Origin of the sequence: Eubacterium xylanophilum ATCC 35991, from assembly GCF_000518685.1 — a bacterium.
Lineage (GTDB): Bacteria > Bacillota > Clostridia > Lachnospirales > Lachnospiraceae > Eubacterium_F > Eubacterium_F xylanophilum.
The window spans coordinates 1-51813 of sequence record NZ_JAEB01000026.1 but is presented as its reverse complement, the minus strand read 5'-3'; the positions used below and the strand labels follow the sequence as shown (position 1 = coordinate 51813).

Sequence of the window (51813 nt, the reverse complement as noted above, 5' to 3'; positions counted from 1 at the left end):
GATGCGTGTATACTCTCAGACAAGATACTAGACAGACAGCCATACACCTATGGTTGGGGCTACAATACAATCTGGAAAATTCCTATGCGAGGAAATGGTTGAATGAAGTGTTCTATAAGGAGGCCTTCGATGAGAGCGAGAGAACTGCGATTATAGAAAGGGAGTATGAAGCAGCAGGAGGTACATGGGATGGGCGCATAGTGGAAGAACCAACAAAAGATAGAGTAACTATTCCTACATATAGTGATATAGAAGCCAAAGAAACAGGATTCTTTTGGGCAAGAGATGATATGAAGAGATCAAACAGGGCAGCGAAAGCCACAAAATATACTGGTAATGGCAAGGAAGCATATATGGCGTGGTATTTACGAAGTCATGGAAAAGCTATAAGTCGAATTCAAAATGAAGTTTTAGAGGGAATAGATGATAATGGAGGCCATAATTCTTTTGGAAGTTGTGCGGGCTATACGGAGAGTTATGAAAAAAATGACTTAATAATAAGATTTCATGAAATAAATATTAGGCCTATAATGCATATAGATTTATCAAAAGGTGGATGGATACAAGCGGAGAGCTATTCGTCATATCAGGAATGTCGTGAGGATTCGGGAACAGCAGATTATATACCATCTGTGAAATATGTAATAAAAAAACCAACAATTAAAAAAATGAAGCGAACAAAGAAATTGGCAAAGCTGAGTTGGAAGAAAACCGATGATGCCACGAGTTACACATTATGGTATTCTACATCCAAGAGCTTTTCAAAGAAGAAAACTAAGAAAATCAATCTTGATAAGAATAGCTATACTATTAAGAAATTAAAGAAGAGAAAGAAATACTATGTTAAGGTTCGTGGCGTGCTAAAAGTAGACCAGATAACTGCAAAAGGAAAATGGTCCGGAATTAAAACATGTAAAAGATGACTTTATGTTGATTATATATTGACTTTCAACTTTTATATGTGTTATTATGTTATGGGATATATGATTCTTATTAGACTGAATAACTAGAACAAACATGAGGAGAATTAGGAATCAATGAGAATTAATAGCAAAGCAAAACGATTTTTTGTGGAATGTTACAATAATGTAGAATTATATCAACAGTTATCCCACGGAATGAATATTACAGAGGAAAATATTGAGGATATTTGGGATACATTACCAATAGTAAATAAAATTGATATTATTAATAATCAAGATAAACTTATCTATCCGCCTGCCTTAGTAAGAGATCTAGGTAAGCCACCATATGAAGTATATACATCGGGTACAACAGGAGAATGTTTAAAGGTGACTTGGGGACAGGGGGATGTAAAAAGATCTTTGAGCTCACTATGGGTGTTGAGGAAGGAAAGATTTGGTATTGAACCATCGGATAAGTTGTGTTTTTTCTTTTCAACGTTCAATGACTCCCACAATAATAAAGAGTTGGTAAAAAAAATATCAGAAACTAAGCTTGGAATTTTCAAGGAATATATAAAATATGATAATGCTGTAAAGCTATATGAACTGATTAATAAATTTTCTCCGACATGGATGATAGTACAGCCATCTATAATTCAGATTATTATGCATGCATGGAAATCACATGGGTATAGACCAATTGATATGATAAAGTACATAGAATGTACGGGCGAGGTGCTTACACAGGCTGAAAAAGAAGAAATTGAAGAGTATTTTGGCTGCCCTGTCATGAATCAATATGGGACAACAGAGGTTAATTCGATTGCTTGCTCTTGTGAGTATGGAAATCTTCATGTTATGGACAATAATGTTATTGTGGAAATAGTAGATGACAGTAATCAAAAGCTACCTGATGATGACGAAGGTAATATTATTATTTCTTCTTTGACGAATACAAGTATGCCTTTTTTAAGATATAGGATAGGGGATAGAGGACGAATAATATCGCAAAAGTGTAAATGTGGAAGTTGCTATCCTGTATTGGATCTAAGTTATTGTCGAGTGAATGATAAGCTTTTTATTGACGGCGAAGAACGAAGCCTATATACGTTGTTTAAGCCAATTCGACGCTTAGTTGAAGAGCATGGCTTTGATATTAAACAGTTTAAAATCGTTGAACAAGGAAACAGAGCTTATACATATTATTTGGTTATGGATTCTAAATTGAGAAATGAGATAACTCAATTCATAATTGATTCAATCAAGAATGATTTGGGAGAATGTACTCTAGAAATTATAACATGTGAATACATTGAACCTAATCAGAAAAATGGTAAAATTGTTATATTTGAAAGGAAGTAAAAAAATGTCTGAGGATATTATATGTAAAATAATTGAATTATATGAGGAAGGAAATCACGAGATTGATATTGATAAAAAAACATGTATGGACATGGATATGTATGATGATTTAGACTTTGATTCTATAGATGCCCTAAATCTTTTGACCTATATTGAGGAAGAATATGATATTAGTTACGAGAAATTGGCATTTGCCATTACAAATTATTCCAATATTGGAGAGTTTATTGATTATTGTGACAATTTATAGGGCGAACTGGATTGCGCTTGAAAGGAATTATAAAAGAGAGGATATAAATTGGATATAAATGTTAAAAAGAGAGATTTCTACCGCGATTTCCTTTGTTTACATAAAGTATCAAGTGGTGAAAAGAGCGGTGAAATCCACACCCATGATTCTATTGAAATATTAATTATTTCTTCTGGGAAAGGGCAAGTTATAATTGGAAAAAAGGTATATGGATTTGAAAATTCATGTATATGCATTATTCCATCTAATATAAGTCATGGTATTATTTGTATGGAAAAAGGAAGAAAATATGAGCGGTATACAATGAATTTTAGCGAGAGTTTTCTTTGTGGAGTGTTAGGTGAAATAGGAGAAAGTATTGTCAAGACGTTATATCAAAAAGCGAGTTTTATTTCTAGAGAACACGGTATTAAGGAAACTGATTTCGAGTTGGGAATTGATATTATTAATCGAATTGCAAAATATAATTTACAAGAAGATCATGAACAACTTAGATACGATTTGATAGTATTATGTGGTTATCTAGAATCGTTATTGAATAATAATCCTGTATTGTATTCGGTGATGAAAGAATTCAATGATATCAGAAACAAAAACTGTTTTAATGAGAGAATTAAATATTCACTGCAGCATTTGCCATATTCAGATAGAACAATTAATAGAGCATTAAGTGGATATATTGGTGTTTCACAAAAATACTTAATGAATAATGTGAAGTATTTAGTTTTTAGAGAGCTAAACAAATTTGAAGCACCTAATAGCAGAATGCTTGATATTCTTGAATATAAGGATTCTCGTTCGATTAAGAGATTGAGAGAAAACTATCAAATAACCGATAACCAAGAGATTGAATCATTGAATAGGAGAAGAATGTACTTATTGCGATAGTACGCGTGATTTTTGATTATGGAAGATTTTTGGAATTTTAAGCGGTTTGGCAATAAAGTCGCTTTAATACGAGATAATGGCAATACAGTTTCATATAACGAGCTAGATTCTATGATAAGGTGGTTCGGTGAAGGGTTGCAAAACAATTCATCAATGATAATTGTTTGCAAGAACAATTTTTCAACAGTGTGTGCTTACTTCGCTTGTTTATATAAAGGCTGTGTGCCAATTCTTGTTTCAGAAGAATTAGAAGAATCAAGTATATGCGATTTGGCTATGCGCTACAAAGTTCAGTATATAATGACATCGAATGATGGTTTGAAGAATAAGTTTCGAACAGTTTATTCTAATTTGTTCAGTGAAAGATATTCTCTGTACCGTTTAAGAGAAGAAGAAATAAATATAAATCCCAAACTTGCACTTTTGTTGTCCACGTCCGGGAGTACAGGAAGTAGAAAATTTGTTAGAATTAGTAAAGATAATATTAAGGCCAATACAATAGATATTTGCAGGAGTCTAGATATACAGTTTAGAGATGTTGCTATATGTTATCTGAAGTTAGACTATACATATGGCTTATCGATATTACAAACACATCTGTACATGGGATGTACGGTTGTTTTAACAGAAAAAAATATTATGAGTGGAAATTTTTGGGACTGTGTTGATAAGTACAATGTAACATCATTTTCAGGTGTTCCGTTTACTTATGATATGCTCCATATGCTGAGATTTGATATTAGAAAACATAAAAGTTTAAAAATGCTAACTCAAGCTGGAGGGAAGATGCAAGATGATGAGTTGAAATATTGGGCAAATCTTTCTGAAAAGAATAAATGCAGTTTTTTTGTTATGTATGGTCAGACAGAAGCTACGGCGAGAATGACAGTGTTAGACATTACAAAACATAAAGATAAACTAAGGTCAGTTGGTAAACCTATTGGTGAAGGTGTGATTAAAATATCACAAGACGGCGAGGTAATATATTCGGGAAATAATGTCATGATGGGATACGCTGAGGGATGGGCGGATCTATGTCGAAAGGAGGAATCGCAATTAGTTTTATATACTGGAGATTTTGGATATTTAGATGAAGAAGGGTATTTGTATATCGACAGTCGCAAAAGTATAATATCCAAAATTTGCGGAAAGAGAATCAATCTAGAAGAGTTAAGAGATTTGGTATACAGTGAAATTGATATTCGAGATACTTTTCAATTGTTCATTACTGATGACGGACTGGTCATAGATATTGTCAAGGCATTGGTCTGAACAAGTTAAAAAGATAGTTGATGCAATAAAAAAGAGAGTAAGAATCCCTGATAAGATGATTAGAATTAGGAATGAGGTAGAGTATTGTTAGTTGTAAAAGGAATGGATTGTCTGGAAAATGCGATATTGGATGTATGTCATTTCCATTTAGGAGAGTATGAATTCTTGCTTTTTGATAGTTTACAAATAAAGTATAGAAGGACACTTCCTTTGGGGGATGGACTGATATATGACGATAGAATTCTTATTAAAAATTTGAAGAATATATATGGATGTGAGTTTAAACCTGTTTTTTTTAAAGGTCAATCAAAGAAGAGAGTGATTACGGAAGGGGTTATGCAATATGGTAGAATGATTGCATGCATATGGTCGAATTACTGTCCGTGGCAAAAAACATATAAGTCCTCGTCAGGAAGCTTGCATTTTTTGGTAATTACAGATGTAACTGAAAAGGGTATTGTTTGTTCGGATTCGCTTCCAAGACGAGATGCCGAATTAATCACATGGAGTGATGTGGAACAAGGGATGCGACAGATTGTTGTATTTGATAGAAAACATGAAAGAAAGAAGAAACTAATTAAGAAGAGCCAAGTGCTGGCACAGATAAAAAAGAGATATAAACCAGAAACAATACGAAAATTAATTCAAGGAATAAGAAGAGATTTTGACATTTATACGGAATTAAAATTTGAAAAAAATATTTGGAATGTTCCGCTTTATAAGCTTGCTCTGAGGTGGTACAGTATGCACATCCAGTTTGATATTTTTCTTAGAGCTAGTAAAGAGTATTTTGAGTGGAATGATAAAGTTATCAAACAAAATATAGCTATATCAAGAATATTTGAAGAGATTAGACTATATATTGTAAAGCTTCATTCTATGTACCAAGAAGGGGAGCTTGACAGGGATGACATTAATTTGTTCCAAAATTCATTGATTGGGAAACTATCTGAGGTTGCGGAAAAAGAGCAGGAACTAAGAAGTCTTATAATGCAGAAGGAGATATCGGACCTTGCTAGTATAAATATAACCACGAACGAAGTAGGAGAATTAGAGGTGTTTTGTGTTCCATTGGTACTTTCTGAGAGGAGTCATATGTTCTCTGGAAGAGATTATAAAACAACTATGCAACTTCCTTTTGGTACATCAATAACTATAAATGGGATTGATTATCCTTTTCCCAAAGCGGAAAACCCATATGATTGTATGCCCATGGAGGGACAGGAAATTGCTATAAACAGGAAGATAAGAAAAATAGTCCTAATGGGATATGGCACTTATGGATCTCAGATAGAAAGAATAAGACTGGTCTATGGCAATTACAGTGAAAGTAAGATTATTTTTTTTTCCGATTGGACTCAGGATGCGTTAGATAGCGAGTATGTAATTGCTAGCGGAAAATTTTATCCACTAGAATATGGTGAAATGAAACACAATGGAAAAATTGTTATGACAGAAGTTGTGATTGAAAGGGAACAGCTTTGTACCAAAATAGTATTGCCAATTTGCAATAGAATTAAAGTAATGGCTATATGGTTTTTTTTAAACCCTTGCTACCATATTGGCAATATGGTAAAATATTTTACGTAGCATAATACAAAACTATTTACAAGAAGGAGATGAAAAGTATGATTTCAACAACGACACCTACGGTGGAAGGTAAAGCTATCGTGGAGTACAAAGGAATAGTATTTGGTGAGGTAGTAGCTGGAGTAAATGTCATAAAGGATTTTGTGGCGGGCTTGTCCAATGTTTTTGGAGGAAGATCAACTACATACGAAGATGAATTAATACAGGCAAGACAACAGGCAATTGCAGAGATGGAGCAACGTGCAATGCAGGTTGGTGCCAATGCTGTGGTCGGTGTAGATATTGACTACGAGGTTTTGGGAGCAGACAATGGCATGCTTATGGTGACAGCTTCCGGAACTGCAGTTGTTGTCCAGTGATGAGTATTTGGACTGATTAATCAAACAGTACGGCGGATAAATGGAATATGGTTCAGTATTATTGAAATAACATAAGATATTGCGGTTACTGTTATAGTGATGAAAATAATTGAGATAATGGGATTAAATACAAAGGTATTTAGTCCCGTTTTATCTATAAGTCGAATTATCAAAGGATGTATAAGGTAGGCTCCAAAGCAGTATTTGCTGAGTTTAATCATGATATTATTGAGTTTTATATTGTCCCATTTTTTGTATTTAATCCACACAAATACGGCCAATGCCTCTAAGAATACATTGACAGTGAAAGTTTCAAGGTATGTAGTGCAGGCTTTGCCTGTTTTCATAGTGACAACAATGCAGAGAATGATTGTTGATAAGAAACCGATAATGCCAAGAATATAGATGATACGACGCTGTTTCTTGTCTAAAATAACGGTGTTTAAGTGATGACCCAACACAAAGAAAACCGGGAAGCCTAAGACCATTTTTATGCTGAGATTTCCTGTGAGAGCGCTAAATATTCTAGGGATAAAGGTCAGTGGATAAGTTCCAAAATCACCAATAAGCGAATTGATTTCAGGAATTATAAATACCAACAGGAACGAAAGAATAATATAATAGCGAGAAATCTTCTGATTGTTTGCAATTGGCTTGATGAAAGGGATACACATATATAGGCCGATAATCATAGGGATGAACCACATGTGAAAGTGTCCCGAAAAAACAGCGAGAACTCTCTCTGACAGAGTTCCTCCGCCGATGATGGCATAGAAAATTGACCATGCAAAAAAAGCAGTTGCAAGGTGGAGAATGTATTTGGAATATATCTTTTTTAATGGAATATCTCGACTTAAAAAGAGTGCACCGCTAATCATAACGAAGACAGAGACACCCCAGCGGACCAAGCTGTTCGAAACTTCCAAAACATGCCAATGGAGCGAGTTTATCGCAGTTGTATTATAGCCATCGCCCGAGACATGCAGCAATATGACAGCGATGGTGGCAAAAACACGCATGTAGTCAAAGTAAACTTTTCTGTTTTCAACAGCTTGATTATCCATAGTGGGGCGCCTCCTGTAAATTAGTCTATTATTAATACTATTATACTTGACTTGGCGCTGGTTAACAACGATTATTTGGAAAAATATTCCGTGGCTTCGCGGTACTTCTCCTCAAGTTCTTGATCACTTATTATAGTAATTCGACCGTCCTCATACTGAGAATTTACCCAATCGTAAATGTACATAATCAGCGGATCTTTTTTGTCTATTTCTGGTTCGCCGGTCATTTTTCTGTGTTCGTTAACCCAGAAGGCAATGCCGGCAACTCCGCTTGTTGAATTGATGGATACCTTTGGTGGGCGACCGAGAATGGCAGTGGTGTCGAAAATATTATATATTTCCGGATTCTTCATCATTCCGTCTGCGTGAATTCCGGCGCGAGTCATGTTGAAGTTGGCGCCGACAAACGGGGTCATAGGTGGGATTCTATAGTTGGTTTCATTCTGAATATAGTCTGCAATTTCTGTTATTACCGTTGGATCCATGCCGTTAAGATGACCACGGAGAGATGCGTACTCGAAAACCATGGCTTCTAGCGGAACATTTCCTGTTCTCTCGCCTATTCCAAGAAGAGAGCAGTTAACTGCACTGGCTCCGTACATCCAGGCTGTAGTGGCATTTACGACTCCTTTATAGAAATCATTATGTCCATGCCATTCTATCATCTCAGAAGGTACATCAGAGTAGTGCTGAAGACCGTAGATAATTCCGGAGACACTTCGAGGAAGTGCTGCACCAGGGTAGGGAACACCATATCCCATTGTGTCGCAAGCGCGGATTTTGATAGGAACATTGCTCTCGTGGGAGAGTTTCATTAACTCATTGGCAAATGGCACTACAAAACCATAAAAGTCAGCTCGAGTAATATCCTCAAAGTGACAACGAGGACGAAGACCGGCCTCGATACAATCGGAAATAATTCCAAGGTATTTGTCGAGAGCTTGCTTTCTTGTGAGCCCCATTTTGTGGAAAATATGGTAGTCCGAGCAACTGACAAGGACGCCAGTTTCCTTGACTCCTATGGATTTGACAAGTTCAAAGTCTTTTTTTGATGCACGTATCCAAGTAGTGATTTCAGGGAATTCATAGCCTAACTCCATACACTTTTCAAGTGCTTTGCGGTCCTTCTCAGAGTATACGAAGAACTCTGTTTGACGAATCATGCCCTTTGGGCCTCCGAGTTTGTGAAGTAGTTTGTAGATATGAACCATTTGCTCAGTGGTATAAGGTGCACGAGACTGCTGGCCATCGCGAAATGTGGTATCAGTTATGAAGATATCTTCAGCCATGTTCTCCGGAACTTTGCGGTAGTTGAATGTGATTTTGGGTGTTTCTGTGTATGGGAACATTTCACGAAACAACTCTGGTTTTTCCACATCCTGGAGCTGGTAGATATATGGATCTTGCTCCAATTTGAATGTTTTATCGCTCAATATAATATCTTTCATAATCTGAACCTCCGTAAATTGTAATCTAGACAAATATTATCACATGTGTTATTATGTGTAAAGTGAATTATTTTGATAATAAATATTCCGTTTTGGAATAACAAGAATCCTAGGAGGACTTATTATGAATACCGAAGCTTTGCAAACTTTCGTTGTTCTAGCGTCGACTAAAAGCTATACGAAGACGGCAAATCAGCTCTTTGTTGCCCAGTCTACTATTACCAAACGAATTAAGGAGTTGGAGAAGGAGTTAGAAATTCCACTTTTCGAGAGAACGAATAGAAGCGTGAAACTCACCATGGAAGGAGAACAATTTAGGATTTATGCTGAGCAAGTGATGGAACTTACAGAGACATCCCTTGCGCAGATAGCGGCAATACATCATTTTGACAGATATCTGCGTATTGGAAGCGCGGATTCCATATATGAAGGGCATTTGGCCAATCATATTTTGGCATACAGAAAAAAACATCCCGGCGACTCTCTAAAAATATCCATCGGTCTGTCCAATCATCTTTTGGACCAACTTCAGGGAGATCTGATGGATGTGGTATTTACATATTTGCCGTTAAATAAGGCTTCTTATTCATCAAAAGTATTTAAACAGGACAGGCTAGTTCTTGTGACGGATATTTCCAACGAGAGGTATGCTAAGGGGATAAAGCAGCAAGAATTGGTTGGCGAGAAGTATCTGATGTGCAATTTCGCTTTGCAAGACGTAGGAGAGTATATAAGAAAGCTTTTTCCGCGTTTTCATCAGTTCGAGTTTGTCATTGATGATTGTATGAAGATTGTTCCATACCTTTTGGGTCAAGACAACTACACTTTCCTGCCGGAGGACATGGCGGCAACGTACATCGCCGAGGGTAAGCTTCGCAAAGTGAAGCTTTTAGATTTTCAAACTCCAATCATCAATAGTTATATAGTTTATAAGAAGAGCAAGGAAAATATTCTGAGAGATTTTCTTCAAATCAAGTAGTGAGGCCCGGTTTGCGGAACATTTTTCTGCAACTTTTCGAGTGATAAGCAATGGTTATCACTAACGATAGGATTACAATAATTTTCAAAACTTCCCGTCAATGTTAGTATAGTCTCAAGAGGAAACAATGAAACCTAAACAAACATATAAGCAAAGGAGAATGATATTATGAGTGATTACAAATTTGAGACTTTACAATTACATGTTGGACAAGAGGAGCCAGATCCAGTTACCGATTCAAGAGCGGTACCAATTTACCAGACTACATCTTATGTATTTCATGATAGTCAGCATGCAGCTGATAGATTTGGATTAGCAGATGCAGGTAATATTTATGGTAGACTTACAAACTCTACACAAGAGGTTTTGGAGAAGAGATTGGCAGCACTTGAAGGTGGAAGCGCTGCACTTGCACTTGCTTCAGGCTCAGCTGCAATCGCATATACAATTCAGGCGTTGGCAGCCAATGGCGGACATATCGTGGCACAGAAGACTATTTATGGCGGAACTTATAACTTGTTCGCTCACACATTGCCACAGTTTGGAATTAAGACAACTTTTGTTGACGCTCACAATTTGCAGGAAGTTGAAGCGGCAATCGAGGATGATACACGTGCCATCTATCTTGAGACACTCGGAAATCCTAATAGTGATATTCCGGACATTGATGCGATTGCCGAGCTTGCTCACAAGCATGGTCTTCCGGTGGTGGTTGACAATACATTTGGAACACCTTATCTCATCAGACCATTTGAGCACGGTGCGGATATCGTGGTACACTCAGCGACAAAATTTATCGGCGGACATGGAACTACACTCGGTGGAATAATAGTGGAATCCGGTAAATTTGATTGGAAGGCAAGTGGAAAATATCCGGCAATCGCCGATCCAAACCCAAGTTATCATGGGGTATCTTTCTATGATGCAGTTGGTCCGGCAGCATTTGTGACATATATAAGAGCGATATTGTTGCGTGATACGGGAGCTACTATTTCTCCATTCAATGCATTTTTGCTTTTGCAGGGCGTGGAGACGCTTTCACTTAGATTGGACCGTCATGCGGAGAATACTAAGAAAGTAGTGGAGTTTTTGAAGAATAACCCACTTGTGGAAAAAGTAAATCATCCATCTCTTCCTGATCATCCGGATCATGAACTTTATGAGAAGTATTTCCCTAATGGAGGGGCGTCAATATTTACATTTGAGATCAAAGGTGGACAGGAAGAAGCTTGGAAGTTTATCGATAATTTGAAGATTTTCTCATTGTTGGCAAATGTGGCAGATGTGAAGAGTCTTGTGATTCATCCGGCTTCTACAACACATTCACAGCTCTCAGAAAGTGAGTTACTTGATCAGAATATCAAGCCTAATACTATCCGTCTATCTATAGGAACGGAGCATGTTGATGATATTATCGCAGATCTTGAGAGAGGATTTGCGGCAATCTAGAACAGAAATCTGTTATTTTCGAAAGAGGAGTTGTAGTGTTCAAAAATCATATTGAATTAGCAGCATTATTGGAGTATAATGTGATAGAATAAAATGTCAAGGAGATATATGATATGAGCACTACCATAGTATTGCAGCAGATGGGTGTAATTGCCATTCTTGTTGCAGTCGGAATAATTTTATATAAGAAAGAAATCGTTGACAATAATGTTTCCCAGAAGATATCGGTTATTGTTATGGATATTTGCAATCCGGCACTTATCCTGGCATCGATTCTATCTGGGAATGTCACCGCGACTCATGGGGATTTAATCAACGCTTTGATAGTCGGAGCTGCCTTTTATGCAGCACTTATTGCCCTCGGAATCCTTATTCCATTTCTATTCCGAGTACCGGGGGATAAGCGTAGATTCTATAATCTGATGACAGTATACACTAACGTTGGATTCATCGGGATTCCTGTGGCGCGAGCGATTCTTCCGCCCAATGCAATTCTGTACGTGATCGTGTGCAACGTCATGTACAGTTTGCTTTTTTATACCCATGGAATTACTGCCCTCAGTAATGGTAAGGAAAAAATGAATCTGAAAAATGTACTTAGCCCAGGAACTGTTATGGCAGTCCTGAGTCTTGTTGTGTGTTGGTTTAAGATTACACCACCACCACTTATCAGCAATAGTATTATCCATATAGGAAATGCAACGGTATTCTTGTCTATGACCCTTCTTGGCGTTTCTATCGCCAGATCTCGTGTGGATAAGGGTTTCAAAAATCCCCGTCTTTGGGCATATATAGTAGTTCGATTAGTACTTCTTCCGGTTGTAATATTCTTTATATTCAGGAAAATAGGCGGAAATCCGCTTAGTGTTCTCGGTTTTTCGCTGATGGCCATGATGCCCGTTGGAAATCTCCCCCTCATACAATCTGAGAAAATGGGCGAAGATACCTCTCTGTTATCAACTGCCATCACCGTCACCACGGTGGTTTCTATGGTAACAATAACAGTATTAATGAGTATTTTTTCTGCTTGTCTATAGTGACAATTATTTTAACACAATTTGACAGATTTGTGTTAAAATAATTATATGATGCTTTTGTAGGAGGCGAATAAAGTATGAAAAGTAAGAAAGAGGAGTTTTCTATAGTAGGGTATGAAGATTTTCTGCTTAAGAGCAGAAAAAAGGTCAATCTGTATCTCAATATTGTATTGTGGTTTTTTGTTGCCGCTGGACCTGCGATAGCGCTGGGGATAAAGCTTGGTTTTTTTAAAGATATTAGCTATCTAACATGTGCCGTTATCTCCGGTTCAGTTGTTCTCATGGCAGTTATTCATATAATACTTATGAGCTTTTTTCCTAAGAACCTGTTGACTAGCTTGTTTGCGCTTATTGCTATGGATACGTTATTGGTATATATGACATTGAACCACGTGTCAATTTACTTGACCTGGTTTTTGGTTCCACTTTTGAGTATTGTGCTCTGCGACAAGAATATCTATATTTTTGCAGTGGTGTTTAACTATATACTCATGTTTGCAACAACATGGCAGATATCAGGATATGAGGCGAGCTTTAGAAAAGAGTACTCAAAACCGTTGGAATATTTTTTAGATACAATAGGCGGTTTCACGATTGAGAGTGTGATAATGCTTGTAACCGGAACTATGATTGTGCGCTTAATTATAGAACATCTAAAAAAGCTTATTAACCAGGATAGAGAGCTTAAGGAGAGTATTCAGTCTAAGAGGGAAAAGATGCACTTGTTAACATCCATGGCGGATATTTATGACAATGTTAATCTAATTGATTTTATTAATAGCACAGAGCAGTCCCTAAAAAAGGGTAATGAAACCAAACACAGTATAGATATGAGAGAACAGACGCATACTCTCATGAATCAGAGGGTTAAGAAGAGTGTGATGGGGGATCAGCTTGACAGCTTTTTGGATTTTACCAACATCAAAACTGTAAGATCAAGATTATCTTATAAAAAACTCATAAGTGCAGATTTCCTCGATATAAAAGAGGGGTGGTTTCGAGCACAATACATAACAGTGGATTCCAGTTTAGATGGGATTCCCAATTTGGTTATATATACAACGCGAAATGTTGATGAAGAGAAGCGCCGTGAAGAGCATTTGGTGCGCCTATCCCTCACAGATGAGATGACTCGTCTGTATAACAGAAGATGCTATGATGAGGATTTGAACGAGTACAAGGCAACAGGCCTTGATGATGATTTTGTCATCTTTTCGATAGATGTAAATGGTCTGAAAAAGGTTAATGATACAATGGGCCATGCTGCCGGAGATGAGCTTATCAAGGGCGCCGCTGAGTGTATCGCCATGGCTATTTCATCAAAAGGACGCGCCTACAGAACCGGTGGGGACGAGTTTTGTGCTATTGTAAACGAGTCAAATCCTGAGGAGATAGTAAAAAAAATCAGAGAAAAGACATCCAAATGGCATGGAATGTATGTAGAGGAGATGGCACTCTCGATTGGCTATGCAACGCACAAGGATAATCCGAAAGCTAGCTTAGACGAGTTGGAGCATATAGCGGACTCTCGCATGTATGCAGACAAGGATCAATACTATGTTAGCAGAGGACTGGACAGAAGGAAGAGGTAGGAAGTCAGATATGATTCAAGATATATATCCAAGTAAATTAGATAATAGTTATAAGTCCGTTAATATGGGAGAAAATGATATCCTTATTTACTTTGATGAAGATGGGCGAATTCTCGTAAATGAAGATGTGGGAGAGAGGACGGATATAAAGCTTTTTACTACATGTGAAAATTGCCCGGATACTGAAGCTATTTACTTGTTCAAGATAGATAATCAGAGATACTTTATGGCTAGGGATAATGCCAAGAAACCGGAGACCAACCAGAGTTATCGCACGGTTCGCGAACTTCGAGACATGTGCACGGGGAATGATATATATGCAGCATTTACAGCATATCATCTGTGGAAGTGGTATGCCGACAACAAATTTTGTGGAAAATGTTCTGCGACTCTGACGCATGCTGAAACTGAGAGAGCGCTCAGGTGCCCAGAGTGCGGTAATATGATATATCCCCGTATCAATCCGGCAGTTATAGTGGGAGTAAGAAACGGAGATAAACTCCTCATAACTCGCTATCGCAGAGGATATGCCAATAATGCTTTGGTGGCGGGATTTACAGAGATTGGCGAAACGCTTGAGGAAACTGTTGCAAGAGAAGTCATGGAAGAAACAGGTGTAAAAGTCAAGAATATTACATATTACAAATCCCAGCCATGGGGAATGGCGCAGGATATTCTTGTGGGATTTTTCTGCGATGTTGATGGCTCTACGGACATAAAGATGGATGCTGATGAGCTAAAGTATGCCGAGTGGGTACAAGCTGAGGAGATCGTCCTTCAGCCTAATAACTTGAGTTTAACTAATGAGATGATGAGCATATTTAAGAGCGGAGACGCTAGAAGTAATACAGATAGAAAGAAGGAAAGATAAATGTCAAAAATCTACAAGGGAGCTCTGGAATTAGTGGGAAATACGCCGCTTCTGGAGGTTACAAATATTGAAAGAGAATTGGAACTTGAAGCTACAGTTCTTGTTAAACTTGAATATCTCAATCCAACCGGAAGTGTCAAGGATCGTGCTGCCAAGGCAATGATAGAAGATGCTGAAAAAAGGGGGATTCTCAAGGAAGGTTCCGTGATAATTGAACCAACAAGCGGAAATACAGGTATAGGTCTGGCCTCAATTGCAGCCAGCAAAGGTTATAGAACGATACTTACAATGCCGGAGACCATGAGCGTCGAACGCCGAAATATATTAAAGGCATATGGTGCAGAATTAGTATTGACAGAAGGCGCAAAGGGCATGGCAGGAGCTATTCAGAAAGCGAAGGAACTTGCTTCAGAGATTCCCGGAAGCTTTATCCCTGATCAGTTTTCTAACCAAGCAAATGCTGAAGCTCACAGACAGACCACCGGGCCTGAGATTTGGAATGATACCGATGGAAATGTGGATATATTCATAGCTGGAGTGGGAACAGGCGGAACCCTTACAGGAACAGCTGAATTTCTAAAATCCCAAAAGCCGGAAATCAAGATAGTTGCTCTAGAACCAGCTGATTCGCCAGTTCTGGCAGAGGGACACGGCGGACCACACAAGATTCAGGGAATTGGCGCCGGCTTTGTCCCAGATCTCTTAAATACAGAGATTTATGATGAGGTTTACGAAGCAGATGGCGATGATGCCTTCGCAGCAGCCAAACTTCTTGCAGCTAAGGAGGGAATATCTGTGGGAATCTCTTCTGGAGCCGCTCTGGACGCGGCAATAAAGCTTGCAAGGAAGCCTGAAAATAAAGGAAAAACTATCGTAGCCCTTCTTCCGGATAGTGGAGATAGGTACTATTCAACCCCATTATTTACGGATTAAATATTTCAAATATAAGGAGAAAAAATCATGTCAGAAATTTTAGTAGTTTATTTCAGTGCCGAGGGTACAACTGCCAAACTTGCCAAAGACATAGCAAGTGCTTATGAAGCAGATATATTCGAGATTGTGCCTGTTCAACCATATACCAAGTCAGAGATTAATTGGTTGAATCCGCTCGCCAGATGCAACAAGGAAATGCTCGGCAAGAAGGACGTCCCAGTAGCTGGAAAGATAGAAAACTTCGATCAATATTCCAAGGTCATCATCTCCTTTCCGATATGGTATGGCGCCCAGCCTAACGTTGTAAGCACATTTCTAAAAGATTATGATTTCAACGGGAAGGAAGTATATGTTTATGCCACTTCCGGTGGAAGTCGAATCGGCAAGACCGCCGAGAAGATTGGCCCTTATGTTGAGGGGGCGGAGATAAAGGATGCATTTGTTGTGAAGAGCATTGATGAAGTTAAGGAGAGAATGGGGGAGTAGGAAGAACCATCAATCCCGTGGCAATTCCTTGTCCGCCCACAGCTTTAGTGCTTCAATGGTCATGGACATCTCTGCTAGATGACGGCGGAAAGTCTCAAAATCTTCTCGCTCGTCTTCGGTGATTTGCCCATCTGCTGTGATGTCGATTATTCGTTCTCGGTCTTTGTTGAGAGAATTGAGACTAGATAGAATTGACATTGTGATTTGTGGAAGATCGTGGATAATGTCGATAGCCGGGACATACTTTTCCCCTATTTGACACTCTTTTGTGCAAAAATAATTACATAATTCCGGTTTATTATATATGTCAGCCATGAGAACAACATCTTCAGGATGTGCCTTGAGCTGACCATTTTCTATTTTTTCTACGCGACTGGCTGATAGTAGGCCCTCAGTGGCATCTTCGACTGCAGCCCGTGTCATATTTATATCATCCCTAGCTTGTTGATATACGTTTTTCTTTGTTTTAGTAGATTTTCTTCCCATACTTTTTTCAACTCCTTTAGTCGATAATCCTATATCAGTATTATACTAGAAAATATTCCGTCTTTCAACATTATATGGTGAAATAGACAGCCTTTATCCGCGGACTTTGACGTATATTAGGCAGAGAAAATGCGGTATAATATTCTCATAATATAAAGAAAAGAGGTGCTCACTATGATGATACAGGAGAGAATAAGAATAAGTCTGATCCTTCAGGATATGAGCGTATACCACAGGGAAGCTGAAAGGGCTGGCTTGATAGATTTATCAAAGATTAGGAAAGCACCCCGAACGGAAGAAAACAGTATGGTAAAGAAGTCTGTAGACACTGAGAATTAGGAGGTGTTCGATATGGATGCGGATGCGGTACCCAAATCGAAGATTGGAAGATGTTTAAGGAAGGAAAGAAAGCAACTTGAATTGCTTTGCAGAGAGAACGGGATTGTGTATTTTTATACAGAAGGAAGCGGTTGCTTGGATGTTATCTCCAAGAATGGGAGATGGAAAATAGTTGATGAAAATCCTCACAACCGTATATGGCTGTATCATAAGAATCTACGCGGACAAAATCCGGATGATTTTGTTCTTGGATATCATGATCAAAATGTCTGTAGACATTCGCTTATGGCATACTTTCAGTATATCATTAATCATGACAAATATCGTGAAGAGAATCCTATGAGTAGACCGAAGAAAAAAAGAGATAGGTATTATTACCGTAATAAAAAGATGATGTACCGAAGGCGAATGAAGAAAATGATGGATCACTTTGACTCCATGCTTATAGTGGCAGAATAGAGAACTTTAATCTTGCTGTTCCCCCACATCTCTGTTAATATATTAATAGAGGTGTGGGGGATTTTGACAGAGAGGAATAAGATATTTGTGAACTGGAAGTATACGAGAATTTCAAGTATGAAAATACCTGAGCTTGACATATATAGGTTATACAATGAAAATCAGCTGAGGAAGATGTATGAGCCTGATGTCGGAATATTTATCTGTGAGAGCCCTAAGGTTATACTTAGAGCACTTGAAGCAGGATATGAGATTATATCAGTTTTGACGGCGGTGGATGAGCCGGATGGAGAAGCCGAGGCGGTATACAGAGCATGTGAGGATGCGGGGGCGGTAATCTATCTTGGGAAGAACAAGGACCTAAGAGAGCTTGCAGGTTTTGCTTTGACCGGAGGGGTTTTGGCTGCGATGAGAAGGCGTGAGCTTCCTTCTGTTGAGAAGATTATTGAGGGGAAGAGTGTGGTTGCAGTTCTGGAGAATATTAATAATCCGACCAATATCGGTGCAATTTTTAGAAGTGCGGCAGCTTTAGGAATTGAAGCTGTGATTGTGTCAAGTGACAGCACTGATCCACTATATAGGCGTTCGGAACGAGTGAGTATGGGGACAGTATTTCAAGTTCCGTGGACGCGTGCTCCGAAGAAAGTAGACTATATGAAAGCGTTGAAAGATGGAGGATTTACGACAGTGGCTATGGCGCTTTCGGAGAACTCGGTTGGAATCGATGATGCGAGGATAAAGGAGTGTGGGAAATTGGCGATCGTACTGGGAAATGAGGGATATGGATTGTCACGCGAAACTATTGATAGAAGTGATTTTGTGGCAATGATTCCCATGAGTGGAAAAGTGGACTCTCTTAATGTGGCGGCGGCAAGTGCGGTGATGTTTTGGGAGTTAAAAAAGGAGAAATGAGGTATATTATGTTTGGTAAAAAGAAAATCAGAGAACTAGATGTCCTCTTTGAGTCCCTTGCTATGAATAGTTCCAACAACTACAAGGATGCTGCAAAGAAGGATTATGAAGATATATTAAAGAAAATAGCTGAGTATCGTGAGTCAGGAAAATACAATGACAAGACAATGAAGGTCTATGAGGATAGAGCACAGAGACTGGCGCCGTCCATGGCTAATTACCATCATCAGAACAATGTGAAAGGTTTTTGAGTTTAAAAGCAATATAAATCAATTTATTTGCCCGAATGGTCATTCAATATATATATATTTCGTGTTAAAATTCAGTTAAATAGTCATTGGAGATTATGACGAAAAACACGGAATATATGAGGAGGTTTTCATTATGAAGGTAGGGGCAAATGTGAAAAGACAATTGTCTAAGATGTGCATATTAGCAATAGCAACGAGCACGATTTGTAATGCTACATTTATCAATGCGTCAGGGGGGATAAAGCTCAGCAGGACCAAGTTGACGATGAAGGTTGGACAGGTTTCGAAGCTAAGGGTAAAGGGAACAAGAGTGAAGAAAGTTAGCTGGAAGACTTCGAAGAGGAGAATTGTTTCGATTAAGAAAGCCGGGAAAAAGGCAGTGAAGGTTACTGCCAAGAAACCGGGAACAGCAGTGATAACGGCCAAAATCAAGTTGAGCGGGGGAAGTATGAAAATCAAAAAATGTAAAGTTAAGATAAATAAAGCGAAGAAAAAAAGTGAGGCAAATATGACATCAGGCCCTGGAACAGGAGCTAATCTAGCCGCGACAGCTGCACCGCAAACTGTTCAACCAGGGAAAATGGAAACACCGCAAGTGATTCAACCAACAGAGGCGGCAGCAACACCACAGGTGGCGGAACCAACAGAAGTTGCACCGACTCCGCTTCCGGAAGTTGTGCACAAGACGACTGCGCAGTATCCGACTATTTTTTCGGATATTCCTGATTGTGACTTTATCAGAGTGGGTAACGCCTATTACATGGTGAGCACCACAATGAACATGAATCCAGGTGTACCAATCATGAAATCAACAGATCTCGTTCATTGGAAAATTGTCAATTATGTTTATGATACGCTTTTTGATGACGATGCCAATAACCTTGCAAATAATAAGCAAGTTTATACCAACGGATCATGGGCGGCGGCCATAAGGTTTAACCCGGACGATGGAAAGTTTTATGTCTGCTTCAACAGCAACAAATATGGATTTTTCATATATACAACTGATGACGTGGAAAATGGTCCGTGGAAGAGACATTTTGTGACGGGGAGCTATCACGATCCGAGCATGCTTTTTGATGATGGCAAACTCTATGTTTTTTACGGCGGAGGACCAAATCGAATTCAACAGGTTGAGTTGGATGATGATAAAGAGGAAGTAAAGCTTGTTGGAGCATCTAAGGCGATTATCCAGAAGCCACAGGGATGGAGTCTCTGGGAGGGGTGTCATGCCTACAAAATAGGAGAGTACTATTATGTAATGGTAATTGCTTCGCCGGAGAGCGGGTGGTTTAGAACAGAGATTTGTTATAGAACCAAAAATCTTTTTGCACCTGACTGGAGCGGCGAATGGGAGAGTCAGATTATATTCCAGGGCTCGACTGAGGAATATGGAACCGGCATTGCTCAGGGAGGGATTGTAGATACAATTTATGGTGATTGGTACGGAATACTATTTCAGGATCACGATGCCATCGGTCGAATTCCATCGATCTTAGCTGTGAACTGGGATTATACAGATAAGAACGGCAAGAATTACAAGGACTGGCCTATGATGGGATATTACGATGAAGAAGGAGAGTTTGTATCTTGTCAAAGTACCAAGGATAAAGTAGACAATCCACTCACAATTAATCTTGAAAATGATCCGACTGGTACTTACATTGTAGACAGTGATGATTTTGATTATAGCGAGGGCGAGCCACTTAAGCTTGTATGGCAGTGGAATCACAATCCGGATAATAATAATTGGTCGGTACTTGCGAATCCGGGCAATTACCGAATCATCAATGGAAAGACATGTAAAAACGTATATTTTGCAAGAAATTCTCTGACACAGAGAACTGTGGGACCGAAATTTGTCTCAGAAACTGCTATAACAACTTCCGGGATGAAGCCGGGAGATTATGCAGGACTTGTGGCAGTTGGAAGCGACTATGGGATGGTTGGTGTATCCTGCGGACAGGATGGAAAGCGCCATATATTCCAAGGATCAGGAGGTGCAGGAAACGCCCGCCCTGTCGATGAAGAAGAAATAGATATCAACGAAACCGCCGATGAGATAGTCGGAGATACCAAGGTATACTTGAGAGTCGAATATAGCTTTAATACCGGCAAGACGAGAAGCGATAAAGCTCAATTTTATTACAGTTTTGACGGAGAAAATTGGGAGTTGATTGGAGATGCATTAAAGATGAAATTCAGCACTTCAACAACATTTATGGGTGCAAGAACTTGGTTGACAAACTATGCGACAACTGAGACCGGAGGATATGTGGACTTCGATTATTATAAGTGTTGGTAGATAAGAGGACGAAATATGAAGGAGAGATTCTTTTCTAATTGGAGAATTATCAAGTTCATGGGAAAAATTGATTTGGCAGTAGTATTATTTATAATTCTTTATGCCCTATTAATCAATGTCATGACTGTATTGGTGGATCATGAGAACATGAAACATGAACTGCCTGATCCATTTCCATGCATAATTGCGATAACAATTATAGTTATCTCTGTTATTGTATTCAGATATTATCTTGGAGAGGCAACAAACCGAGTGAGGATGTGGATATGCTTGACATGGTTTGTTATTATTCCGGCATTAATTAATTTAATATTAATTAATTCTGACCAATTACAGGACTATTTATATGATTATACAGGAGTATTTTTAGGTGGTCTTGGGCAGTTTTTATACAGGTTTATGGTGTTGATTCTATGTGGTATTACCACAGTTGTCTTTGTGATTGTAAGGCTTATAATTAGGAAGAGAAGGATAAGGGGCAAGACCATGACTCCTGAAAAAGTGAGATGTTTGAAGGAACATTTACACTTTGGAATTCTTGTAGCTCTTGCCACTTGTTTTCTGATAATTGTAGGAGTTGAAATCTTTAATTATGTAGATTATAAGACCGGCGGAGAAAGAGTGTTAAAGGATGCTTTGTTCAAGAATGACATGCTTGAAAAGGCAAATCATAGAGATTTACATATCGAAGATGAAGTGGTAAATACCACATCTATTTTAGTGAGCGTTGCAAGGGGAGATGAGACAGGAATTAAAGGAAGACAAGATTTGGAGATTAGCCACTTTAATATGGACTTGATAGAGAAAAAGGCTAGAGAGTACGAGAATTATCTGGGGCAAATCAGAAGCGAAAATTGCCATCCTGCAGTTGCATCCAGTGCCTTCTATGACGGGGAGTTGAGGAAAGTTTTTGTGGATCTCGTACTTGTAAGTTCAGAGGCGAAGACGGATGGAGATGTATTTGTAACTCTTATTTATGATGATACTTGGGGATTGAGTGATATAATGTGCTCGAATTCCTATGAAGAAGTAAAGAAAATACATAGATTTAAGAGATAAATAGGCGTTTTGAATGCTGTCAGACTATTTGAATGATTTCTTTAAATGTTCGAGAAATCTCTCTGCAATAGGCGTGAAGGTCTGATGGCGATTCCAAGCGATATAAAGCTTTGTTTCAAGAGTAGGCTTGAGTTGGCGGAATACGAGACCACTTTCATCAGAGGTATCAATCAGATGATTAAAAGTCAACAAATATCCAAGTCCTTCTCTTGTAAATACGGATCCATTATATGATAGTCGCAGAGAACCTTCAAGGGTGAGTTTGGGATATGTGTTTCCAGCCCATTTTTTTATCTCATTGGTCCAAGCTTGTTCAGAGCAAAATAGAGGAAGATTTATGAGGTCATTTACAGAAATGGCCTTTTTTGATGCAAGTGGATCAGTTTTCGGGATAATCAGACCCCAAATATCACTTTCGGGGAACTCAATATACTCGTATTTGTGGCTGTCTGGGTGCTCTGCTAAAACTAGGAAATCCAAAAGCCCCTTATCTAGTTTTTCTTCGACTTGTTCAGTATCTCCGCTGGTGATATGATAGTGAAGGTTTGGGTACTTGGCTTTAAAGGCTCTTATTGCCATTGCTAGGTACTTGATTTGGTAGGACTCGGCTAGTCCAAGGTAGAGGTCTCCTCCAGTAATATCATTAAGAGAGTCAAATTCTCGTTCTATCTTGTCTGCCATATCTACCAAATCCTCAGCGCGCTTTCGAAGAAGCATTCCTTCATCGGTAAGCTTTATGCTAAAGCTGTGGCGAGTATAGAGTTTTTTACCAAGTTCCAATTCCAATGCCTTTAATTGTTTTGATAGAGTTGGTTGAGTGACATGCAGAAGCTCAGCTGCTTTTGTTATATTTTCTTCGCGAGCAACTGCAAGAAAGTATCGTAAGGCCCTAATTTCCATGAAAATCCTCCTCGTATAATAAGTTTGTAAGTAGTGTGTGATATTCCAAATATGCATATCATTATATTCATTATAACTATTTGTCAAGGCGATTGCAAGAGGTTATAATATAGATAATAATATTTTTAAGGAGGCATGAGTATGATTAAGATAGAAGAGTTGAAACTGACGAATGAATGGGACAAGACATTCCCACAAAGTGATAAAGTAGACCATAGCAAGGTGACTTTTGTTAATCGATACGGCATTACATTAGCCGCAGACATGTATATTCCCAAGGAAAATGATGGCAAGCTTCCAGCTATAGCTGTGAGCGGACCATTTGGCGCTGTAAAAGAGCAGTGCTCAGGTTTATACGCGCAAGAATTAGCTGAAAGGGGATTTTTGACGATTGCGTTTGACCCATCTTTTACAGGGGAGAGCGGCGGAAATGTAAGATATATGGCATCTCCGGATATCAATACGGAAGACTTTATGGCTGCGGTGGATTATCTTTATATGAATGAGAAAGCTGATGAGAACAGAATTGGAATTCTTGGAATATGTGGATGGGGGGGATGGCAATAAATGCAGCGGCTCTCGACACAAGAGTAAAAGCCACGGTTGCTTCTACAATGTATGATATGACAAGAGTGAATGCAAAGGGGTATTTTGACAGTGAAGATAGCGAGGAAGCTCGATATGAGAGTAAGAAAGCTATGTGTCAGCAGAGAATCGAGGATTTAAAGAATGGAGAGTATAAGCTCGGAGGCGGAGTAGTTGATCCACTTCCGGAGGACGCACCATTTTTCGTAAAAGATTATTATGATTATTACAAGACTAAGCGTGGTTATCATGAAAGATCGCTAAATTCCAATGGAGGTTGGAATGTCGTAGGTTGCGAGTCATTTGTCAATCAACCAATCCTTGAGTATAGCAACGAGATTAGAAGTGCGGTATTACTTATTCACGGCGAGAAAGCCCACTCCTGTTACTTTTCAAAGGATGCATATGCAGATATGACCAGAGATAGTAAGTATGCAGACAACAAGGAATTGCTAATTATCCCTGATGCAGTCCATACTGACTTATATGACGGCGGGGAAAAGGGTGTAATTCCATTTGATAAGATTCAGAGTTTTTATGAGGAATATCTTAGTTAGATAAATATCTTAGTTAGATAAAGGGGCTGTCGCATTAACGATTAAAAATCGTTAGTGTGACAGCCCCTTGGGGTTGGTATGCCATGTGATCAAATCAGAGAAGGAGACCCGTGAGAGCCGGCGTGGGAGAGGGTGATGCGGTGGTTTTGGTGGTTAGTACGGCTAGAATGGCGAGAAGAAGAAATCTAGCCGTACTGAGGGGGGCTGGGGGAACTGTGTCACGGTATTTTGAGGGGCGGTACGGCTAGAATGGCTGGAGCAGGAAATCTAGCCGTAATGAGTTGCGGTTTTTTAGTACGGCTAGAATGGCGAGAAGAAGAAATCTAGCCGTACTGAGGGGGAACTGGGGAAACTGTGTCACGTTATTTTGAGGGGCAGTACGGCTAGAATGGCGGGAGCAGGAAATCTAGCCGTACTGAGGGGAAACTGGGGAAACTGTGTCACGACATTTTTGGTGGTCAGTACGGCTAGAATGGCTGGAACAAGAAATCTAGCCGTATTCTTAAAAAAAGGGGCTGAACAGAGAATGCAAGTAGAAGAAGAAGTACGGAAAAAACTAAGAAATTCAAAGAAATTTCCGTAAATGGAGATAGAATTGCTGAACGAGTGATTGAATAAGAGAGCATGGTACGGCAAAAAAGAGAGTATCCAAGAAATTTTCCGTAAAAGACGTCCAACCGCTGGTGCAATACCCCCAATAAAAAAGTTGTTGCAAAATATGCAACAACTTATATTGGAAACGCATACTGCTGGTCTTACTCACGTCGTTCGTAAGACAATTATTGGAAACGTATACTGCTGGTGACCGGAATCGAACCGGTACGGGTGTTACCACCCACAGGATTTTAAGTCCTGGGCGTCTGCCAGTTCCGCCACACCAGCATCTAAGCGATAGACGCTTAAGCGACCCAGGAGGGACTCGAACCCTTGACCTCTGCCGTGACAGGGCAGCGCTCTAACCAACTGAGCTACTGGGCCAGAAAAAATAATAACAAAAAAGCGCTATGTAAAGTGGACCCTCGGGGACTCGAACCCCGGACCGTCCGGTTATGAGCCGGATGCTCTAACCAACTGAGCTAAAGGTCCATGAATCATAAAATGACCCCTACGGGAATCGAACCCGTGTTACCGCCGTGAAAGGGCGATGTCTTAACCGCTTGACCAAGGGGCCAGTATGTAATTGTATCGGTGCGATGAAATATTATTTCACGTCAGCACCGAATAATATTTTATCATGTTTTATCGTTGAATGCAAGTGTTTTTTTGATTTTTTTGCTAGCTGAGATACTATGTCCGATGACATCTCCCAAGTGAAGTTGGGTTTCAAAGCCATTATATGTATTTTGAAGCAAATCTTCGCGCAATTCAATCTGGTTTTCTCTGAGCAAGAGAATGATAGTTGAACCGCCGAATTCGAAGTAGCCCTTCTCCTCACCGCGCTTAATCATGTGATAGCTATCTTTGTGGTTGGTGATTTTTCCGACCAATAATGCACCTACTTCCATCTGCACAATATGGCCGAAATGATGGGAGTTGATGACGACAAATTCTCTGGCATTTTCCTTGTAAATAGGCTGTGAATCATTGGCAATCGGATTCACAGTGTTGAGCTTCCCGGGAATCTTATATAGATGGGAAGAAACACCATTTACAGGATATATATATCTGTGATAGTCGCTGACGGTGAGTCTAAATACCAAAGCATATCCGCCCTCGAACTGACGAGCTAACTTCCTACTGTGAAGAAGCATAGGAAGAGTATATCTAGTATCTTTTATTGAAAATGTTCCGTTACTGGATATGTTGTAGACAGACAGATACGAGTCACATGGACTTATCAAGGCGTGGGGATCTCTGTTGATTGGGCGAACATTTTCCTTGATTCTTCTAGTGAAAAAATCATTAAAAGATCTATATGTTTTCTTGGGATAGTCCTTCATGTTGATTCCATTGTTCTTGATAAAACCGGGAATTGCGAGAGTGGACAGTGAACTGTTCATCAGCTTTCCGCCAATCTTGGAGAAAAGTGGATGTACCAACGGTTTGAGGATTGTTCGTCCCAATGGGGTGTTGTAGAGAAACTTGACTGATAGGTCGTTGCTCTCCGGTCTATCTATGATATTTCCATTTCTATCTATATAACGCATATAATAATCACCTGAATCTATAAAATATTCCGCTTGAGTTCGTCCTAGAATACGTGGAGAACTTTCAGCACAACGATAGCCATAAATATAATGATAAATGCAACCATGGCATTAGTTGGTTTCTTAATCTTGAAATCAGTAATATACAAAAATGCAGTGGCCAAGAGAGTAAATGTGATTACAAGAATAAAAAGTGGCTTGGTCATGAACTGCTTAAAGAGAAATATGATTGGGAAAATAATCGCAATCGATGTTATAGGCAGTCCGTGATAACACTTTTGCTCTTCGCCTGATGGGTGCAAGTGCTTTAATTCCTCTAAAACGTTGAAATAAGCCAATCTAATAACTCCGCAGAGAACAAATACGATTTCAACAGCAATTCCAAATGGAGTATTAGCCCCAAGAGAATAGGCAATTATAGCCGGTGAAACACCAAAACAAATAGCATCGCAGAGGGAGTCAATCTGTATCCCGAATATAATCTCTTTTTCTGTGCGATCTTTCTTGCTTCGCGCTACTTTTCCATCAAAGGTGTCGCAAGCTCCAGCCAGAGCCAGACATAAAATGGATATGTCGGGACGACCCATAAGAGAAAAAATAATTCCTATAAATGATATGGTTACACCGAGATATGTAAGAATAACGGTATAATTGTACACGCCAATCATAAGTGTCCTCCTTGTTTGTTCTTCTTCGACATAATCGTAATATGTGAAAAAAGTGTAATAATACCACTGAGTATGAGCAGTGAATAATAACTTATTCCACGGCTTATCAGCATACCTGAAAGCATGATGTCGACTGTGCCAAATATTGGTACAAATATGAGATTAAATATTCTCTCACTTATTCCCATTCCGCCGGGGAGTGGGAGCATATCTACAGCTACAGAGATGGATGCTTGAAGAAGTGTTATCTCTATGAAACTTGCCTTATTAAGCCCCAAGCTTCGGTATACAACATATGTAACTGTAAATAGTGCAAAGCGCTGAACAAAAGTTATCAGCGTTGTTACGACAATAGCTTTATAATTCTTCTTTAGAAACTCTGATGCCTTTGAGTAATTGGCAACAGAGTTTTGTATTCTCTTAATTAGCTTTTCCTTTTTCTTTATAAACTTAATCTTCTTCAATAAGTTACAAAGCCCATTGACCACGAATTCCATGGTTTTCGGGAAAAATACAAGCATAATCATAATTGCAATGCATATGACATTGAGCGCAAGTCCCAAGTAAAGGTAGAAGAGAGCTTCAGCCGGAAATGCCTGCAATATTGATTGCCCGAAAAGCACGAGTGCCACTCCTGTGAAAACAAGCACGAATTTGTACTCGATTGTCACCAACATGAGCACAATTGTGGCTGACGGAATATTTACATTTTCCTCTCGCATGTACACAATCTGGGCTGGCTGTCCACCTGACGCTGATGGTGTGATACAGCTGAAGAAAAAACCGATAAATGAGTATCTAATGCAGTTTAGCAATTTGACGCTCACACCGACGGCCTTGAGCAAATATTTGATTATAACTGACTCGCTGCATACATATATGACGACGAGCAGAAGTCCCAGAATAACGTACCCTACGGGAACCTCTCCGAGAATGCGTATGACTGGTTTTAAATCCTGATCCTTGAAGAGCAGAAAAAATGTCAAAGCAATCAGGAAAAGCAGAAAAATAACATGTATTAAGTATTTACCTGGTTTTTTCAACGTATCTCTCCTTTATTATTCGAGATATCAGATTGTTGATTTTTTCAAAAGTACTCTTAGCAATCTTGTAAATATCCACGTTCTTGTTGAGTGCGTAAAGTAGCTCCACAAGTGCAAGTCCCGCAATGGCATCAACTATGTAATGTTGCTTGAGAACCTGAGTGGAAATAACAACTAGAAGCGCGATTACGCATGATACTGCTTTGTACCACTTAGGAACAAGCTTTGAACCTCGTATGCCCACAAAACACATCCAACTTACGATGCAGTGAATTGATGGGAACAAGTTTGATGGCTTATCAATGTGGTAGAGGAAGCGCAGGGCCGACTCTGCGAATGAGTCTCCGAGAACTTCCGGTCTGACATTGGTAGTAGGCATTAAGAAGAAAAATAGTCCGCAAATCAATCTGGATATAATATCAGTTGCGACAAAGCGATAAAATTCCCTTCTGTCATTCTTATATATATGTCCGACTAAAATATAGTTAAAAGCCCAAAATATATAGCATCCCAAGTAGATGAAAATCCAACTTGGAAGCAATGGGACCTGTTGATCAAATTTACTCGTCAGGTCATAATGTTGCCAATCATCGCAAATCATCATAGACATAGAGTAAATCAACATGTTTATAGAAAAACAGCATATCAAGGGTATAATTGCATATGCTGGACATATCTTTTCAATGTACTTTCGCATCAATTCCTCCTACTTCTTTCGTTAAAAAACAAATACAACAATAGGTCAATATCTACATTATTATACTACATTATTGACTATTTGGCAAATTTTTCTTTGGCTTAGTGGCATAAGGTTGACTTTATCCCCGTTATTGTGATAAAATTCATTCTGAATGCAGCTTGCTGCGAATAATATAAATACAAATTTGGAGGATGTGTGAAAAATGGGAGCATTTGATGTATTTGTTGCCTTTATATTGGGAATAGTTGAGGGAATTACGGAGTGGCTTCCGGTCAGTAGTACCGGCCATATGATTCTCGTAAATCAGTTCCTCAGTTTTAGCGACAAAGAATTTCAGACCATGTTTTTGGTAGTTGTTCAGCTTGGTGCGATAATAGCGGTAGTAATTCTTTTTTGGAATAAAATATTTCCGTTTAATTTTCATCCAAATCCACGCAAGGATGAGACATTTGTCAAGATGGACGTAGTCATGTTGTGGGTTAAGATTATCATTGCCTGCGTTCCGGCGGCAATAGTTGGTGTTTTATGGGACGATTTGATTGATGAAATATTCTACAACCAGTTGGTTGTAGCCGGAGCTTTGATTCTCTATGGAATACTCTTTATCATTATCGAGACATGGAATAAGGGAAAAAGACCATTGATCAGGACTGTTCATGAAATCGATTATAAGACTGTTATTTTTATAGGAATATTTCAGCTTCTTGCGGCTATCATTCCCGGAACCTCAAGGTCGGGAGCAACTATTATCGGAGCTTTGATTCTCGGCGTATCGAGAAGTGCGGCGGCCGAGTTTACATTCTACTTAGCTGTTCCTGTTATGTTTGGAGCCAGTTTGTTGAAGATTGTCAAGAGTGTGCTTCACGGACTTTCCTATGGACCAATGCAGATTTTGACACTTTTCATAGGAATGTTTGTTGCATTCGTGGTATCACTCTTTGTAATTAAGTTTATGATGAAATACATCAGGAAACATGATTTTAAAGTTTTTGGATATTATAGAATTATACTTGGTGTGATAGTGCTGATATACTTTGCAGCCACGGGGGCCAAGCCGGTGTAGATTGTCTTACGACCACAGGGAGTAAGACCAGCAATATGCGATTCCCTTAAAAAAAATATGCGAACCATGCTTTGTTTAGCTGGTTCGCATATATAGTGATTTAATTACAAAAACCTATCTGGTTGATTAGCATTTCGTAACGTTTGCAGCTTGTGGACCCTTTTCACCGTCAATGATATCGAACTCTACTTCGTCGCCTTCCTTGACAACTCGAAAACCGTCCATCTGCAAGGCGGAATAGTGTACGAAAACGTCGTTGTCGCTTTCGTCAGAAATAAAACCATAACCTTTTTTCGCATTAAACCATTTTACTGTTCCCTTCATGTTGTTATGCCTCCTCAACAGAAAATAAATATTTACTATTAAAGATTAACATATTTTGATGGCAAAGTCAAATTTTATTATTTTTGAAATCTGAACTTTAAATGTAAAGGTTGTGAAAAATGACAGTATAATCGTGTGCTTAGGTGGATATTTGGACAAAGATGACATTGACAGAAAAAAGATAGGTGTGGTAAACTGTAGTGTACAATAAATCTTCATTAGATGGAGATTATTTATAAAGATTTAAAGACAAAGGTCACAGAAAGTGACGGAAATGGAGAGAACAAATGAGTGATAAGTTGAAAGTTGGAATTCTTGGAGGAACAGGAATGGTTGGACAGAGATTTATATCTTTGTTAGAGAATCATCCTTGGTTTGAGGTTGTTACAATTGCAGCAAGCCCAAGAAGTGCAGGAAAGACATACGAGGAAGCAGTAGGTGGACGTTGGAAGATGCAGACTCCTATGCCAGAGGCAGTTAAGAAGATCGTAGTCAAAAATGTAAACGATGTTGAGCTCGTAGCTTCAGAAGTTGATTTTGTATTTAGTGCAGTTGATATGACTAAAGAAGAAATCAAGAAGATCGAGGAGGACTATGCCAAGACAGAAACTCCTGTAGTATCTAACAACAGCGCTCATAGATGGACAGAGGATGTACCTATGGTAGTTCCTGAGCTCAACCCAGAGCACTATGAGTTGATCAAGTATCAGAAGGAGCGTCTCGGTACAAAAAGAGGATTTATCGCAGTTAAGCCTAACTGCTCAATCCAGAGTTATACACCGGCATTATTTGCTTGGAAGAAGTTTAAGCCTACACTTGTTGTAGCTACAACATATCAGGCTATCTCCGGTGCAGGAAAGACATTCAAGGATTGGCCAGAGATGGAGCACAATATCATCCCTTATATTGGTGGTGAAGAGGAAAAGAGTGAGCAGGAGCCACTGAGACTCATGGGTAAGGTTGTTGACGGTAAGATTGAGAAGGCTACTTCACCTCTTATTACAACACAGTGTATCCGTGTTCCGGTTCTCGATGGACATACAGCAGCAGTATTTGTTAATTTTGAAGAAAAACCTACTAAGGAAGAGCTTATCAAGGCACTTGAAGAGTTCAGCGGACTTCCACAGGAACTCAATCTTCCTAGTGCACCAAAGCAGTTCATCCAGTACCTTGAGGATGACAACAGACCACAGGTTGCACTTGATGTAAACTATGAGAACGGATTTGGTGTAAGCATTGGTCGTCTTCGTGAGGACTCATACTTCGATTGGAAGTTTGTAGGTTTGTCACACAATACAGTAAGAGGTGCTGCAGGTGGAGCAGTTCTTAGTGCAGAGTTGTTGAAGGCTCAGGGTTATATCACAAAGAAATAAGGAGAATCTCAATGATTTGGATAAAAGGCGGTTGGATTTTAGATCCTAGCGACAATACGGATGAATTAGGTGACATTCTTATTAAGGATGGCAAGATAGCCGCGCGCGGAATATTTTCTCAGGCGACTGCGGAAAGCTATGGCGAAGACATCCAGGTAATTGATGCTAGTGGAAAGAAGATTATGCCTGGACTTGTAGATTTGCATGTTCACTTTAGAGAACCGGGATTTGAGTACAAAGAGACTATTAAGACGGGAGCTTCGGCTGCTGCAAAGGGTGGTTTTACAGGTGTTTGCCCAATGCCAAATACGAAGCCGGCGGTTGATAGTCCAGAAATGATTCAGAAGATTCTAGATATTGCAGAGAAGGACAGTCCAATCCATATATATCCGGTTGGAGCTATTACCAAAGGTCAGATGGGTGATGAACTCGTGGATATCAAGGGAATGGCGGAAGCTGGAGCAAAGGCGTTTAGTGAGGATGGCAAGAGCGTCATGAACGCCGAGATTTACAGAGAGGCGATGAAGATTGCCGCCGAGATAGATGTTCCGATTATGGCACATTGTGAGGACAAGAACATGGTTGGACAGGGTGCTATGAATGAGGGAGCTAAGTCGAGAGAGCTTGGAATCCCCGGTATATCTAATGCGGTGGAAGATGTTATCGTTGCAAGAGATATCTTGATTGCCAAGGACACCGGGGCAAGATTGCACTTGTGTCACTGCTCTACTGAGGACAGCGTCAAGATGATTCGCTGTGCGAGGAAAGATGGAGTCAAGGTGAGCGGAGAGGTTTGTCCTCATCACTTTACATTGACAGATCAGGATATCGTGGAAGACGATGCCAATTATAAGATGAATCCACCACTCAGAAGTAGAGACGATGTGGAGGCTCTTAAGAGAGGACTGGGAGATGGCACTATGGAAGCTATTTCCACAGATCATGCTCCTCATAGTGAAGAGGAGAAGAGTGTATCTATCAAAAATGCTCCTTTTGGTATCGTAGGTTCAGAGACCGCTTTCTGTCTGGGAGTTACAGAGCTTGTTGAGTCCGGAATTTTGACTCCTCTGGAGCTTGTCAGGAGAATGAGTACCAATCCATGTAGGATATTGGGCGTGGAAGGCGGAAGCTTGCAGAAGGGAAGCGTCGCGGATATAGCTATTGCAGATTTTGACGAGGAATATGTGATAGATAAGACTGAATTTCTGTCAAAGGGTAAGAATACCCCATTTGATGGGAAAAAGGTCAAGGGAAGAATTTATACTACAATCGTAGAAGGGAAAGTAGTATATTCATTATAGTGATTCAGATGACTCCGGGGATAGGGCTTCTGCCTTATTCCCGGACAGTTTGCAATGCAGGCTTGCAAGCTGTCGGGCAACACGTCTGCAGAATGGTGATTGTTATGATTAATGTGTTAATTGAAAAGATTAAAAAGTTGGAAGCTCCGATTGTTGTTGGCCTCGATCCGACACTTGCTAATATCCCGGGATTTTTGTTGAATAATGCAATCAAAGAGCAGGGAGAAACTCTTGAAGCAGCAGCGGAGGCTATCGTTAACTACAACAAGGGATTGGTAGATGCCATCTGTGATTTGGTACCTGCTGTAAAGCCACAGATTGCTATGTATGAGCAGTTTGGCATTCCGGGACTTGTTGCATACAAAAAAACAATTGATTATTGTAAGGAAAAAGGACTTGTAGTTATCGGCGATGTAAAGCGTGGAGATATTGGCTCCACATCGACTGCATATGCCATTGGACATATTGGAAATGTTAAGATTGGTGAGAAGGTGCTCGCCGGATTTGATGAGGATTTCATAACAATCAACCCATACTTGGGAACTGACGGAATTAAGCCTTTTGTGGACGTGGCAAGAGAGCAGAAGAAGGGCTTGTTTATTCTTGTAAAGACAAGCAATCCGTCAAGTGGTGAATTCCAAGATCAGAAGATCGATGGAAAGCCTTTATATGAGATGGTCGGCGAATATGTGGATAAATGGGGAAGCGACTGTATGGGAGATAGCTATAGCTATGTTGGTGCAGTTGTGGGCGCAACATATCCTGAGATGGGTAAGGTACTCAGAAAAGTTATGCCTAAGTCATATATTCTCGTGCCTGGATATGGCGCTCAGGGTGGTACTGCTAAGGATTTGAAGCCATATTTCAATGAGGATGGTTTGGGTGCAATCGTAAACTCATCTAGAGGAATTATTGCTGCATACAAGCAACCACAGTATGAGAAGTACGGCGAAGAGGGATTTGCCGAGGCTGCCAGAGCGGCAACAATTGCAATGAAAGAAGATATTGCGACTATTTTCTAATAAATCTAAGAAAGGAAGATGGCAAGTAAGCCATGCGTGGAAAGATGAATAAATCACTTAGAAAAGGTATTTCGGTAATTATGGTTGCGACAACGATAGTTTTGTCGCTTACAGGATGTAAGAAGTCTGATGATGAATTGTTGCTTAAGGGAGTTGCTGCACTTAACTCTGCAAAGAGCTATGATGCGAAGGCTGTTTTATCCGGAAAACTCAAGATTGCTTTTGGCGGCAATGAAAAGGACAGAAACATCGATACTAACATTCAGATTGATCAAAATGTCTTTGTAGAAGAGGAAAGAGCCAAGGTTGGAATAGTACTAAATTCCGGCAAGGGAAGTAGTAAGACGGAGGCTTATCTGGAGAAAAATGCCGGAGAATATGATGTTTATACCAGTGGAATAGATGGCAAGTGGAAGAAGATGGTATTTAGCGATATATCAGAGGCCAAGAAGCAGACAGGAATCGAGAAGATGATTCAGTTGGCAGATTCGATTGACAGCTATACCAAGAAGGAGTCAAGCAATGAAAATGAGGCAGTTTATGAGTATACTCTGACATTGGATTCTCTCAAGAAGATGTCATCAGGAATCGTATCTTCCTATGGTTATATAATTGGAGAAAAGAATATTGAGAAGTATATGGATGGACTCAAGGATACTAAAGTTTCGGCAACGATTGTAGTAGACAGGGAAAATGAATGCATCAAGAGCATTGAGGTTTCATTGGCTGATCTTCTCAATAAAGTGTTTGATGAAGTAGTTAAGAGCAAGATGGGCAAAGATGGACAGGATGTTCTGAAAGATTTGAAATTCAACTGGGAGAATACGACAATCAAGACGGAGTATTCCAATATCAACAATGCCACTAAGTATGAGGTCCCACAGGATGCTTTGAAGACCAAAGAAGTTATCGGTAATGTCAAGGAAGAGCTTGCAAAGCAAGATAAAAAGGCGAAAGGAAAGTAATATGAAGTGTAAGTGTTTGATTAGAGAGTCAATCCATCTGACAGCAGATATATACAGCCTGAGAATTGTCTCCAAAGAAATGGCTGAACAGGCAAAGCCGGGGCAGTTTGTGTCACTATATTGTGGGGATCATGATAACTTGCTTCCGAGACCAATTAGCATCTGTGAAATTGGTGAGGACGAGCTCAGACTTGTATATAGAGTTGTTGGCAAGGGAACTAAAGAGTTTTCCGGGCTAAAAGCTGGGGATGAGATTGAAGTTATGGGTCCACTTGGCAATGGCTTTCCAGTAGAGGGAGAGGCCCCAATCCTTGTTGGAGGTGGAATAGGAATCCCTCCAATGTTGGAACTTGCGAAGAGATTTGAGGGGAAGGCGACGGTTGTCTTGGGATATAGAGACGCGGACAATTTTCTCTTGGAAGACTTTGAGAAAGTCGCCAAAGTATATATAGCAACTGATGATGGAAGCGTTGGAACACACGGAACGGTAGTAGATGCTATGAAGGAAAATGTTCTGACAGGGGACAGAGTCTACAGCTGTGGTCCGACTCCAATGTTACGTGGAATCAAGGCATTTGGCTTGGAAAATGATATCAAGACATATATTTCGATGGAAGAAAAGATGGCCTGCGGAATTGGAGCTTGCTTAGCGTGTGTATGCAATTCTACAGAAGTAGATGGTCATTCAAAAGTAAAAAATAAGAGAATATGTAAAGATGGGCCGGTATTTTTGTCTACAGACGTAGAACCATAGTAAATGCGCATTTATACGAAATGGAGATATATATGGATAACAAATCAGCTAATGATGGTATGAAATTATTGAAGACTAGCTTTGCCGGAGTGGAATTTGACAATCCGGTGACTACGGCTTCGGGAACATTTGGCTCGGGTATGGAGTACAGTGAATTTGTAGATCTTGCCAAGCTTGGTGCAGTAACTACAAAGGGAGTCGCAAATGTTCCGTGGGAGGGCAATGCCACTCCTAGAATTGCAGAAACTCATAGTGGAATGATCAATGCGATTGGATTGCAGAATCCAGGCATAGACACTTTTATAGAAAGAGATTTGAGCTTTCTCAAAGAAAGTGGTGCAAGAGTTATCGTAAATGTCTGCGGACGCTCAGTAGAGGATTACCTTGAGGTTGTGGAACGTCTCGGAGATGAAGACGTGGATATGCTTGAGATTAATATTTCATGCCCTAATGTAAAAGCGGGTGGAATTGCCTTTGGTCAGGATCCAAAGCTCGCAGAGTCTGTAACCGGTGAGATAAAGAAAATTGCCAAACAACCTGTCGTGATGAAGCTCAGTCCGAATGTCACTGACATCGCTGAGATGGCTAGAGCTGTTGAGGCTGGTGGAGCGGACGCCGTGTCACTTATTAATACACTTACGGGCATGAAAATTGATGTGGCAAGAAAGACATTTGCAGTTGCAAATAAAACCGGTGGCATGTCAGGCCCTTGCGTAAAACCTGTTGCAGTTAGGATGGTATACCAAGTGGCTCAGGCAGTAAGTATACCTATTCTCGGCATGGGAGGCATACAGGATACAAATGATGCTTTGGAGTTTATGATGGCAGGAGCATCAATGGTTGCAGTTGGAACAGCAAACTTTTATAATCCATATGCGACATCTGAGATAATAGATGGTTTGGCCGACTATGCAACATCGGAACATTTGTCTAATATATCAGAAATAGTCGGATGTGTTAAATGATAAGGAGGAAATAATGCAAAACGAGCTAGTAATTGTAATTGATTTTGGCGGACAGTATAACCAGTTGGTTGCGAGACGTGTTCGCGAAAATAACGTATATTGCGAGATTTACTCATATAAAATTGATATTGAAAAGATTAAGGAATTGAATCCCAAGGGAATTATTCTAACAGGAGGTCCTAACAGTTGTTATGAAGAGGGAGCGCCAAGCTATAGCAAGGAGTTGTTCGAACTGGGTATACCCGTTCTCGGACTTTGCTACGGAGCTCAGTTGATGATGCATACTCTCGGCGGAAAAGTGGAGAAAGCCCCTGTCAGAGAATATGGAAAGACAGCAACTTTTGTCAACAACGGTGTTGAGCTTTTTGACGGAGTTGAGGATGAGACAACTGTATGGATGAGCCACTTTGATTATATATCCAAGATGGCAGATGGATTTGAGGAGATTGCCCATACTGCAGATTGTCCTGTTGCAGCTGCGCAAGATGAGACAAGAAAATTGTATGCAATTCAGTTTCACCCAGAAGTTCTCCATACAGTTCGCGGAAAGCAGATTTTATCGAACTTTGTTTATAAGATTTGTGGATGTGCAGGCGATTGGCGCATGGATTCCTTTGCAGAGAGTAAAATCAAGGAAATTCGTGAGAAGGTAGGCGATGGTAAGGTGCTTCTTGCACTATCTGGCGGCGTAGACTCTTCGGTGGCTGCAGTATTGCTTGCGAAGGCAGTTGGCAAACAGCTCACATGTGTGTTTGTGGATCACGGACTTTTGAGAAAGAATGAAGGTGATGAGGTTGAGCAGATTTTCGGGCCTTCAGGTGACTATGATCTGAACTTCGTTCGTGTGAATGCGGCAGATAGATATTATGAAAAACTTGCAGGTGTGGATGAGCCTGAAAAGAAACGTAAGATAATCGGTGAGGAATTCATCCGAGTATTTGAAGAAGAGGCTAAGAAAATCGGTAAGGTTGATTTCCTAGTACAGGGAACCATTTATCCGGATGTTGTTGAAAGTGGACTCGGTGGAGAATCTGCTGTAATTAAATCACATCACAATGTAGGTGGTCTTCCTGATTATGTTGATTTTAAGGAAATCATAGAACCACTTCGCGATCTCTTCAAAGATGAAGTAAGGAAAGTTGGTCTTGAACTCGGACTTCCTGAGTACCTTGTATTCCGCCAACCATTCCCTGGCCCAGGCTTAGGAATTAGGATTATCGGCGAGGTAAATGCAGAGAAAGTCAGACTCGTTCAAGATGCAGATTATATTTATCGCGAAGAAGTGGGAAAAGCACTTGATAAGTATGCAGAGGAACATGACGGAGAAGCTGCCCCATGGAAACCGGATCAGTACTTTGCAGCCCTGACTAACATGCGTTCTGTCGGTGTTATGGGAGATGAGAGAACATATGATTATGCCGTTGCGCTTAGAGCTGTGCAGACTATCGATTTCATGACTGCCGAGAGCGCCCAGATTCCTTGGGAAGTGCTACAGACTGTTATGAATAGAATTATCAATGAGGTAAAGGGTGTTAATAGAGTAATGTATGATTTGACATCCAAGCCGCCTGGGACAATCGAGTTTGAATAGGAAAAAAACATCGGGAAGCCTTGAAAATAGGGGCTTCCCGTTTTTAATGTCAGCAAAATGTCAGCAGATTTTTTATTTTTTGAGTCTTTTTAATTTTGCTTCTCTTACTTTATCTATGTCTGTTGAGTGCTTAAATCTTATAAATTGAAGCACTTCTTCTCTAGCTTTATCATTTAGGATGTAGAATTCAGCTATCAATCGATCAAGCATAGGAAATTCTTCGTATTCATAATTGCTAGCAATTGGCAATGTTCTGTTCTGGAAGTAAGTCTTTTTGTTTAGATTGGTGGTGAGCCCACCAAAGTTTGATAAGAGACCTGGCTCCACTTCATCCTTTTGTGAAGGTGGAATATCATTGCAAAGCTCACTAACAGGCACATCTAGGATATTAGCTATTCTAAGAGCATAGTCATATCGGATGTTTGTATCCCTTGAAATAATTGAATATAACGTTGTTGGAGCTATTCCACTTTCATTTGCAACCTGTCTAACGGACAGGTTTTTTTCTTCTATTAATTCCTTAAGTTTTATTCCGTATCCCATGGTAATCACCTTTCTTATATTACATGATAAACTCATTATACTCGATTCGTAAACGCAAATCAAGAAAAATTTACGAAAAAAGTAAATAAACCACTTGACAAATACTCATTTAGTAAATATAATATACGCATAGAGTACACGCAAAGAGTAAATTTATTCATATTATTGAATTTAACATTTACTAAATTCGTATAGAAAAGGGGTGATTGTATGAATAAAGAGATAGAACCATTATTTTTGGGAGCTGATACTGTAGCTGCACTTATAGGTTGTTCTAAGTCAAAAGCTTATGTGATTATAAGAGAACTATCTAATCAGCTAAAAAAGGAAAATCCTAAAGCATTAATAGTATCTGGAAAGATCAATAGACAATACTTTATGGAAACAGTTCTTAAAGAAGTCTAGGTATGTGACATGTATAACAGTAGTTGGAAAGGAGAGATGGAAAAATGTCAGTGTTTAAGGATAACTGGAATGGTTATCAAGGTAAATGGCGTGTTCAGGTTAGATATGTAGATTGGCAAGGCAATAAGAAGGTATTCGATAAAAGGGGATTTAATTCTAAAAGAGAGGCAAAAGAATTCGAGATGGAATTCATTGCTAAAAAGTCTAAAGATATAAATATGAGTTTTGGCTCTTTTATTGATATATATTTAGATGATATAAAGCCACATATCAAACCAACAACGCTAGAAACTAAGAAAACTATTATAGAAACTCATATTAGACCGTATTTTCAGAATTTGAGTTTATCTGAAATTACGAATAGAGAGATTTTATGTTGGCAAAATGAATTGTTACTCAAGCGTGATAAAAATGATAGAGGGTATTCGACGACCTATCTGAGAACTATACAAAATCAGCTGAATGCAATATTTAATCATGCATGTAATTATTATGAACTACCAAAGGATCCTTGTCGCAAGATAAAAAAGATGGGTAGGGCAAAAGCTGGTGAAATGCAGTTTTGGACATTGGATGAATATCGTCAATTCTCAAATGTAATCAAAGATAAACCAGAAAGTTTCTATGCATTTGAAGTGCTGTATTGGACAGGTATTAGATGCGGAGAACTTTTAGCTCTTACAAGAGGAGACTTTGATCTAGAGAATAGAAAACTCTATATTAATAAGAATTTACAATATGTAAAATCAAAAGAAATCATTCAGACACCAAAAACAATGAAGAGTAACAGGGTAATTGAACTTCCGGATTTTCTCTGTAGAGAGATGGAAGATTATTTCTCGATGCTTTATAAGGTGAAGCCTGAGAATAGAATATTCAACTTTACTAAGAGTTATCTTCATCATGAGATGGAAAGAGGAACAAATAATTCTGGAGTAAAGAAGATTAGAATACATGATTTGAGACATAGTTCTGTAGCCCTTATGGTTGAGATGAATTATACACCGGCTCAGATTGCCGAGAGACTTGGGCACGAAAGTATAGCTGTTACTGAAACATACTCTCACCTATATCCATCAGCTCAGAGACGAATCGCAGATGGTATGGATAGAATTTTGGAGGAGAGAATTGCAACAGAGAAAGGAGAACGAGTAAATGGACTTGATTTATAGAAGAGATACTCAGGATGAAAGGGAAAGAAAGAAAAAGTATGATAAGAATCGAAAAAGAGCTTTATATTTTAATTTTCGAGTATCAGCTACTGAAAAGGAGTTGATTAATAAGAGGATTGCTTTATCTGGTTTGCCCAAAGCAAAATTCTTTATAGAAAGTTGCTTATATCAGAGGATCTTGGTGAGAGGGAATATAAAAACTTATGAAGAAATCAGAGACGAGATGGAGAGAATAAAGGATATACTGCTATCTGAAGATAAAAAAGATAAGCTTGACGATGTAGATCTGGCTTCTCTCCAGTATATCTTGGAACTTCTGAGTAGTGTTTTCAAAGATAAGAAAAAGGAGGAGCAATTTTGATAGAAGAAAAAGAGAGAATACTTGAAACAAAGACAATGACAGAGCTTTATGATGAAGCATATGTCCCGAGGTTGCCGGTAATAGAGGATTTCCTTTATTGTGGTACTTACATATATGCTGGTGCGCCAAAGATTGGAAAATCGTTCTTTATGTTACAACTAGGATATCATGTTTCTAAAGGCATAAAGCTATGGAATCATAAGGTGAGGAAGGGAACTGTTCTCTACCTCGCCTTAGAGGATAATTATGCTAGATTACAGCAACGATTAGGGATGATGTATGCAGATGAGCCGAGCGATGACCTTCACTTAAATATCAGCGCTGGTTCTGTTAAGGATGGATTGATGGATGAGATGGAGTCATTTGTTAAGGCTCATCCTGATACTTGTCTTATAATCGTTGATACGCTTCAAAAGGTTAGAGAAAGTGGAGATGATAATTATAGCTACAGTAGTGACTATGAAATCATTGATAGCTTTAAGAAGTTCACAGATGTACATGATCTATGCATCTTGATAGTTCATCATACTAGAAAGATGGAGTCCACAGATAACTTTGATAAGATATCTGGAACTAATGGACTAGCAGGTGCTTCTGATGGTTGTTTTGTAATGGCTAAGAACAAAAGAATCGAAGGAACGGCAACCATCTCAATCTGTGGACGTGACCAAGCAGATCAGGAAATCACAGTTGAAAGAGATGAAGAAAACTGCATCTGGAAGAAAGTTAAGTCTGAAAAGGAACTTTTTAAGGGAAAGCCAGATGAAGTTTTAGAAGCTATAGCAGGTTTTGTGAATCGTGATAATCCTGAATGGCATGGTACAGCTACAGAGCTTATAGAAGCAGTTCCAGGATTATCCGATATGATAGTCCCAAATACTTTGGTAAGGCGTCTTAATGTAAGACGCTACAACTTACTAAAGGACTATCATATACACTATGAAAGTATGCAAAGAACTCCAGACAGAAAAGAGTTCAAACTATGTTATGACGATAATGACGATTATCTTTTTTAGAAAACATAGCTGAAAGTAAGGCTATGACTACAATGACGGTAATGACGATATTTATATACCCCCTATATGACGATAAAATGATGATATAGGGGGGGAAAAATTACCGTCATAATCGTCATATATCGTCATTTTTTGTAAAGAGAGGTGATTTAGAGAATGAGTAAAAAGAAAAATATCATGATTTCAGAAGAATTTTTCTTGAATCTATGTAAGTTCTTCATGCTTGAAATGTATGAGTATGAAAATACTATAAAGAAACAAATCAATGAAAAATTAGACAGTCTTGAAAAGAGGAGATTGTATACAGAGTTTAAAACTTCATCTGATTCTGAAACTAAAGAAGCAGCTAGAAAGAAGTATCTGGATAAGGTGGGAATGAATGAAGATTTCAGATGGTAGATCCAGATACTGATACAGATGCAGATACAGATACAGATACAGATAGAGATACAGATGTTGATGCAGAGTATATATAAAAATTTTTTCCTTAATGTTTTATAACGCCAGCGTGCCACGCTGACGTGAAGATATATCTAAGGAGAATTCTTTTTATCACGAAGTTGCCATTTTGGATATGTTTGCCGTTGGTCCATTGGACCAATGAGGCTGTAAATATGGAAAATCATGATTTTCTCATGGCAAGATACGCATTATGTATATACAAAATGCAGATTGTACCAAAATGGTCCAATTATCTTGTTAGGGAAGAACCCTATCCACCCTTTTTTTATATTTACTAAAGTTTTATATAAATCAAACTATCATTTATTTGTGATTTTAAATATTTTTATCTATCTTCCCCTTATTTAATCACTTTAATTCTATTTTTTGGGCGACCTTAAATAAGGAAGTACATATTGCTTCCCTAATTTATAATATAAGAGATGCTCCCGTAATTAACCCTATCATGTCCACCAGGATCACATGATTGTGTCCATACATTCCTTCATTCGATCTACAGGGAGTAAAGTGAGGCGCTATCACTAAAACTCGAGGTTATACCTTAATGGGTGTCCTAATGCCTTCCTCACTTTCTCTGTTTGTATATCCTAAAACCACAAGGTTTTTTAGGCACTAATACTTTCTATTTGGTTTAGTCTTATTTCTCCTAAAACTTTTTCAGGAGAATATAATTCATGTGTTTTTGCAATATGAAACATCACCCTCATCAATTTTAAGCCTACTGCCAAAACTGCTTGTTGATGTTTAAGCTGATTGGTCGGTCTATGCCGCAAATATTGATAGTACATCATCATTTCAGGACTAACTAGCATTCCTTTGTCTCCAATGATGTAAATAATTCTTCGTAAACCCGGTCTGCCTCTTTTACTAATATTTGTCTTTCCTTTATGCATTCCTGAACTTTGTTCAACAAGATTTAAACCGGCCATTTTTCTTACTTGTTTCCAATCCTCGAATCGTGACAAATCTCCTGTTTCAGCAATAAAAGCTGCCGCTGTAACGTTACCAACACCAGGTACACTAGTTAAATAAGCGCTAATATTTAATTCACTCATTATTCTTTCCATTTCAGCATCATATTTATCTATACTAGCATCAATAATGTCCATTTGATCTAACATTCCATTTAAACCAATCCTTGCAGCTTCTATTCCAACAGTTATTCCAATGCTATTAGTTGCAACCATTTTCAACTGGCTAGCTTTAGAACGACTAATTCTCGTGTTTTTTCCGCTAAACGATTTCCATGCACTATAAACTTCTTCAGCATTCCTACTATTCAAATCACTTGGAAATGGGGTGGTTCTTAAAATGATTTTTGTACTACTGGCTGTAATTTCATATCCAACTTTTTCGTATTCAGGGAAGTACTCGTCTAGTAAAACTTTGATATTACAAATCAACCTTTTTTTTGCTATAGATGCTTGTTCTCTATATCTTCTTAAAACTCTTAATTCAGCATATTTTTCTTCAGGCATATATATTTCAAAAAATCTCCCATCTCTAATCAGTCGTGCTATAACGAGAGCGTCCTTCTTGTCGCTTTTTGTCTGAGTGTTATCATCCAATTCTTTAATTTGTTTTACATGAAAAGGATTTACACCTAAAAGCATAATTTCCTCTTCATTTTCTAAGAAATAAGCGAGATTTTTCCAGTAATGTCCCGATGGTTCAAACCCAATCAGAATTTTATTACACCTTAAATCCATAAATATTTCTTTTATTGAAAGTAAAAAATGCTGTAACCCCTCAAAACTATTCTCAATTTTAATGGGTTTACACAAAACATTTCCTCTAAAATCTGTCACTTGCGCCCAATGAATATGTTTTGCAACATCTATACCAACTATAAGTGTAGATTCAGTAATAAGTTTTAATTTGTCCTTCATTTTGTCCAACCTCCTTTTCCCTAATAATACCATAGGATAGGAATGCTAAGACCCTGATATCTATGAAAATATTGTGAAATAATGATGTGATTGGTCCAATGGACCAATGGAAAAAATGATAAAAATCAACTTTTGGACAAATTGTATAGAAGAGGAAAGGATGAATTGGGAGTGAGTGTTCCTGAGTTAAGATGATGAAAGTTGATTGGTCCAATGGACCAATGGGAAAATGATATAAAGCCTGCTTTTGGACAAATTGTCCAGAAGCAGAAAAGTAGGTTTTGAGTAAATTGTTATTATGTGGAGGGAATATGCTTACTCTGATGAAGGGTGATAAGGTTGTCGAGGTTATCAAAATACTCTCCGATTTTCGTCTGTTCTTCTACACTCGGGACATTAATTTTATATTTCAACATATCGTTGATATTTAGTACTCTATTACGACCTGCACCACCAGGAGAACATAACTCAAGATACTCTCTGAATTTTCGATCCAGCATTAAAAACTTGAAGAAGTGAGACTTCAATTCTTTATGAAACGAAAACTGCGGAAACCTATGTGATACAAGGGTTCCAGCGTCCTCTTCCTCAGTAATTGCAACTGCATGTTCCCATGCAAAAGTGATATTCAGAATAAACTTGTCCGAGGCCACTCTATGCATCTTTGCAGTATCTAATTCCTTGCCAGGTTCAACATAACTATGGAAGACTCCTTTTGCATGACTTCGTATACCGATTCTTTCATATCCGTCATGCGGTGTTTCGACTGGATCCTCGTATCTATCAAGCATGTCTCCCAACTTACGCTGTTCCCAATCGTTTTCTTGAACATCTATGTAATTTAATTAAATTACGAAAAAATTATTTGACAATGAGTTAGAGCAGTGTTAAACTGATAATAAGTAATTTAGTTAAATTACAAGAAAGGAGGTTTTGATGAGAAAGACTAGATTAGATAAGTTGATACAGTTTACTTTGGGTAAGAATCCTACTAGGATAACAGTAGATAATCAAGATATCTATAGTCCAGAAGATTTTGAAAGTGATTTACATTGTAGGAACACAGAATTTGAGGAAAATTCATGTGTTATAAATCTTATGAAGTCGAAGGCATCACCTTTATCTAGTGTAAATACCTCAAAGTGTCTAACTTCAAATTTTCTTAAATGTGAATTTGATGGAAAAGTTATAGATCCTTGGTATTTGTGTTTTAAGTTCAATGAGGATAAGGGAATTGAACAACAGATAAGCAAATATCATCAAGGTTCAACACTTAGTGTAAAAAAACTAAATGTTAAGATTATAGGAGAACTTGAAATCGACCTAGTAGATTTTGAGAAACAAAGAGTTATTGGCGAGATTTACAAGGAAACTATAATGCAGCACGATAGAATGCTTATTCAAGCAGATAATCAAAAAAAGTTGTTTATGGCAATGATAACCAAAATTGAGGAGGATTAAACTAATGAACGGAGAAAAAGATTTATTACAGGTATTGTGGAATGGGGCAGATGTTTTAAGAGGAAAAATGGATGCCAATGAATATAAGACTTATTTATTAGGACTTGTTTTCTATAAATATTTATCAGATTCATATTTAGCAAGAGTATATGATTTGTTAAATGATGGAATGCCGGATTCTTTAGATGAAGCTCAAAAGGCATATGAGGAAATCATGAAAACAGACGATGCAAAAGAACTTCTTCTAGAGATGAAGGATTCGATGCATTATGTTCTTGAACCAGAAATGACATATGTAAGTATGTTAAGAGATGCGAATATGAACTCGTTCAATAGAGAAAAGCTACAAGCTGCTTTTAACAGAATTCAGGAATCTGACGAGTTGTTTGAGGGGTTATTTGCAGATGTAGATCTATATTCAACAAGATTAGGTACAGGAGATCAAAAGCAAAGTGCAACTATATCTGAGTTGATAAAGACGTTAGATGGGGCAGATTTGATACATACAGAAGGAGATGTATTAGGTGACTCATATGAGTATCTGATAGGTCAATTTGCTTCTGAGACTGGTAAAAAAGCAGGAGAATTCTATACTCCTCATGGTCCAGCACAGATTTTGTGTAGAATTGCTATGATGGGACAGGAGAGCAAAAAAGGTTTACAGGTATATGATCCATGTATGGGATCAGGTTCTCTTATGCTTAGTTGTAGAAATTATTCTAAAGAACCAGATTATATCAAGTATTATGGTCAGGAACTTATGCCATCAACATATAATTTAGCAAGAATGAACATGTTTTTGCATAGGGTATTACCAGAAAATCAACATTTGAGAAATGCAGATACACTTGATGCTGACTGGCCAACGGATGAAGAAACAGAGTTTGATGTAGTAACAATGAATCCACCATATTCAGCAAAATGGTCTGCAGCAGAAGGATTTAAACAAGATGAAAGATTTATGGATTATGGAGGAAAGTTAGCTCCAAAATCAAAAGCGGATTATGCATTTTTATTACATGGATTTTATCATCTAAAACAAACTGGTACTATGGCGATTGTACTTCCACATGGAGTATTGTTTAGAGGTGCAGCTGAAGGGACTATAAGAGAAACTTTGTTGAAAAATGGTTCTATATATGCTGTTATCGGTCTCCCATCAAATATGTTTTATAATACTTCAATCCCAACGTGTATTGTCGTATTGAAGAAGCATAGAGAAGGAAGAGATGTACTTTTCATTGACGCTTCCAATCTTTTTGAAAAAGAAAAGAAGCAGAATGTTATGAAAGATGAGCATATTGATAAAGTGCTTGAACTTTACAATAACAGAGAAACTGTTGAAAAACAGGCATATTTAGCTTCGTATGATGATATAGAATCAAATGATTTTAACTTAAATATACCAAGATATGTAGATACTAGTGAAGAGGAAGAAGAAATAGATTTAAAGGCATTGACATCAAATATTAAGAATACTAACAAGCAAATAAAAGAGGGTAACAGTAAGTTGATTTCCATGCTTGGTGAATTGACATTTAATAATTCAGAAACGAGAGAGGCTGTGGATGAATTATTATCTATGTTGAAGGAGGTGTAAGATTTATGAAAACACCTAATATAAGATTTAAGGGGTTCACTGACGATTGGGAACAGCGTAAGTTAGAAGATGTAGTAGAATTTCTGGACACTTTGAGAAAACCTCTTGAAGGAGCAAAAAGAGTTTCAGGACCATATCCATATTATGGAGCGTCTGGAATTGTTGATTATGTAGATGGGTATATTTTTGATGAGGAACTGATTCTTCTAAGTGAAGATGGAGCAAATATAACTGATAGAAATTATCCTGTATGTTTCTTGGCATCAGGAAAATACTGGGTTAACAACCATGCTCATGTATTAAAATGCAAAGATGGTAATGAGAATAATTTCATTTGCAATTCTTTAGAAAGAAAAGATTATAAGCAGTATAACTCAGGAATGGCTATGCCAAAATTAAATCAAGAAGTATGCAGAGGAATTCCTGTAAGCTGCCCTAAATATGAAGAACAAAAGAAAATAGGTGACTATTTTAGGAGCCTCGACAACCTTATCACCCTTCATCAGCGTAAGTGTGATGAAACGAAAGAGTTAAAAAAATATATGCTCCAAAAAATGTTTCCGAAAAAAGGAGAAAAAAATCCAGAAATTAGATTTGAAGGATTTACTGACGATTGGGAACAGCGTAAGGTTTCTGATTTGCTTGAAGAACGAAATGAGCAAGCTCCAGAAAGTGAAGATTATCCGCTCATGGCATTTATTGCAAATGAAGGTGTTGCGCCAAAAGGGGAAAGGTATGATCGTGGTGCACTTGTGAAAGATGCCGAAAATAAGAATTACAAAAAAACCGAGCTGGGAGATTTTATCTATAGTTCCAACAATTTGGAGACTGGTTCCATTGGTTTGAATAACTATGGAAATGCAAGCATTTCGCCAGTTTACAGCATTTTTAAGCCAACTGGAATTGCAGATTCAGATTTTATTGGCAGAAGGTTTGTAAGAAAAGATTTTATCAATGCCATGGTTAAATGGAGACAGGGGGTTGTATATGGCCAATGGAAAATCCATGAATCTGACTTTTTGAAAATTGAAGTTGCTGTTCCTTCTCTTGAGGAGCAGCGAAAAATCGGATTATATTTATCCGAGCTCGACAACCTTATCACCCTTCATCAGGGTAAGTGCGATAAACTTAAAGAATTGAAGAAGTATATGTTGCAAAACATGTTTCCAAAGAAAGGATGAATAAAATGGCGGAGTTAGAATCAGTTATTGAAAAAAGATTGATAGATCAGCTATGTGGTGAAGAATCACAGTGGACATACAGACCGGATATTAGGAATGAAGAAGACCTTTGGAAGAATTTCAAGTATATTCTTGAACAAAACAATAAAGCTAAGCTTAATGATATTCCGCTTAGTGAGTCTGAGTTTGCAAAAGTTAAGAATGATTTGTCACATAGTTCTTTCTATGATGCAGGTAAATGGTTAGTTGGAGAGAATGGAAAGGTATATGTACATGTTCAAAGAGGTAATGAAACTCTTCACCTTGTTGTAATGAATAATGAGCATATTGCAGGTGGAACAAGTGTGTATGAGGTGATTAATCAGTATCAGGCATTTAAGAGTGAAGATGATGTTAATGGCAAAGATAGAAGATTTGATGTTACTCTATTGATTAATGGAATACCAATGATCCATATTGAGTTGAAGAACAAAGAACATTCCTATATGGAAGGGTATAGACAGATTAAAAAGTATATAGCTGAAGGAAAGTTTCATGGTATCTTCTCAAATGTTCAAATGTTTGTAGTAAGTAATGCTGTAGATACTAAGTATTTTAGCGCAGCACGTGATACAGAGTTAAATAAAAAGTTTTTAACTGGATGGATTGATGAAGAGAATTATCCTGTTGCAGATTATATAGAATTTGCAGCTTCGGTACTTAGAATTCCTGAAGCTCATGAAATGGTTACTAAGTATACTGTACTTGATAATGATAAGAAAAAATTGTTGATTCTTAGACCGTATCAGATTCATGCAATTGAAGCAATGAGAAGAGCTTCTAAAAGTGGCAAATCTGGCTATATATGGCATACTACTGGATCAGGTAAAACTATGACATCGTATAAGGCAACAAGGAATCTTCTTATGGATATTCCTTCGATTGAGAAAACAGTCTTTTTGATTGACCGAAAAGATTTGGATCTTCAAACTAAGGGAGCATTTCAATCATATGCAGATAATGATACCATTGATGTTGATGATACAGATAACGTAGGTACTCTCATAAAAAAATTAAGTGATGATAACAGACAAATGATAGTTACAACAAGACAAAAAATGCAAGTTATGATTAATCGTCGCTTACAAGAAGGAACTAGAGAATATAATAAAATTAGAGCATTAAAGGTTGCTTTTGTAGTTGATGAATGTCATAGAGCAGTAACACCATCAACCAAAAGAGAGATAGAAGCATTTTTTAATCAATCAATTTGGTTTGGTTTTACCGGCACTCCAATATTTGATCAGAACAAATATGAGCAAAAAGGAGATTTGGCACAGACAACAGAAGAATTGTATGGTCCATGTCTTCATAGTTATACTATAAAAGAAGCAATTCATGATGGGGCAGTTTTGGGATTTAATGTTGAAAATCTTGGTCCTAAAGATATAAAACCAGAAGATGAAGATAAATACTATGCAAGTGAATTACATATGAGAAATGTTTTGGATGTTATTTTGAATCATTCTCTAACGAAACTTGGTATGCAAAATGGTAGAGGGCAAACATACGAAGCTATGCTTACAGTAGAATCTATTGATGTTGCCAAAAAATACTATGAGCTTCTAAAGAAAATAAAGGAAGGCGATGATGAGTTAAAGATAAATGAGGATGTAAAGAAAGTATTGCCTGATTTTCCTAAGGTCGCAATTACATTTTCAGTATCTGAGAATGAAGAGTCATCAATATCAAATCAGGAGGCCATGAAACGCTATTTGGCATATTATAATAGTGTATTTGGTACAAAGTATGCCTTGGATGGTTTGAGTGCTTATAACGGTAATTTGAATGATAGATTGGCTAGAAAGGAAAAACGTTATAAAGATCGAGAACAACAGATTGATCTTGTAATTGTTGTAGATCGTTTGTTAACAGGATTTGATGCACCATGTTTGTCGACATTGTTTATTGATAGACCACCAATGAGCCCACAAGGTCTTATACAAGCGTTTTCAAGAACTAATAGATTATTTGATCAGAACAAAGAGTATGGTCAAATAGTTACATTTAGGTCGCCTAAAGAATACAAGGAGAAGATTAATGATGCACTAGTATTGTATTCAAGAGGTGGATTGGGCAAAGCAGTAGCTGAAGACTGGGATACAGTGTTAGATCGTTTTGTTATTGCTCTCAAAACAATAAGGACTTTTGCTGAAAATCCTAAGGATATACTTAATCTATCAAAAAAGGAAATGAAGACTTTTGTTAGATTGTTTAGAGATTTGGATCATTATTATGCTCACTTAAAGTGTTTTTCAGCTTATGAACCTAAAGTAGTAGAAGAACATGGTTTTAATCAAGAGATGTATGAGGATTATGCAGCTGTTTATAAGAATGTAATGGAATTGCTGAAAAAAGAAAAGGATCACGACGAAGATGATGATCCACTTTTGGATGACTATGATTTAGTAGCATTTAGCAAATTCAAAATTGATTTTGAGTATATTGTAGAGTTGCTTCAAGGTTTTGTGGATTTTCTTGATCAGAAGGACAATGATTATGATGAAATTGAATTTGAGCATAAACTTTTGAAGTTAAAGGAAATTGTTAAAGAATTTGCCGAGGACAATGCAGCTTTAAGTAGTATTTTAATGCAGGTATTGGATGAAATTGAACAGGATAAGGCTAAATTTTGTGGTCAGGATATTTCGGTAACGATAAACCAAATGCGATATACAGCAATTGATAAAGAAATCAAGCGATTTGCAGATAAGTGGTTCGTAGATTTTGAGGATGTGAAATATGAAGCCTACAACTTTAAAGATGGTGAAATGGCAAATAAGAATAAACTTAAAGAAAAGGCAGATTATGCTGCATACAAAGAATCAACAGATAATCCGTTGCCTAAGTTTAAGTTTTATCAGGTTATGACGACTGAGTTTGTTGAGCTTTTGATGGCTGAAATTTTGCCACTTTTGTATTAAGAGTGCATAATTCTTGGGAACAGCGTAAGTTGGGAGATATAGCAGATTCCTACTCTGGTGGAACACCTACAGCAGGAAAAGCAGAGTACTATGGAGGTAGTATTCCATTTATCAGATCAGCAGAAGTTAATAGTGATACAACGGAGTTGTATTTAACTGACGAAGGGTTGAAAAACTCTTCTGCAAAGATGGTCAGAAAAGGGGATATTCTATATGCGTTGTACGGAGCTACAAGTGGTGAAGTTGGGCTTGCAAGGCTTGATGGAGCTATAAATCAGGCGATTTTGGATATTAGACCTCACAAGAATTTTGATGCCCCATTTATTATGCAATGGCTTAAAAAAAGTAAGGAAAATATCATTGGTACTTTCCTTCAAGGAGGTCAGGGAAATCTTTCGGGAACTATAGTTACTTCACTCATGGTGGATTGTCCAGATTATAGTGAGCAGAAGAAAATAGGAGAGTTCTTTGTTAATCTCGACAACCTTATCACCCTTCATCAGCGA

At 38.3% G+C, this 51813-nt stretch carries 52 protein-coding genes, 4 tRNA genes and 1 pseudogene; 41 read left to right on the top strand and 16 right to left on the bottom strand.

Annotation, left to right across the window (positions count from 1 at the left end):
• The first annotated feature begins 5 nt into the window (after positions 1-5).
• The 7 genes from L877_RS0106110 (at position 6) to L877_RS0106080 (ending at position 6626) form a co-directional block, all read left to right on the top strand.
• The gene (locus L877_RS0106110) at positions 6-923 is read left to right on the top strand and encodes a DUF6273 domain-containing protein (RefSeq protein WP_278244185.1); all 918 of its coding nucleotides are present in this window, start codon (positions 6-8) and stop codon (positions 921-923) included.
• Positions 924-1037: 114 nt separating this feature from the next.
• Positions 1038-2267, top strand: coding sequence for a phenylacetate--CoA ligase family protein (locus L877_RS0106105; RefSeq protein WP_026835326.1), 1230 nt, complete (start codon positions 1038-1040; stop codon positions 2265-2267).
• Between the two features lie 4 nt (positions 2268-2271).
• The gene (locus tag L877_RS0106100; RefSeq protein WP_026835325.1) at positions 2272-2517 is read left to right on the top strand and encodes a phosphopantetheine-binding protein; all 246 of its coding nucleotides are present in this window, start codon (positions 2272-2274) and stop codon (positions 2515-2517) included.
• A 48-nt stretch (positions 2518-2565) separates the two neighbouring features.
• Positions 2566-3405, top strand: coding sequence for an AraC family ligand binding domain-containing protein (locus L877_RS0106095; RefSeq protein WP_026835324.1), 840 nt, complete (start codon positions 2566-2568; stop codon positions 3403-3405).
• 18 nt (positions 3406-3423) lie between these two features.
• Positions 3424-4677: an AMP-binding protein gene (locus tag L877_RS0106090; RefSeq protein WP_156923000.1), complete on the top strand. Its 1254-nt coding sequence runs from the start codon at positions 3424-3426 to the stop codon at positions 4675-4677.
• Between the two features lie 591 nt (positions 4678-5268).
• Positions 5269-6267, top strand: coding sequence for a hypothetical protein (locus L877_RS0106085; protein ID WP_169729785.1), 999 nt, complete (start codon positions 5269-5271; stop codon positions 6265-6267).
• A gap of 38 nt (positions 6268-6305) precedes the next feature.
• Positions 6306-6626 carry a putative heavy metal-binding protein gene (locus tag L877_RS0106080; RefSeq protein WP_026835321.1) on the top strand — a complete coding sequence of 107 codons (321 nt, stop codon included), beginning with the start codon at positions 6306-6308 and terminating at the stop codon, positions 6624-6626.
• 20 nt (positions 6627-6646) lie between these two features.
• Here the strand turns inward: L877_RS0106080 and L877_RS0106075 are convergent, their stop codons facing one another.
• Together L877_RS0106075 and L877_RS0106070 are read right to left on the bottom strand one after the other, a co-directional pair.
• Entirely contained in the window at positions 6647-7690 is a 1044-nt protein-coding gene (locus tag L877_RS0106075; protein ID WP_026835320.1) for an acyltransferase, read from the bottom strand.
• A 71-nt stretch (positions 7691-7761) separates the two neighbouring features.
• The gene (locus L877_RS0106070; RefSeq protein WP_026835319.1) at positions 7762-9138 is read right to left on the bottom strand and encodes a beta/alpha barrel domain-containing protein; all 1377 of its coding nucleotides are present in this window, start codon (positions 9136-9138) and stop codon (positions 7762-7764) included.
• A 124-nt stretch (positions 9139-9262) separates the two neighbouring features.
• Between L877_RS0106070 and L877_RS0106065 the strand changes: the two genes are divergently transcribed.
• From L877_RS0106065 to L877_RS0106035, 7 genes are all read left to right on the top strand, one after another.
• A complete protein-coding gene (locus tag L877_RS0106065) occupies positions 9263-10117 on the top strand; it encodes a LysR family transcriptional regulator (RefSeq protein WP_026835318.1) in 855 nt (284 codons plus the stop codon).
• Positions 10118-10285: 168 nt separating this feature from the next.
• On the top strand, positions 10286-11566 hold the full coding sequence (locus L877_RS0106060; protein WP_026835317.1) for an O-acetylhomoserine aminocarboxypropyltransferase/cysteine synthase family protein: 1281 nt from the start codon (positions 10286-10288) through the stop codon (positions 11564-11566).
• 113 nt (positions 11567-11679) lie between these two features.
• Entirely contained in the window at positions 11680-12603 is a 924-nt protein-coding gene (locus tag L877_RS0106055) for an AEC family transporter (RefSeq protein ID WP_026835316.1), read from the top strand.
• A gap of 77 nt (positions 12604-12680) precedes the next feature.
• A complete protein-coding gene (locus L877_RS13455; RefSeq protein ID WP_026835315.1) occupies positions 12681-14195 on the top strand; it encodes a sensor domain-containing diguanylate cyclase in 1515 nt (504 codons plus the stop codon).
• Between the two features lie 10 nt (positions 14196-14205).
• Positions 14206-15066, top strand: coding sequence for an NAD(+) diphosphatase (gene nudC / locus L877_RS12400; protein WP_051437711.1), 861 nt, complete (start codon positions 14206-14208; stop codon positions 15064-15066).
• Complete coding sequence (gene cysK / locus L877_RS0106040; RefSeq protein ID WP_026835314.1) at positions 15067-15999, top strand: cysteine synthase A; 933 nt, start codon at positions 15067-15069, stop codon at positions 15997-15999.
• A gap of 27 nt (positions 16000-16026) precedes the next feature.
• Positions 16027-16485, top strand: coding sequence for a flavodoxin (locus L877_RS0106035; protein WP_026835313.1), 459 nt, complete (start codon positions 16027-16029; stop codon positions 16483-16485).
• A gap of 9 nt (positions 16486-16494) precedes the next feature.
• On the opposite strand, the gene L877_RS12395 is transcribed toward L877_RS0106035, so the two are convergent.
• The gene (locus tag L877_RS12395; protein ID WP_034785221.1) at positions 16495-16971 is read right to left on the bottom strand and encodes a helix-turn-helix domain-containing protein; all 477 of its coding nucleotides are present in this window, start codon (positions 16969-16971) and stop codon (positions 16495-16497) included.
• Positions 16972-17145: 174 nt separating this feature from the next.
• Here L877_RS12395 and L877_RS14105 point away from each other — a divergent pair, with 174 nt between their 5' ends.
• From L877_RS14105 to L877_RS0106000, 6 genes are all read left to right on the top strand, one after another.
• Positions 17146-17310, top strand: a complete 165-nt coding sequence (locus tag L877_RS14105) for a hypothetical protein (protein ID WP_156922998.1) — start codon at positions 17146-17148, stop codon at positions 17308-17310.
• Between the two features lie 12 nt (positions 17311-17322).
• Entirely contained in the window at positions 17323-17769 is a 447-nt protein-coding gene (locus tag L877_RS0106020) for a hypothetical protein (protein WP_026835312.1), read from the top strand.
• 87 nt (positions 17770-17856) lie between these two features.
• Positions 17857-18681, top strand: a complete 825-nt coding sequence (locus L877_RS0106015; protein WP_026835311.1) for a TrmH family RNA methyltransferase — start codon at positions 17857-17859, stop codon at positions 18679-18681.
• Positions 18678-18932 (top strand): hypothetical protein, encoded by a 255-nt coding sequence (locus L877_RS0106010; protein ID WP_207637239.1) that lies wholly within the window; start codon positions 18678-18680, stop codon positions 18930-18932. Before L877_RS0106015 ends, L877_RS0106010 begins: the two co-directional genes overlap by 4 nt.
• A gap of 133 nt (positions 18933-19065) precedes the next feature.
• Complete coding sequence (locus tag L877_RS0106005) at positions 19066-21237, top strand: glycoside hydrolase family 43 protein (protein WP_084554803.1); 2172 nt, start codon at positions 19066-19068, stop codon at positions 21235-21237.
• Between the two features lie 15 nt (positions 21238-21252).
• Positions 21253-22296, top strand: coding sequence for a hypothetical protein (locus L877_RS0106000; protein WP_026835308.1), 1044 nt, complete (start codon positions 21253-21255; stop codon positions 22294-22296).
• A gap of 24 nt (positions 22297-22320) precedes the next feature.
• On the opposite strand, the gene L877_RS0105995 is transcribed toward L877_RS0106000, so the two are convergent.
• Complete coding sequence (locus tag L877_RS0105995) at positions 22321-23196, bottom strand: LysR family transcriptional regulator (RefSeq protein ID WP_026835307.1); 876 nt, start codon at positions 23194-23196, stop codon at positions 22321-22323.
• A gap of 141 nt (positions 23197-23337) precedes the next feature.
• Here L877_RS0105995 and L877_RS12390 point away from each other — a divergent pair.
• The 3 genes and pseudogenes from L877_RS12390 to L877_RS0105980 all read left to right on the top strand — a co-directional run bounded on the left by L877_RS12390 (position 23338) and on the right by L877_RS0105980 (position 24921).
• Positions 23338-24338 (top strand): annotated as a pseudogene (locus L877_RS12390) (alpha/beta hydrolase).
• Positions 24339-24448: 110 nt separating this feature from the next.
• A complete protein-coding gene (locus L877_RS14100) occupies positions 24449-24586 on the top strand; it encodes a hypothetical protein (RefSeq protein ID WP_156922997.1) in 138 nt (45 codons plus the stop codon).
• Between the two features lie 119 nt (positions 24587-24705).
• Complete coding sequence (locus L877_RS0105980) at positions 24706-24921, top strand: hypothetical protein (protein WP_207637238.1); 216 nt, start codon at positions 24706-24708, stop codon at positions 24919-24921.
• A 213-nt stretch (positions 24922-25134) separates the two neighbouring features.
• On the opposite strand, the gene L877_RS0105970 is transcribed toward L877_RS0105980, so the two are convergent.
• The 8 genes from L877_RS0105970 to L877_RS0105935 form a co-directional block, all read right to left on the bottom strand.
• Positions 25135-25220: transfer RNA gene (locus L877_RS0105970), tRNA-Leu, on the bottom strand.
• 22 nt (positions 25221-25242) lie between these two features.
• Positions 25243-25316: transfer RNA gene (locus L877_RS0105965), tRNA-Asp, on the bottom strand.
• A gap of 34 nt (positions 25317-25350) precedes the next feature.
• Positions 25351-25424, bottom strand: a tRNA-Ile gene (locus L877_RS0105960).
• A gap of 13 nt (positions 25425-25437) precedes the next feature.
• Positions 25438-25509: transfer RNA gene (locus tag L877_RS0105955), tRNA-Glu, on the bottom strand.
• A 61-nt stretch (positions 25510-25570) separates the two neighbouring features.
• The gene (gene asd, locus L877_RS0105950; protein ID WP_026835304.1) at positions 25571-26485 is read right to left on the bottom strand and encodes an archaetidylserine decarboxylase; all 915 of its coding nucleotides are present in this window, start codon (positions 26483-26485) and stop codon (positions 25571-25573) included.
• A 44-nt stretch (positions 26486-26529) separates the two neighbouring features.
• Positions 26530-27153 (bottom strand): CDP-alcohol phosphatidyltransferase family protein, encoded by a 624-nt coding sequence (locus tag L877_RS0105945; protein WP_026835303.1) that lies wholly within the window; start codon positions 27151-27153, stop codon positions 26530-26532.
• Complete coding sequence (locus L877_RS0105940) at positions 27150-28196, bottom strand: lysylphosphatidylglycerol synthase transmembrane domain-containing protein (protein WP_026835302.1); 1047 nt, start codon at positions 28194-28196, stop codon at positions 27150-27152. The genes L877_RS0105945 and L877_RS0105940 overlap by 4 nt, the downstream gene beginning before the upstream one ends.
• Complete coding sequence (locus L877_RS0105935) at positions 28180-28893, bottom strand: phosphatase PAP2 family protein (RefSeq protein WP_026835301.1); 714 nt, start codon at positions 28891-28893, stop codon at positions 28180-28182. The genes L877_RS0105940 and L877_RS0105935 overlap by 17 nt, the downstream gene beginning before the upstream one ends.
• Before the next feature lie 205 nt (positions 28894-29098).
• Here L877_RS0105935 and L877_RS0105930 point away from each other — a divergent pair, with 205 nt between their 5' ends.
• Positions 29099-29959 (top strand): undecaprenyl-diphosphate phosphatase, encoded by an 861-nt coding sequence (locus L877_RS0105930; protein WP_026835300.1) that lies wholly within the window; start codon positions 29099-29101, stop codon positions 29957-29959.
• Positions 29960-30085: 126 nt separating this feature from the next.
• Here the strand turns inward: L877_RS0105930 and L877_RS0105925 are convergent, their stop codons facing one another.
• Entirely contained in the window at positions 30086-30283 is a 198-nt protein-coding gene (locus tag L877_RS0105925) for a cold shock domain-containing protein (RefSeq protein WP_026835299.1), read from the bottom strand.
• Positions 30284-30570: 287 nt separating this feature from the next.
• On the opposite strand from L877_RS0105925, the gene asd (L877_RS0105920) reads away from it, so the two are divergent.
• The 7 genes from asd (L877_RS0105920) to guaA all read left to right on the top strand — a co-directional run bounded on the left by asd (L877_RS0105920) (position 30571) and on the right by guaA (position 38254).
• Complete coding sequence (gene asd, locus L877_RS0105920; protein ID WP_026835298.1) at positions 30571-31656, top strand: aspartate-semialdehyde dehydrogenase; 1086 nt, start codon at positions 30571-30573, stop codon at positions 31654-31656.
• 11 nt (positions 31657-31667) lie between these two features.
• Entirely contained in the window at positions 31668-32957 is a 1290-nt protein-coding gene (locus L877_RS0105915; protein WP_026835297.1) for a dihydroorotase, read from the top strand.
• Between the two features lie 104 nt (positions 32958-33061).
• On the top strand, positions 33062-33979 hold the full coding sequence (gene pyrF / locus L877_RS0105910; protein WP_026835296.1) for an orotidine-5'-phosphate decarboxylase: 918 nt from the start codon (positions 33062-33064) through the stop codon (positions 33977-33979).
• Positions 33980-34023: 44 nt separating this feature from the next.
• Complete coding sequence (locus tag L877_RS0105905) at positions 34024-34944, top strand: DUF6612 family protein (RefSeq protein ID WP_207637237.1); 921 nt, start codon at positions 34024-34026, stop codon at positions 34942-34944.
• Position 34945: 1 nt separating this feature from the next.
• Positions 34946-35698, top strand: coding sequence for a dihydroorotate dehydrogenase electron transfer subunit (locus L877_RS0105900; RefSeq protein ID WP_051437710.1), 753 nt, complete (start codon positions 34946-34948; stop codon positions 35696-35698).
• A 32-nt stretch (positions 35699-35730) separates the two neighbouring features.
• A complete protein-coding gene (locus L877_RS0105895) occupies positions 35731-36663 on the top strand; it encodes a dihydroorotate dehydrogenase (RefSeq protein WP_423219303.1) in 933 nt (310 codons plus the stop codon).
• Between the two features lie 13 nt (positions 36664-36676).
• Complete coding sequence (gene guaA, locus L877_RS0105890) at positions 36677-38254, top strand: glutamine-hydrolyzing GMP synthase (protein ID WP_026835292.1); 1578 nt, start codon at positions 36677-36679, stop codon at positions 38252-38254.
• Between the two features lie 72 nt (positions 38255-38326).
• On the opposite strand, the gene L877_RS0105885 is transcribed toward guaA, so the two are convergent.
• Positions 38327-38797 (bottom strand): helix-turn-helix domain-containing protein, encoded by a 471-nt coding sequence (locus L877_RS0105885; protein ID WP_026835291.1) that lies wholly within the window; start codon positions 38795-38797, stop codon positions 38327-38329.
• A gap of 210 nt (positions 38798-39007) precedes the next feature.
• On the opposite strand from L877_RS0105885, the gene L877_RS0105880 reads away from it, so the two are divergent.
• From L877_RS0105880 to L877_RS0105860, 5 genes are all read left to right on the top strand, one after another.
• Positions 39008-39202, top strand: coding sequence for a hypothetical protein (locus tag L877_RS0105880; protein WP_034785219.1), 195 nt, complete (start codon positions 39008-39010; stop codon positions 39200-39202).
• Positions 39203-39246: 44 nt separating this feature from the next.
• On the top strand, positions 39247-40374 hold the full coding sequence (locus L877_RS0105875; protein WP_026835289.1) for a site-specific integrase: 1128 nt from the start codon (positions 39247-39249) through the stop codon (positions 40372-40374).
• Positions 40358-40735, top strand: a complete 378-nt coding sequence (locus tag L877_RS0105870; RefSeq protein WP_026835288.1) for a plasmid mobilization protein — start codon at positions 40358-40360, stop codon at positions 40733-40735. The genes L877_RS0105875 and L877_RS0105870 overlap by 17 nt, the downstream gene beginning before the upstream one ends.
• Positions 40732-41751, top strand: a complete 1020-nt coding sequence (locus tag L877_RS12385) for an AAA family ATPase (protein ID WP_156922996.1) — start codon at positions 40732-40734, stop codon at positions 41749-41751. Before L877_RS0105870 ends, L877_RS12385 begins: the two co-directional genes overlap by 4 nt.
• Before the next feature lie 156 nt (positions 41752-41907).
• Entirely contained in the window at positions 41908-42150 is a 243-nt protein-coding gene (locus L877_RS0105860; protein ID WP_026835287.1) for a hypothetical protein, read from the top strand.
• Positions 42151-42818: 668 nt separating this feature from the next.
• On the opposite strand, the gene L877_RS0105850 is transcribed toward L877_RS0105860, so the two are convergent.
• A complete protein-coding gene (locus L877_RS0105850; protein ID WP_051437709.1) occupies positions 42819-44102 on the bottom strand; it encodes an IS110 family RNA-guided transposase in 1284 nt (427 codons plus the stop codon).
• Positions 44103-44398: 296 nt separating this feature from the next.
• Positions 44399-44893 (bottom strand): restriction endonuclease subunit S, encoded by a 495-nt coding sequence (locus L877_RS12380; protein ID WP_051437708.1) that lies wholly within the window; start codon positions 44891-44893, stop codon positions 44399-44401.
• 145 nt (positions 44894-45038) lie between these two features.
• Here L877_RS12380 and L877_RS0105840 point away from each other — a divergent pair, with 145 nt between their 5' ends.
• The 5 genes from L877_RS0105840 to L877_RS12375 all read left to right on the top strand — a co-directional run.
• A complete protein-coding gene (locus L877_RS0105840) occupies positions 45039-45563 on the top strand; it encodes a restriction endonuclease subunit S domain-containing protein (protein WP_026835285.1) in 525 nt (174 codons plus the stop codon).
• Between the two features lie 4 nt (positions 45564-45567).
• The gene (locus tag L877_RS0105835; protein WP_026835284.1) at positions 45568-47163 is read left to right on the top strand and encodes a type I restriction-modification system subunit M; all 1596 of its coding nucleotides are present in this window, start codon (positions 45568-45570) and stop codon (positions 47161-47163) included.
• A 5-nt stretch (positions 47164-47168) separates the two neighbouring features.
• Complete coding sequence (locus L877_RS0105830) at positions 47169-48344, top strand: restriction endonuclease subunit S (RefSeq protein WP_026835283.1); 1176 nt, start codon at positions 47169-47171, stop codon at positions 48342-48344.
• A 5-nt stretch (positions 48345-48349) separates the two neighbouring features.
• Entirely contained in the window at positions 48350-51307 is a 2958-nt protein-coding gene (locus tag L877_RS0105825; RefSeq protein WP_026835282.1) for a type I restriction endonuclease subunit R, read from the top strand.
• A gap of 2 nt (positions 51308-51309) precedes the next feature.
• Positions 51310-51813 (top strand): restriction endonuclease subunit S (locus L877_RS12375; RefSeq protein WP_278244183.1); only part of this gene is annotated, 504 nt, incomplete at its 3' end.

Coding starts and splice junctions, on each gene's coding strand:
- L877_RS0105895 (WP_423219303.1), top strand. CDS start 35,731: ATGGATAACAAATCAGCTAATGATGGTATGAAATTATTGAAGACTAGC.
- L877_RS0105900 (WP_051437710.1), top strand. CDS start 34,946: ATGAAGTGTAAGTGTTTGATTAGAGAGTCAATCCATCTGACAGCAGAT.
- L877_RS0106100 (WP_026835325.1), top strand. CDS start 2,272: ATGTCTGAGGATATTATATGTAAAATAATTGAATTATATGAGGAAGGA.
- L877_RS0105825 (WP_026835282.1), top strand. CDS start 48,350: ATGGCGGAGTTAGAATCAGTTATTGAAAAAAGATTGATAGATCAGCTA.
- L877_RS0106090 (WP_156923000.1), top strand. CDS start 3,424: ATGGAAGATTTTTGGAATTTTAAGCGGTTTGGCAATAAAGTCGCTTTA.
- L877_RS0106000 (WP_026835308.1), top strand. CDS start 21,253: ATGAAGGAGAGATTCTTTTCTAATTGGAGAATTATCAAGTTCATGGGA.
- L877_RS14105 (WP_156922998.1), top strand. CDS start 17,146: ATGATGATACAGGAGAGAATAAGAATAAGTCTGATCCTTCAGGATATG.
- guaA (WP_026835292.1), top strand. CDS start 36,677: ATGCAAAACGAGCTAGTAATTGTAATTGATTTTGGCGGACAGTATAAC.
- L877_RS0105840 (WP_026835285.1), top strand. CDS start 45,039: ATGAGAAAGACTAGATTAGATAAGTTGATACAGTTTACTTTGGGTAAG.
- L877_RS0106005 (WP_084554803.1), top strand. CDS start 19,066: ATGAAGGTAGGGGCAAATGTGAAAAGACAATTGTCTAAGATGTGCATA.
- L877_RS12380 (WP_051437708.1), bottom strand. CDS start 44,893: ATGCTTGATAGATACGAGGATCCAGTCGAAACACCGCATGACGGATAT.
- cysK (WP_026835314.1), top strand. CDS start 15,067: ATGTCAAAAATCTACAAGGGAGCTCTGGAATTAGTGGGAAATACGCCG.
- L877_RS0106010 (WP_207637239.1), top strand. CDS start 18,678: ATGAGGTATATTATGTTTGGTAAAAAGAAAATCAGAGAACTAGATGTC.
- L877_RS0105905 (WP_207637237.1), top strand. CDS start 34,024: ATGAATAAATCACTTAGAAAAGGTATTTCGGTAATTATGGTTGCGACA.
- L877_RS0105935 (WP_026835301.1), bottom strand. CDS start 28,893: ATGCGAAAGTACATTGAAAAGATATGTCCAGCATATGCAATTATACCC.
- L877_RS0106065 (WP_026835318.1), top strand. CDS start 9,263: ATGAATACCGAAGCTTTGCAAACTTTCGTTGTTCTAGCGTCGACTAAA.
- L877_RS0105870 (WP_026835288.1), top strand. CDS start 40,358: ATGGACTTGATTTATAGAAGAGATACTCAGGATGAAAGGGAAAGAAAG.
- L877_RS0105835 (WP_026835284.1), top strand. CDS start 45,568: ATGAACGGAGAAAAAGATTTATTACAGGTATTGTGGAATGGGGCAGAT.
- L877_RS0106105 (WP_026835326.1), top strand. CDS start 1,038: ATGAGAATTAATAGCAAAGCAAAACGATTTTTTGTGGAATGTTACAAT.
- L877_RS0105830 (WP_026835283.1), top strand. CDS start 47,169: ATGAAAACACCTAATATAAGATTTAAGGGGTTCACTGACGATTGGGAA.
- L877_RS0106075 (WP_026835320.1), bottom strand. CDS start 7,690: ATGGATAATCAAGCTGTTGAAAACAGAAAAGTTTACTTTGACTACATG.
- asd (WP_026835298.1), top strand. CDS start 30,571: ATGAGTGATAAGTTGAAAGTTGGAATTCTTGGAGGAACAGGAATGGTT.
- L877_RS0105945 (WP_026835303.1), bottom strand. CDS start 27,153: ATGATTGGCGTGTACAATTATACCGTTATTCTTACATATCTCGGTGTA.
- L877_RS0106060 (WP_026835317.1), top strand. CDS start 10,286: ATGAGTGATTACAAATTTGAGACTTTACAATTACATGTTGGACAAGAG.
- L877_RS0105925 (WP_026835299.1), bottom strand. CDS start 30,283: ATGAAGGGAACAGTAAAATGGTTTAATGCGAAAAAAGGTTATGGTTTT.
- L877_RS0105915 (WP_026835297.1), top strand. CDS start 31,668: ATGATTTGGATAAAAGGCGGTTGGATTTTAGATCCTAGCGACAATACG.
- L877_RS0105875 (WP_026835289.1), top strand. CDS start 39,247: ATGTCAGTGTTTAAGGATAACTGGAATGGTTATCAAGGTAAATGGCGT.
- L877_RS0106035 (WP_026835313.1), top strand. CDS start 16,027: ATGTCAGAAATTTTAGTAGTTTATTTCAGTGCCGAGGGTACAACTGCC.
- L877_RS0105850 (WP_051437709.1), bottom strand. CDS start 44,102: ATGAAGGACAAATTAAAACTTATTACTGAATCTACACTTATAGTTGGT.
- L877_RS0106080 (WP_026835321.1), top strand. CDS start 6,306: ATGATTTCAACAACGACACCTACGGTGGAAGGTAAAGCTATCGTGGAG.
- asd (WP_026835304.1), bottom strand. CDS start 26,485: ATGCGTTATATAGATAGAAATGGAAATATCATAGATAGACCGGAGAGC.
- L877_RS0106020 (WP_026835312.1), top strand. CDS start 17,323: ATGGATGCGGATGCGGTACCCAAATCGAAGATTGGAAGATGTTTAAGG.
- L877_RS0105880 (WP_034785219.1), top strand. CDS start 39,008: ATGAATAAAGAGATAGAACCATTATTTTTGGGAGCTGATACTGTAGCT.
- L877_RS0105930 (WP_026835300.1), top strand. CDS start 29,099: ATGGGAGCATTTGATGTATTTGTTGCCTTTATATTGGGAATAGTTGAG.
- nudC (WP_051437711.1), top strand. CDS start 14,206: ATGATTCAAGATATATATCCAAGTAAATTAGATAATAGTTATAAGTCC.
- L877_RS0106055 (WP_026835316.1), top strand. CDS start 11,680: ATGAGCACTACCATAGTATTGCAGCAGATGGGTGTAATTGCCATTCTT.
- pyrF (WP_026835296.1), top strand. CDS start 33,062: ATGATTAATGTGTTAATTGAAAAGATTAAAAAGTTGGAAGCTCCGATT.
- L877_RS0106070 (WP_026835319.1), bottom strand. CDS start 9,138: ATGAAAGATATTATATTGAGCGATAAAACATTCAAATTGGAGCAAGAT.
- L877_RS0105995 (WP_026835307.1), bottom strand. CDS start 23,196: ATGGAAATTAGGGCCTTACGATACTTTCTTGCAGTTGCTCGCGAAGAA.
- L877_RS0105885 (WP_026835291.1), bottom strand. CDS start 38,797: ATGGGATACGGAATAAAACTTAAGGAATTAATAGAAGAAAAAAACCTG.
- L877_RS13455 (WP_026835315.1), top strand. CDS start 12,681: ATGAAAAGTAAGAAAGAGGAGTTTTCTATAGTAGGGTATGAAGATTTT.
- L877_RS12395 (WP_034785221.1), bottom strand. CDS start 16,971: ATGGGAAGAAAATCTACTAAAACAAAGAAAAACGTATATCAACAAGCT.
- L877_RS0105860 (WP_026835287.1), top strand. CDS start 41,908: ATGAGTAAAAAGAAAAATATCATGATTTCAGAAGAATTTTTCTTGAAT.